The organism is Serratia sp. BNK-17, from assembly GCF_048684935.1.
Taxonomy (GTDB): Bacteria; Pseudomonadota; Gammaproteobacteria; order Enterobacterales; family Enterobacteriaceae; genus Serratia; species Serratia nematodiphila.
Map to the genome: position 1 here is coordinate 3856594 of NZ_JBLQTR010000001.1, position 57127 is coordinate 3913720.

Below are 57127 nucleotides of genomic sequence, written 5' to 3' on the forward strand. Positions count from 1 at the left end.
CGGTCGCCGGTTCCAAGGTGAACTGGACGCACAGCAGGCCAACCACCGTCAGCACCACCGTATAAGGCAGGGCCATCCATACCATGCGGCCATACGACAAACGCACCAGCGGCGCCAGCGCAGACGTCAGCAGAAACAGAAACGCCGCCTGCCCGTTAGGGGTAGCGACCGAGGGCAGATTGGTGCCGGTATTGATGGCGACCGCCAGCAGCTCGAACTGCTTCAGCCCGATAGCGCCGGTTTCCAGCGCGGTGCGCGCCTCGTTGATGTAAACCGTGCCGACGAACACGTTGTCGGAAACCGACGACAGCAGGCCGTTGAACAGGTAGAACAGCGAAAGCTGAGAAGCGGGCTCGGCGCGCAGCACAAACTGGATCACCGGGCTGAACAGGTGCTGCTCGATGATGACCGCGACCACGGTGAAAAACACCGTCAGCAGCGCGGTGAACGGCAGCGCTTCCTGGAACGCTTTGCCGATGGCGTGCTCGTCGTTCACGCCGCACAGGGAGGTGGCGAGAACGATGACCGACAGGCCAATCAGCCCCACTTCAGCCAGGTGGAAGGCCAGCGCCAGCACCAGCCAAACGCCGATCAGCGCTTGCATCACCAGTTTGAGCCGTTCTTGCTTGCTACGGCCCGCAGTGGCCTTGCGGTCATACTCTTTCAGCACGTCGCGTACCGCTTCCGGTAGCTGCGCGCCGTAGCCAAACAGGCGAAAACGTTCTACCAGCCAACAAACCAGCAGGCCGCACACCAACACCGGCAGCGTGACCGGCGCCATTCGCAGGAAGAAATCGATAAAACCCCAGCCCGCGTTTTTGGCGATGATCAGGTTTTGCGGCTCGCCCACCATGGTCATGACCCCGCCGAGCGCGGTGCCGACGCCGGCGTGCATCAGCAGGCTGCGCAGAAAGGCGCGGAATTGCTCCAGCGTCTGTTTGCGCTCTTCGCCGGTAAAATCGCTGTCATCGCCGATGTCGCCGTCGGGGCGATTCGACGTCACGTTGTGATAGATGGAATAGAAGCCGGTGGCCACGCTGATCACCACCGCCACGACCGTCAGCGCGTCGAGAAAGGCGGAAAGAAAGGCAGCGGCCAGGCAGAACGCCAGCGACAGCAGCGTTTTCGAGCGGATGTTGAGCAGCAGCTTGGTGAATACGAACAGCAGCAGTTGCTTCATAAAGTAGATGCCGGCCACCATAAAGATCAGCAGCAGCAACACGTCCAGATTATGTTCGATTTCCTGCGAGACCTGCGCCGGGCTGGTCATGCCGATGGCCACGGCCTCGAGCGCCAGCAGGCCGCCCGGCAGCAGCGGGTAGCATTTCAGCGCCATCGCCAGGGTAAAGATGAACTCGACCACCAGCAGCCAACCCGCGATAAACGGGCTGGCGAAAAAGAACACCAGGGGGTTGATCGCCAGAAAAATGAGAATGGTCAGTTTGTACCAGTCGGGAGATTGCCCCAGAAAATTTTTGAGCAGGGCGCTACGCAGGGTTGTTTCCATTGTGCTCTATGCATCCTTCAATCAGTCGTAGCACGTACCCTAACAATGCGGCGGGGGCGTGCGCAACCTGAGCTTGTTTTACGATGAGAAAATTCCCACGACCGGTATTTTTGCTCGTTTTTTGCCACGTTATGCACACTTTCGTTTATTGTTTTTCGCTCACGCTATGTCATGTCAGCACGATCTGGTATGATGAGCTGATTACTTTTACTGATTTTATCGTCGCAACGGAACGTCAAACACATGGTCATAAAGGCGCAGAGTCCTGCCGGTTTCGCGGAAGAGTACATTATTGAGAGTATTTGGAATAATCGCTTCCCCCCTGGCTCTATTTTGCCCGCGGAGCGTGAGCTTTCGGAGTTGATTGGCGTCACGCGCACCACGTTACGTGAAGTGTTGCAACGTCTGGCCCGCGATGGCTGGTTGACCATTCAGCATGGCAAACCGACCAAAGTGAACAATTTTTGGGAAACGTCCGGCCTCAATATCCTTGAGACGGTGGCCCGTCTCGATCACAAAAGCGTCCCTCAGCTGATCGATAACCTGCTGTCCGTGCGCACCAATATCGCGTCGATCTTTATTCGCGCCGCGGTGCGCAATCATCCGGAGCAGGCCCAGGAAGTGTTGGCGAAGGCCGCCGAGGTAGAAGATCAGGCGGACGCTTTCAATCTGCTCGATTACGAGATCTTCCGCGGTCTGGCGTTCGCTTCCGGCAACCCGATCTACGGCCTGATCTTCAACGGTCTGAAAGGGCTGTACACCCGCGTGGGCCGTTACTACTTCTCCAATCCGGAAGCGCGCAAGCTGGCGCTGGCCTTCTACAGCAAGCTGTCCACGCTGTGCCATGAGAAATTGTACGACCAGGTGATGGATACCGTGCGCAGCTACGGTAAAGACAGCGGAGCGATTTGGCAGAGCATGCAGGGCACCATGCCGAGCGATCTGACCGAAGCGCGTCGTTAATCGCGAGTCAATGAAATAAGAAAGGGCGCCATGCGGCGCCCTTTGTCGTTGTGGCGGTTACAGCGGCGTAGGCCGCGGCGGGCAGCGATCGAGCAGCTCTACACTGCCGTCTTCATTTTGCTGCTCGAGGATCACGTCGAAGCCCCACAGGCGATGCAGGTGCTTCAACACGTCGCGGCGGCTCTTATCCAGTGGCGCGCGTTCCTGCGGGATGTAGCGCAATGTCAGCGAGCGGTCACCGCGCAGATCCACGTTCCAGATCTGAATGTTCGGCTCATGGTTGCTCAAGTTGTATTGCGCCGACAGCTCCTGGCGGATCGCCCGGTAACCGGCTTCGTTATGGATCGCGGCAATCTCCAGATAGTTGTTGCGATCGTCGTCCAGCACGGTGAACAACCGGAAATCGCGCATCACTTTGGGTGACAGGAACTGGCTGATAAAGCTCTCGTCCTTGAAGTCGCGCATGGCGAAGTGCAATGTCTCCAGCCAGTCTTTTCCGGCGATGTCCGGGAACCAGTAGCGGTCTTCTTCGGTCGGCGATTGGCAGATGCGCTTGATGTCCTGGAACATGGCGAAGCCCAGCGCATAAGGGTTGATGCCGTTATAGTACGGGCTGTTGTACGGCGGCTGATACACCACGTTGGTGTGGCTGTGCAAAAACTCCAGCATAAACCGCTCGGTCACTCGGCCCTCGTCGTACAGATGGTTGAGGATGGTGTAATGCCAGAAGGTGGCCCAACCCTCGTTCATCACCTGAGTCTGCTTTTGCGGGTAGAAATACTGGCTGACTTTGCGCACGATGCGCAACACCTCACGCTGCCAGGGTTCCAGCAGCGGTGCATTCTTTTCGATAAAATAGAGGATATTTTCCTGCGGTTCGCTCGGATACCGGCGCGCCTGCTCCGGCGATTCTTCGCGTTCAACGCGTGGCAAGGTCTTCCATAACGTATTCACCTGGCTTTGCAGATACTCTTCGCGGCTTTTCTGGCGCGCTTTCTCTTCCACCAGGGAGATTTTCTGCGGGCGCTTGTACCTGTCGACCCCATAGTTCATCAGCGCATGGCAAGAGTCCAGCAGTCGCTCCACTTCATCGACGCCGTAGCGCTCTTCGCACTGGCTGATGTAGTGGCGGGCGAACAGCAGATAATCGACGATGGAGCTGGCGTCGGTCCAGCTGCGGAACAGATAGTTATTCTTGAAGAACGAGTTGTGGCCATAGCAGGCGTGCGCCATCACCAGTGCCTGCATGGTGATGGTGTTCTCCTCCATCAGGTAGGCGATGCAGGGATTGGAGTTGATGACGATTTCATACGCCAGCCCTTGCTGGCCCTGTTTGTAGCGCTGTTCGGTTTCGATGAACTTCTTGCCGAAGGACCAATGGGTATAGTTGATCGGCATGCCGACGCTCGAATAGGCGTCCATCATCTGCTCGGAGGTGATCACCTCGATTTGATGGGGGTAGGTGTCGAGTCGGTAATGCTTGGCGACGCGGTCGATCTGCTCCAAATACACCTGCAGCAGTTCGAACGTCCAGTCCGGTCCATCGCTCAGACGTTTATCATCCTTAACCTTTTCATGTGTTGAAGTAGTCATCAGCGCACCCTCATTATTCACGGGTCTTGCTCAAACGGCAGACCCTGTAACAAGCATAGTTCAAGTCATAATTAACCATTGCAAATCAGTGAAATAAAAATGCCGGTACGCAAAGGGGCGAACGGCGGTCAATCCGGCGCCCGTCCCGGCAGAAGGCGGTGCGGCACCGCACTTCCTCTTCGAGTATAACCCTGCGGCAGGGGGGCGCAACACAATGCCTGTTGCACGACAAGGATTGAAAAATGTTATGTTATATTGTAACTTTTAATTTTTCCCGATAACGGACAAGGAGCGCATTTTGGCGAGGCATTTTGGCAAACTGGCGGTGGCGCTGGCCGCGTTGTTTATCAGCGGGCAGGCATGCGCCCACGGGCATCATTCACATGGCAAGCCGCTGACGGAGGCGGAAAAAAAGGCGGAGGCGGGGGTGTTCGACGATAAGGACGTCAAAGATCGCGACCTGGCCGACTGGGAGGGCGTGTGGCAATCCGTGTATCCCTATCTGCTCAATGGGGATCTTGACCCGGTGTTCAAGAAGAAAGCGGCACAGGACAAGCGCAAGACATTCGCCGAAGTGAAGGCGTATTACCGCAAAGGGTATGCCACCGATGTGGATACCATCGGCATTGAAAACGGCGTCATGGAATTTCACCGCGGTGACCAATCCAGCGCCTGTCAGTATAAGTACGCCGGGCATAAGATCCTGACGTATGTTTCCGGTAAAAAGGGCGTGCGTTATCTGTTTGAATGTCAGGATGCCGGCAGCCTGGCGCCGAAATTCGTGCAGTTCAGCGATCATATTATCGGCCCGCGCAAATCGGCGCATTTCCATATCTTTATGGGCAACACGTCGCAGGAAGCGTTGCTGAAAGAGATGGATAACTGGCCGACTTACTACCCATTCCAACTGCAAACCAAAGAAGTCGTGGATGAGATGCTGCATCATTGATGCTGCTCGTTCCCGCAACCACAAGCCCGCCTGTGTGGGCTTGTGCTCAGTCAAACGGTCTGATTTGCAGGTAATCGTCCGTCACTTCCATTTCAAATAGCGTTTTATCTGCCAACAAGGTCGCACGCATTCGTTCCCGGGCTTGCCGGTAGCGTTCATCCAACTGAATATCACCGGCGCTTTCCCATGCGACTCGGCTTGGCCATTGCGCATAGCCGATAAACTGCCCGCCCACATCCCGATGCAGGCGCGAGCCAAGGCTGCCGCGCTGCAGATAGATACCTTGGGTCAACGCCAGCCAAGCCTGGCGAAAGGCGTGCTCGTGTCCGGGTTTGACTGAAAACTGGTAGATGGCGATGAACATAAGACGTTCTCCACAATAGCGACAGTGTGAACTTTAGGCGCTGTTTCTGGCTTCAACGTTCATATCGTGCTGCAGCGTTCAACATAAACGGGCGGGCCAAGGGCTCGGGTGTTTTATTCCGGCACTGAAAGCAAGGTTAACGGCAGCTGAAATTTTGCGCGATTTTTCTGCTGCGGAGGGAGGGGGCTCTCTTTGTTTGTTATGTTGGAATTTTTTATTTTATTGGATTTTTATTCTGTTTAAATGTTGGCTGGTATTTTTATGTTCTGTTAAATCAATGTTGCTTATTACGCCTTTTTTGAATGCTATCATTGATAGCGTTGATATCAATTCAGTGGCGGTATGACGCCATAATCCCCTCTAAACCGCATCTTATCGCTATTTGCAGACGGCTATTGCAAATACATGGCCCATCGACGATAAATTAATTGTGAATATTGTCACGTTTGATGACGAAGTTGTTGGACGGATTTTTTCACTGAGTTAATTTCCTGTAAGCAGAAGATTATGCTTTGTGAAGCCTTGGGCTGGAGTCAGCGATGCGAGTGGTAATTTTAGGTAGTGGAGTGGTGGGCGTAGCCAGTGCCTGGTATTTGGCGAAGGCGGGGCATGAGGTGACGGTGATCGATCGTCAGCCAGGCCCCGCACTGGAAACCAGCGCGGCGAACGCCGGGCAGATTTCACCGGGTTATGCTGCCCCCTGGGCGGCGCCGGGCGTGCCGCTGAAGGCCATAAGGTGGATGTTCCAGCGCCATGCGCCGTTGGCCATCCGCCTCGACGGCAGCAGCTTCCAGCTGAGCTGGATGTGGCAGATGTTGAAAAACTGCAACACCGAACACTACATGACCAACAAAGGCCGCATGGTGCGCCTGGCGGAATACAGCCGCGATTGTATCAAGGCGCTGCGTCAGGAAACCGGCATCCAGTACGAAGGTCGCCAGGGCGGCACGCTGCAGCTGTTTCGCACTCAACAACAGTTCGAAAACGCCGCGAAAGACATTGCGGTATTGGAAGATGCCGGCGTGCCTTACAGATTGCTGGAAGCCGGCCAGCTCGGCAGCGTCGAGCCGGCGCTGGCGCAGGTGGCGCACAAGCTGACCGGTGGCCTGCAGTTGCCGAACGACGAAACCGGCGATTGCCAGCTGTTTACGCAACAGTTGGCGAAGATGGCAGAGCAGGCGGGCGTCACCTTCCTGTTCAACCGCAGCGTCGATCGTCTGCTGGTGGAGGGCGACAAGATCGCCGGCGTGCAGTGCGGCGAGGAAGTGTTCAAGGCCGACAGCTATGTGGTGGCGTTCGGCTCGTACTCCACGGCGCTGCTGCGCGGTCTGGTGTCCATTCCGGTTTACCCGCTGAAGGGCTATTCGTTGACCATTCCTATCACCGACGAAGCGGCGGCGCCGTTCTCTACGGTATTGGATGAGACGTATAAAATCGCCATCACACGCTTCGACCAGCGCATTCGCGTTGGCGGCATGGCGGAGATCGTCGGTTTCAATACGCAGCTGGAGCAAAAACGGCGCGAAACGCTGGAAATGGTGGTGCGCGATCTCTACCCGAACGGCGGCCGAGTGGAAGAGGCGACGTTCTGGACCGGCCTGCGGCCGATGACGCCGGACGGCACGCCAATTGTCGGCCGCACCTCGCTGAAGAACCTGTATCTCAATACCGGGCATGGCACGTTGGGCTGGACGATGGCCTGTGGCTCCGGACAGTTGTTGTCCGATCTGATGTCCGGCATTACGCCGGCGATCCCTTCCGATGACCTGGCGGTGGCGCGTTACAGCGCCGGGTTTCGTCAGCAACACGCGGTTCCGCTGAACGACGTGCATCCCGCACGTTAATCGTTGACTCTGTCATAGACTTTCCCGGCCACGCGCAGGCGCGCGTGGCCGCCGTACGCTGCCCCAAGGAGAAGCGATGCCCCGTCCCATAACCGCCACGATGCATCTCGGCGCGATTGAAAATAACCTGCAGGTGGTGCGCCGTTTCGCCCCCGGCGCCAAAGTCTGGGCGGTGGTCAAGGCTAACGCCTATGGCCACGGCATCAAACACGTTTGGCGCAGCATGGCGCAAACCGACGGCTTCGCCATGCTGGATCTGGCCGAAGCGGTGCTGCTGCGCGAGTCGGGTTGGCAAGGGCCTATCCTGTTGTTGGAAGGCTTCTTCCAGCCGCAGGATCTGGCGTTGCTTGACCGTTATCGCCTGACGACGGCGGTGCACAGCGACTGGCAACTGGCGGCGATCGCCGACGCCACGCTGAACGCGCCGCTCAATGTCTATCTGAAAGTGAACAGTGGCATGAATCGGCTGGGGTTCGCACCCGAGCGGCTGCATGAGGTGTGGCGCAGGGCGCAGGCGGTAGCCAACATTGCCGAGCTTACGCTGATGAGCCATTTCGCCACCGCCGACGGCCCCGAAGGCGTGACGCAGCAGATGGCCACCATCGAGGCGGCGGCTACCGATATACCGCTGCCGCGCTGTCTGGCCAACTCGGCCGCCACGCTGTGGCACCCTTCGACCCACGGCAGTTGGATCCGTCCTGGGATCGTTCTCTATGGCGCTTCGCCGAGCGGTTGCTGGAATGACGTTGCGGCGACGGGGCTGCAGCCGGCGATGACGCTGAGCAGTGAAATCATCGGCATTCAGCAGCTGAAGTCTGGCGATCGTGTGGGTTACGGTGGTCGTTACAGCGCCGCAGGCGCACAGCGTATCGGCGTGGTGGCCTGCGGTTACGCCGACGGCTATCCGCGTCATGCGCCGACTGGTACGCCGGTATGGGTTGGCGGCGTGCTGACGCGCACCCTGGGAACGGTATCGATGGATATGCTGGCGGTGGATCTGACGCCCTGTCCGCAAGTCGAACTGGGCGCCGAAGTCGAGCTGTGGGGGCAACGTCTGCCGGTGGATGAGGTGGCCACGGCGGCAGGGACGTTAGGCTATGAACTGCTGTCGGCGTTAGCGGCGCGAGTGCCGGTCGCCATCGAAGCCTGAGCCGGGGCTCAGGCGACTTTTCTGATCTGCCCTTTAATCTGCTTGCTGAGCCGCCGCGCGTGCAGCGCCAGCAGGCAGCCCGCCAGCATCACCAGCGCCAGCGACAGCTTGGGTTGCAGCGGCAACGCCATCGCCACCAGACCCAGCGCGGCGCCGCCCGCCATCTGCACGAAACCGACCAGCGCGGACGCGACGCCGGCCTCATTGGAGTAGGGTTCCAACGCGTAGCTGGTGGCCGGGCCCATCACGAATGCCAACCCGGCGCAGGCGCTGGCGACTGGCAGCATATACGTCAGCCAGTGCGTTTGCGCCGTCGCGGGCAGCAGCATGACGCCCAGCAGCAGGCCCAGACAGCCCAGCCCCATCAACATGCCGCCGGTCGCCAGACAAACCGGGCGGCCGACCTTGTGGATGATGCGGTTGGCGAAGAAGCTGACCAGCATGATCCAGAAACCGTTGGCGCCGAACACCAGCGAGAATTGCAGCGGCGTCAGGCCGGCGGTGCCCATCAGCACGTTCGGTGCCAGAGAAACGTAGGTCAGCGCCATGCCCATCGCCCCGGAGTTCACCACCGCAAAAGAGAGGAAACGCAGTTCGCTGAGGATGCGCGCGTATTGACGCACCGGCAACCCCTTGACCGGCACGGTGTCGGCGGGGCGAGTTTCCGGCAGGCGCAGCGCGATGAGCGCCAACACCAGCAGCGCGTAGCCGACCAGGAACCAGAAGGGCGCGCGCCAGCCGAAGGCTTCGGCGAGCAGGCCGCCGAGCAGCGGCGCCAGCGCCGGGATGATGTTCAGCGTGCCGTTAAGAAAGCCGAAAGCGCGGGCGGCGTCGTCGCCATTCAGGCGATCGCGCACGCCGCTGAAGGCGACGACGGCGGTGCAGCAAACCGCCACCCCTTGCAGCAGACGCGAAGCGATGAAAATCGTCGGGCTGGTGGCCAGCGCCGCCATCGCGGCGCCGATCATGTAGAGGATAATGCCGGCCAGCGCCACCGGTTTGCGGCCATAGTTATCCACCAGCGGGCCGGCGATGACCTGGCCGAGGCCAAGTACCAGAATAAATAGCGATATGGTGGATTGGATCAACGCTTCGCTGCTGCCCAGGCCGACGGCAATAGCGGGAATAGTCGGCAGATAAAGATCGATGCCTAATGGGCCGAGCAGCACCAGGCTGAGAAGCATAAACAGAAACTTTTGCATAACAGAAAAGGCACGTCCGAGTGACAAAGAGGGCTAGAGTAGAGACTCTGGCGGCAAATGAAAAGGGGCAAAGCGGGTCAGCGCTGCGCCCCCTGACGATAATAGAGCGCCGAGACGGTATCGGCCACATAACGGGCCTGGTGGCGAGCATCATCCAGCGCACGATGCGGCATACCTTCGAACGGGCGAGCCTTTTTCGGGTTAAAGCCATGCAGTTCCGCCAGCGTGATCACCGTGCGCACGTCCTGAGTATCCCAAAACTTCCACGGGCAGGGCATTTCCAACTGCTGGAAGGCGTGTTCGAGGATCGCGCAGTCGAACTCTTTGCCGTTCCCCCAGACCTTTACCGTATCAGTGCTGTTCATATGGATAAAGCGGCTGAGGCTGCTCAGCACGCGCTTCAGGCTCTCGGTGCCGCCGAAGGCCTGTTTGCGTGCTTCATCGGACTGTTTCGCCCACCAGGCGACCGTGTCCAGACTGATGGTACGGCCCGGTTGGTCTTTCTGACTGCTGACGGCGGCCTCGAATTCGGCGCCGAGTTCCCCGGTCCGGGGATCGAAAAACACCGCCGCAACCACCAGAATGACGGCGCTGGGTTTTATATCCAGGGTTTCAATGTCTAACATCAGATGGTGCATCGGCGTTTCCGGTGGTGGGCGTGGTGGCTTAATGTTACTACAGAACGTGCGCCGATGCGGCCGGTGCGCACATGAAATCCTTTTAAAGCGCCTCGTTCAGGTTATGATGCTCGTGATACTCTTGTCAGGTTGGTCGCTATCGGTGAGAACGCTTATCTTTATTCTGTGCATGGCCGGCTACTTGCTGCTGCTGGGCTACCTTAGCATGTTCGTCACGGACAAGATCTGTGAGAAGGCGGGTAACTACACCAAAATATGCCGCGTCGTAGACATTTCCGAACCTCATATTCCCAAATAGCCCCCAGTTTATCCCAGATAGTCGGTGGTAATCAGCGGCGTCAGGATGGCCGCCAGCGCCGTGAGCGCCCCCCATTGCCGCCAGCCCAGCCGCGCCAGCCAGTCATGCCGCTGCGGCGGCGTGGCCAGTTGCCCGACGGCTACGGCGCCGGTCAGCAGCAGCGTCAGAATCAGCAGCACCAGGCAACGGCTCACCAACGTGAACTCAACATGCAGCACATTGGCGTAATACAGGCGCATCAGAATAAAATAGCTCAGCAAGACCCAGGCGAAAACGACGTTCTTCTTGAGCACCTGCTGCAGCATCAGCGCGAGAAACAGGCTGTGAAACAGCGACAGCAGCGGGGCCTCGATCGGGTGCCGAACGCAGACGTTGTAGACCGCCATGTAAATGTTGAAAACCAGCAGGATATAGATCACATAAATATACCAGCCGTAGATGACCTTGAGCTTTTTCGGGGGCGGCGGCAGGGAGAGTGCGTCCGGTTTCATTAATGCCTCCTGATGATGCCATGTAAACGCTGTGCTTGAAGACGGCGCGGCGACATCGTAATTTAAAATCCACAGGGTATATATCACCCGAGCGCTAAATGACAATTAAACGCGGGATCGGCTTTATTTCCGCGTTGGCCTGGAACTCTTTTGCGCCCGCGGGGTCGATTGGCGTACGAATGCCTGGCGGTTTTTGCACTATGATGACAGATATAATTTATTGATATGAAAGATTATAAAAATACTTCGGGCACAAAAATCCTGCTGTTGTTCAGCCTGGCGTTTTATACGCTATTGCCACCGTTGCTGACGGCGGTCGTGTTCAACCGTTTCAATCTTAATCCGTTCGCGATCGTCAAATTTTTTCACTTCAACCCGTTTTTGGCCGATCGGGGCATACCTGGCTATCAGACTTTCTTCTACTTGCTGATGCTATGGTTGGGGTTGAACGCTTTGCTCTGGCTGCTGGTGTGGGGGGCGGGGCGATTGTATCAGCGCTGGCGATCGCCGCGCGGCTGATAGTTTCTCAAGGGGGAAAGTTGCCTGGGGAAATGACTTTGCATTCAATAATGAGACGTATTATCATTTTATTCACTGGTGAGGGGAAAAGGGTTGTCTCCTTCTGTGCCCCCGATCCGGCACGACATTGCTCACATTGCTTCCCGTTTTCATGCCAGCCTTGCGCTGGCACTTTTTTATCCCACGCCAAAAACCATGACGCCGGTGGTCAGCCTCTTTTCATTAATATGGCTGTTTAAAAGCCAGCGCGCGGCATTGGGGCGTTAGAACAGCGAAAACAGCAACACCACCGGCAGGCTCAACGGCCAGGTTAACCCGATGGTCAGTGCGCTGATACAGCGAATTTTGACGGTGTCCCGGCTAACCAGGTAGGTGAAAACCATAGAAACTAACAGACCAATAAAATAACAGTATTGCGTTGCAACCCACAGCGGCGACATGAAACCCGATCCCAGTTGTATTTTTACGCGCGAATTCTAGGAGCTTGGCGGGTGATAATCAATGACCAAAGGCCCTTTATTCAAACCTTTATCCATAAGTATGCATAATTTATTTCTATAAAGAACGTAGGGTTATTAGCGGCTTTATGTTTATTGCCAAAAGAAATCAACAGCATAGTTACCGGTAACATTTTGCGTCAGGCAAGCCATCCTTCTGGAGTGAACTCCGCTGAGCAGTAAAAGAGTCGGTGAAGGGGGAAACGCGGTGGGGTTATGACTCATAAAAATTAATGATGTATTTGCGAACAGCAAGGTTAAGGTGAGGTGGCGTCGGGTTTGGCGGTACGTGAACCCTTCAGGCGCCGGTTTTAGCGCATCAGTCGCGATGCGCCGCTTGCCCGCCAGGGAGGGGGATGGTTGTCGTTACGGGTTTAATGAATGTTAAGACCGTAGACGAACAGCCACGAAAACAGCAGCGCCAGCAGGCATGCCATAAAAACGATGGAGATCATTTCCTTCACAACTTCATTCCTTTTCCCGGTGAGCCAAATTTACTTCTCTTTGTTTTTGCGCGAAATTTTAGATCGGTATGGGTAAAAATCCTAGTTTTAATCCTTTTTTTTCCCGGCCTTGCGGCGTAAGCCGCTTCGATAAGCTGCGGCGGCGGTGGAAAATCGGGGACGTTAACTCGTCGTAGCTATTGCTGAACGCCATGAGGCTGACTATATAAAAGAGGAGGACTGCGTGGCGTCGAAGGCAGCCAGGCTCGCCCCTTGCGGGGGCGTTCATCTGCCTGCGGCGCTTTCCTATGAGATGAAGGAGTCGGCAATGAGCACAAAACCAACTATCGTGCTGGTACACGGATTCTGGGGCGGCGCCGCGCACTGGAGTAAGGTCATCATCGAGTTGTCGCGCAGGGGATATACGGCGATTCATGCGGTGGAAATGCCGTTGACGTCGCTGGCTGAGGATGCGGAACGTACGCGCAAGATGGTCGCGCAGCAAGCGGGACCGGTATTGTTGGTCGGGCACTCTTACGGCGGTGCCGTGATCACGGAAATGGGCAACCAGCCTAACGTGGTTGGCCTGGTCTACATCGCCGCGTTTGCGCCGGATGCCGGTGAAAGTGCCGGCGGTATTACGCAAGCGCATCCTCCTGCGGCAGTCGAGAATCTGGCCCCGGACAGCGACGGTTATCTGTGGATTAAAACCGACAAGTTTCACGAAAGCTTTTGCCAGGATCTGACCGCCGACGAGGCATTGGTGATGGCGGTGGCGCAGAAGGCCCCGCTGGCCGATACCTTTGGTAACACCATCGGCGAGCCAGCCTGGAAACATAAGCCGTCATGGTATCAACTTTCCAGCGACGATCGCATGATAGCGCCGGAGAATCAGCGGCGCATGGCGCAGCGGCTGCAGGCCAAGAAAGTGATGGTGCTGAATGCCAGCCATGCCTCGCTGGTTTCCCATGCCGATGAGGTGGCGGGTTTGATTGACGAAGCGGCAGGTTTGAAATAAAGCAGGGGCAGGAAGGCTCGACATTCTGCGGCAGATTATCCCTTCGCTGATATCGCTATAACAGCATCATCAACACGACGGCGACGGCAATAATGGCGTAGAGGTTTGCCTTACGTATATCGCCTTAGCGCCCGTTAACGCCGATCATTTCTATTGCCGCGCGATGCAGCCGCTGAAAATAATCATCGGGCTGCTTTTCTATCTCCTGGATAAGGCTGGCGAGCAGGTTCTGTTTGGTTATCGGCTTGTTGGCGGTCAGCACCAGCAGCACGTTTTTGCCGAGCAGGCAACATATTTGCTTATGGTATTCATCAACATCGTGCTTGTTGAGGCCATAGAGGGTGTAGTCGATCATGATGTCTAACCTGCTGACAGGTAAATGCCCGCCGCAGCGGGCTGAGAAGCCATAGAAAAATAAAATGAGGCAAATTTCGCTTAGGAAGAGACTTAAGCGATGGGGTAACGATAACTGAATGGGAATATTCCTATCAAGCCGTGCGGGGGGAGCGGCGGATGTTTAGGAATAACCTCAGAAGAACAAATAATAGAGAGGACCGTTCTGGGGAATCTGACTTATTATTGCTGTTGTCATTGTTTAAAAAATAAACATGGGTTTTGCAAATATATAATGCGAAAAAGAAACAGCCGGAAAACGGTGCTTTCCGGCTGTGGTGACATTTACGCGGCGTTATTCACACGGTCTGCTTACGGAACAGTTCGCGGAATACCGGATAGATATCGTCCGGTTCGCGGATATGCTGCATGGCGAAGTTGTCGAATTTCGCCTGCAGATCCTCGTATTCGCGCCACAGCGTTTGGTGAGCGCGGCGAGTGATTTCTATGTAGCTGTAATAACGCACCATCGGCAGGATCTTTTTCGCCAACAGCTCATGACACAGCGGTGAATCGTCGGCCCAGTTGTCGCCGTCCGACGCTTGCGCGGCATAGATATTCCATTGCGCCGGGTCATAACGCTCTTCGACTACGTCATTCATTAACTTCAGCGCGCTGGAAACGATGGTGCCACCGGTTTCCTGCGAATAGAAGAACTCCTGTTCGTCCACCTCTTTCGCCTGGGTGTGATGGCGAATGTAGACCACCTCGACGTTTTTATAGGTTCGGCTCAGGAACAAATAGAGCAGAATGTAAAAACGCTTGGCCATGTCTTTGGTCGCCTGGTCCATCGAGCCGGACACGTCCATCAGGCAGAACATCACCGCCTGGCTGGAGGGCTCCGGCCGGCGCTCATAGTTTTTGTAGCGCAGGTCGAAGGTATCGATAAACGGCACGCTTTCGATTTTCTTGCGCAGTTCGGCAATTTCCTTGCGCAGCCGCTCCTCTTCCAGCAATTGCACCGGCTCGGTATTTTCCAACTGGGTCAGCGCATCTTCCAGCTCGTGCAACGCGCGTCTTTTACCGGCGGTCATGGCGGTTCGTCGCGCCAGCGAGTTCTGCAGCGAACGCACGACGCTGATGTTGGCCGGCACGCCATTGGCGGTATAGCCGGCACGATGGGTTTTGAACTCGGTCAACTGCTTGTACTGATTCTTTTTCAGATTGGGCAGGGCGAGATCCTCGAACAAAAGATCGAGGTACTCGTCTTTGGAGATCTGGAAGACGAATTCATCCTGGCCTTCACCGTCCTGGCTGGCGTTGCCCTGGCCGCCGCCACCGCCTGCGCCGCCCTGAGGCCGCTCAACGCGATCGTTCTGCACGAAGTGGTCATTGCCTGGGTGAACGCGATGGCGTGTACCGCCGCGCCCCTGATGAAACATCGGTTCGTTGATATCGTCAGTGGGGATGGAGACCGATTCCCCGCTGTCTACGTCGGTGACCGAACGCTTGTTGATGGCTTCGGCAATCGACTGTTTGATTTGCGACTTGTAACGGCGCAAGAAGCGCTGGCGGTTCACCATGCTCTTGTTTTTGCCGTTCAGCCGTCGGTCAATGAAATAGGCCATACTTCCCCCAAACGACGTTGCCAACTCTTCATGTCCCGGTCGCGACAGCGCAATGTGTAAGCCCCTCCTTGGGCTGCGCTGCAACGTCCATGACTGTGGACATGGCCCTGATAATGCCGCTTACCTGAGGCGTTATGAGGATTTTCTGACCCGCAGATACCATTCACACAACAGGCGCACCTGCTTGCGGGTATAGCCTTTCTCCATCATGCGGTCGACGAAGTCGTCGTGTTTTTTCTGCTCGTCCGTCGAGGTTTTGGCGTTAAATGAAATCACCGGCAACAGCTCTTCGGTATTGGAGAACATTTTCTTCTCGATCACGGTGCGCAGCTTCTCGTAGCTGGTCCAGTTCGGATTGCGGCCGTTGTTGTTGGCGCGGGCGCGCAGCACGAAGTTCACGATTTCGTTGCGGAAATCTTTCGGGTTGCTGATACCGGCCGGTTTTTCAATTTTCTCCAGTTCGGCGTTCAAAGACTCGCGGTCGAACAGCTGACCGGTGTCGGGGTCGCGATACTCCTGATCCTGGATCCAGAAGTCCGCGTAGGTCACGTAACGGTCAAAAATGTTCTGTCCGTATTCCGAGTAGGATTCCAGATAGGCGGTCTGGATCTCTTTGCCGATAAACTCGGCGTATTTCGGGATCAGATAGCCTTTCAGATGTTCGAGGTATTTCTCGGCCAAATCCTGCGGGAACTGTTCGCGTTCGATCTGCTGCTCCAGCACATAGAACAGGTGCACCGGGTTGGCTGCCACCTCGGCGTGATCGAAGTTGAATACCCGCGAGAGGATTTTAAAGGCGAAACGGGTGGAGAGGCCGTTCATGCCTTCGTCAACCCCGGCGTAGTCGCGGTACTCCTGATAGGACTTGGCTTTCGGATCGGTATCCTTGAGGCTTTCGCCGTCATACACGCGCATTTTCGAGTAAATGCTCGAGTTTTCCGGCTCTTTCAGCCGCGACAGCACGCTAAAGCGCGCCAGCGTTTCGAGGGTGCCCGGCGCGCAGGGCGCGTGAGTCAGCTCGCTGTGATCCAGCAGCTTGTCGTAAATCTTGATCTCTTCCGACACGCGCAGGCAGTAAGGCACCTTGACGATGTACACGCGGTCGAGGAACGCTTCGTTGTTCTTGTTGTTACGGAAGGTCACCCACTCGGATTCGTTGGAGTGCGCCAGAATAATGCCGTTGAACGGCAGGGCGGAGATGCCCTCGGTGCCGTTGTAGTTACCTTCCTGAGTCGCCGTCAGCAGCGGATGCAGCACTTTGATCGGCGCTTTGAACATCTCGACGAATTCCATAATCCCCTGGTTGGCGCGGCACAGTGCGCCGGAATAGCCGTAGGCGTCCGGATCGTTCTGCGCGTGGTTCTCAAGCTTACGGATGTCCACTTTACCGACCAGCGCCGAGATGTCCTGGTTGTTCTCATCGCCCGGTTCGGTTTTGGCGATGGCGATCTGCTCCAGGATGGAAGGGCGCACCTTCACGACTTTAAACTTGGTGATATCGCCGCCGAACTCGTGCAGGCGCTTCGCCGCCCACGGCGACATGATGGTGCCGAGATAGCGACTTGGGATGTTGAACTCTTTTTCCAGGATTGAGGCATCTTCCTGAGGGTTGAACAGGCACAGCGGATGATCGTTGACCGGGCTGCGTTCGCCGTTGGCGCTGAGGGTGTAGATGGGCACGCGCTGCATCAACGCTTTAAGGCGTTCTGCCAGCGAGGATTTACCGCCGCCCACCGGGCCCAGCAGGTACAGGATCTGTTTCTTCTCTTCCAGGCCCTGCGCGGCGTGCTTCAGGTAAGAGACGATCTGTTCGATGGCCTCTTCCATGCCGTAGAATTCTTCGAAGGCCGGATAGCGTGCGATCACGCGGTTGGAGAACAGGCGCGACAGGCGTGATTCTAGCGCAGTGTCGACCATCACAGGTTCACCGATAGCCATCAGCAGACGTTCGGCCGCGTTGGCATAGGCACTGCGATCTTGCCGGCAAATGGTAAGAAATTCCTGCAGTGTGAACTCTTCGTCCTTGGCAGCTTCGTAGCGCTGGCGATAGTGGTCAAATATGTTCATGATGCCCGTCCTTTCGTTATTAGCACAGGTTAAAGAGAGCGTGTGATAGTGTTCTGGCTCCCGAAAGATGAGAATACGCCTGAGTACAGCAACCCGTATGCCAACTTGGTGCGCTTATTATCGCGAGTTGCGCTGTATGCCACTGGGCCCAGGATAAATTCACCTTCTGATTTAAGCTTAGTTTGCTTGCCGGAAAATTTCCTGCCGCAGAAAAAGCTTTTTTTAAGTCATATCAATGACTCAGTTATTACCGTGGAAGCCAAATGCCTTGTCTGGCGCGGCCTGCGGGATAAAACGTCATCGTTCCGCCATGATTAATTCATAATTCCGCTATAAGTTATTCGATCTTGGTCGTTTTCCTTTGTAAAGATTAGGCGCGCAACTAAATTTTCACATAAACTATCGCGGCTATTAACCCTGTAATTTATGGAAAAAGAACCAGTGAAGATTTCAAAACTCAAAACGCTAGCAATTATCGCTTCCGCAATGGTTTGTGCGCAAAGTGCTCAGGCGGGGACCTGGTCACTCGGTGCTGCCGCGCTGGTTAGTCCGGACGCGTATCGCGGTTATCAGGACCGCGTTTATCCGGTGCCCGTCATCGACTATGAAGGTGACGACTTCTACTTTCGTACTCTGACCGCCGGTTACTACCTGTGGAAAGATCAAGAAAACCAGCTGAGCATCATGGGTTACTACACGCCATGGGGCTACCGTCCAGGCGACAGCGACGACGATCGCATGAAGCGCCTCGACAAGCGTCGCGGCACGCTGATGGCCGGCCTGGCCTATTCGCACAACGCGGAATGGGGCACCCTTCGTACCACGTTCACCGGCGACACGCTGAACAACAGCAACGGGCTGGTGGGCGATGTCGCTTATCTGTACAAGTTTGATCTGGACGCGCTGACGCTGGTCCCGGGCGTGGGCGTGATGTGGAACAGCAAGAACCAGAACAAATATTACTACGGCGTCAGCGCCAATGAATCACGCCGCAGCGGCCTGGACAGCTACACCCCTGGCGATAGCTGGGCTCCGTATCTCGAGCTGAGCGCCAATTATCAGATCAACAAAAGCTGGAACGCCTTCTTCGTCGGCCGCTATGTGAAATTGTCGGATGAAGTGAAAGACAGCCCGATGGTGGATAAATCTTACACCGGTTTGTTGATGACGGGTGTGAGCTACACCTTCTAATCACGCATTGCACAACTGTCGTGCATGTCGTGCATCAAAAAGGGGCGCTAGCGCCCCTTTTGCACATCTGTGGTGCGCTTCCGCGCACGGTTCCTCAGGCCTTCTTACGACTGCGGAAGGTGACACCCAAACGGGCGGGTTGCTCGCCGGCAGCGACCAGCGGTTTGCTGACGCGCCCGGTCTCGATGCAGACCATGGTCTTGTAACCGTCGTTCGGCATATCCCCCATGCTGCAGGAGAGTTCCACGCCGGGGTTCCAGGCGATGACGTCGCTCATATGATGGTGGTGAACCTCGATGGTGCGAGCGAGTGCCGGATCGCGGATCTGGCTGAAAGCTTCCGGGCGGGTATAGACGCGGTCGGTTTGGCCGACAAAGGTCACTTCGCCGGTCTGGCGCGCTTCGGCGCCGCCCGCCACTTTATCGATATACGGCTCGCCCAGGCCCGCCACGCTGACCCGATCGATATCGCCGACCTGGAAGTAGCTGTGCAGAGCCGCCGTGGCTTGATAATCGCCGTGCGACTCCAGTTCGATCTCGCACTCTTCACCCAGCTTGAAGCGAGCAATTAGCGTGAAGGCGTGCGGCCACAGTTTGCGGGTCTGCTCATTGTCTTTCAGCGTAAAGGTCAGGATGACGCCGTTGTCATCTTCATCGTGCGCCGTCAGGCTCCAGGGCTGGTTGCGGGCAAAGCCGTGGGAGGGCTGCGCCACCGGGCCGAACCAAGGCCAACAGATCGGCACGCCGCCGCGGATGGCCTTGCCTTTGGCGAAAGGCGTGTTGTTGCTGAGCCAAATCACCGGCTGCTCACCGCTGGGCTGCCAGGCCAGCAAATGCGCGCCTTGCAGCGCGACGGCCGCGCGCACTTTCGGGTGCGACACCACAACCACGCCCAGCTCATCGAGTTGCCGCTGGCTGATATAAGGAGAAATTTGTTCGGAAACGGGCAGGGTGAAAATTTTCTCGTTCATTTCATGACCTTATTGTTTGCCGGAGATAGAAATGGACCCTATTAGCTTTCGGGTCACAACCAGGCCCTCAGGCGCATGCTTAGACAGTGACTGAGGTGAGTGTGTGCAGCCAACAACGCAGTGACTCGAAAGATGACGGGTAAAAAAAGGGCGACAAAAATGTCGCCCTCATTATCAGCTTAACATCATGCCATTACTTGGAGATGTGAGCGATCAGATCCAGAACCTTGTTGGAATAGCCGGTTTCATTGTCGTACCAGGAAACCAGTTTCACGAAGTTGTCGTTCAGTGCGATACCGGCTTTGGCATCGAACACGGAAGTCAGCACTTCGCCGTTGAAATCGGTGGAAACCACGTCGTCTTCAACATAGCCCAGAACGCCTTTCATAGAGCCTTCAGCGGCATCTTTGATGGCTTTCTTGATTTCTTCGTAGGTAGCCGCTTTTTCCAGACGCACGGTCAGGTCAACAACGGACACGTTAGGGGTCGGTACGCGGAACGCCATGCCGGTCAGTTTGCCTTTCAGCTCTGGCAGAACCACGCCAACCGCTTTCGCTGCGCCGGTAGAAGAAGGGATGATGTTCTGGGATGCGCCGCGGCCGCCGCGCCAGTCTTTGTGAGACGGGCCATCAACGGTTTTCTGAGTAGCGGTGGTGGCGTGAACGGTGGTCATCAGGCCTTCAACGATACCGAAGTTGTCGTTGATGACTTTAGCCAGCGGCGCCAGGCAGTTGGTGGTGCAAGAGGCGTTGGACACGATGTCCTGGCCGGCATATTTGTCAAAGTTGGCGCCGCGAACGAACATTGGGGTCGCATCTTTGGATGGGCCAGTCAGAACCACTTTTTTAGCGCCGGCGGTGATGTGTTTACGCGCGGTTTCGTCGGTCAGGAAGATACCGGTCGCTTCAGCAACCACATCAACACCCACTTCGTTCCACTTCAGGTTAGCCGGGTCTTTCTCTGCGGTAACACGGATGGTTTTGCCGTTAACAACCAAGTGGCCGTCTTTAACTTCTACCGTACCGTTGAAACGGCCGTGAGTAGAGTCATACTTCAGCATGTAAGCCATGTACTCTGCGTCCAACAGGTCGTTGATTGCAACGATCTCGATGTCAGAACGCTCTTGAGCAGCACGGAAAACAATGCGACCGATACGGCCAAAACCGTTGATACCTACTTTGATAGTCATATATTCCACCAGCTATTTGTTAGTGAATAAAAGGTTGGTTGTAAAATTACAAAAACCTTACCCAGCGTCAAGCGGAATCGTGTCAATACTTGCGGCAAGTCAAACCGGAAGGGTGGTTTTGCACGCTTATTGCACAGTCCATTTGCGCTCGGCCTCATCCGTTATATGGGGACAAGCCGCCAAGTATAAAGTCAGCATACGCAAGATGTGTGATCGTTATCACATATCATCGTGACGTGGCCTTTATGGGCTACAGTTTAGGCCAAAAACCCCTGCAGCGGTGTTAATTTTTTGTTATTATTAATCATTGTTTTCGTTGACATTATCCACATTCAGAGATAAGCACAAATGGCTAAAGAGACAACCCCCGGTCATCCGGTCACGGAACTGAATGAAATCCAACGTTATGTGACGCAACAGCGTGGCACCGAAGCGCCGTTCAGCGGCAAATTGCTGCACAACAAGCGCGAGGGCGTGTACCATTGCCTGTGCTGTAACCAGCCGCTGTTCTATTCCGAAACCAAATACGATTCCGGCTGCGGCTGGCCGAGCTTTTATGAGCCGGTTTCCGCCGATGCAATCCGTTATCTTGATGATAATTCACATAATATGCATCGTGTTGAAATCCGCTGCGGCCACTGCGATGCGCATTTGGGGCACGTTTTCCCTGATGGCCCGCAGCCGACTGGCGACCGCTACTGCGTCAACTCCGCCTCGCTGAGTTTCACCGATGGCGAAAATGGCGACCAAACGGCCGGTTAAGTGGTAATTTAATCAACAAAATCGATTCAGCTAATTATTCATCTGTAAGCGAGAAGGGCTCTGATGGACGTGAAAGATCTGATTGCGGCGATGACGCCCGAGATATACCAGCGCCTGGTGCAGGCGGTTGAGCTGGGCAAGTGGCCGGACGGCGTGGCGCTGACGCCTGAGCAGAAGGAAAACAGCCTGCAGGCGGTGATGCTGTGGCAGTCGATGAACAACGTCGATCCGCAGCACATGAGCATCGGCACCGACGGGCAGATCGTGATGAAGAGCAAGCAAGAACTGAAGCAGCAGTTTGTTGCCGAGCCGCTGGTCAAACTTAAACCGCAGTAAGCTGTCCCTAAAGCGGGGCGATGTCGCCATCGCCCCGTCGATTTACCGTTTTTCGCCTTTTATTCCCAGCGACTCCGCCAGCTGTTGCGCCAGCCGGTTATTGTCGTCCGCGCCGTACTCCCAGAACATCGCTCCCCCCAATCCCTGGCTTTTGATGTACTCGGCTTTGATAGCCACCGAACGCGGGTTCTCGTAGGAGATGGCGAACAGCGGTTTGCCTTCGGCGGATTGCAGCGTCAGGTAAGGCACCTTGGCGTCGTCATCCCAGTGCTCGCGGAAACGCTGCTGCGGATCGTTGAGCAATTTGCTGACGATATCGCGGTATTTAAAGTAAGTGTCTTTGCTGAGATCCAGCCCCAGCGTGCGGAACAGAGCGGTTTCTCGCGCACTGAAATAAGGCTGCGTCACCGGATGTTTGGCGGCGTCCGGCTTGTCCCAGTCGATGCCCGCTTCGGTCGCTCGTTTCGGCACCCGGCCGTAGAAACCGATACCCAGGTTCATCTGCGCCGGTTTTAATCCGGCGGCCAGATAATGTTTTACCACGGAATCGGCGCTGTAGCGGTCGGCGGCGGCTACGGTTGGCCAGCGCTTTGAATCGTACAGGTTGGCATTGAAGTACTGCGTGCCGTAAGCCATGTCGTAGGTCATCAGATTGATGTAGTTGAGGTAAGGGGCAATGCTTTTCACATCGACCCATTCCTGCGGGCTTTTGACGTTGGCCCCGACGGCGATGGTTAACAGCTTGCCTTTACCCAGCGCCTGATGAAGCTCTCTCAGCAGCAGGGTGAAGTTGTCGCGGTCTGCCGGTTGGCTTTCCACCAACCCCCAGGCGCCGTTTACCGGGTATTCCCAGTCCAGATCGATCCCATCCAGCCGGTACTGTGCGATCACCTGCAGCGCGGAGCGAATGAATATCGCCCGGTTTTCCGCGGTGGCGGCGGCGCCGGAGAAACCGCGTGCGCCCCAGCCGCCGACCGACAACAGCACTTTCAGCTCGGGGTTCTGTTTGCGCAGCACCGGCAGACGTTGCAGATCGGCCGTGACTTTCGGCGACAGGTAGATCTGGTGGCGGCGAGCGGGGTCTTTCAGCGCCGCATTGGTTTCGTCTTTCTCGTCGTTGTAGATCAGGCCGAACGAATAGTTGAGATGGGTGATTTGCGTCACGTCCAGCTTGTCGATGTCACCACCGGGGCCGGCGGTGACATCGCCGCCGCCGTTGAAGTAGCCGACGGAGAGATAGGCCGCCTGGGCCGTGCTTGCGCCGGCCATAGCCAATTGCACCGCCGCCAGCAAAGGCAGCAGTTTTCGGGTTATTTTCATGTCTGTCTCCTTGTGGTCGGCAAGGCCGACCGTACCGCCAGGGGCGGGCACAATAAAGCCGGGCTCAGTGGGCCCCGGATGCGTATAACCGATTGACGCCAAAAGCGTCGCAGCCATAACAGCAAAAGCGCCTGCTGGTCACAAGCCGTTGGGGAAGAAGAAAGGTGGTATTGTGAGCGGCGTCGATAATTTCGCCGCTGCGTAGAGAGGGCGCCGGCGGCGCCCGAGAGGATTTAGTTGGCGAGAAACTGTGACAGGGTAACTAGCTGTGCGCCGGCGTGCGCCATGTCCTGCAGCGCTCGCTCACTGTCGCCCGGCTGCAGATTCACGCCGCGGCAGCCGTCGACGATCACCTGCGTCGGATAGCCGGCAGCCAGTGCATCCAGCACGCTGAACTTCACGCAGTAGTCGGTCGCCAGGCCCATGATCGCCAGCTGCCGGACGCCCTGCGATTGCAGCCAATCGTGCAGTTCGGTCTGCGCCCGGTGGCCGTTATCGAAGAACGCGCTGTAGCTGTCGATATCCGTATCCTGTCCTTTGCGAAAAACGGCATCGATGTGTTGCCGCTGCAATTGAGGATGAAAATCGGCGCCGTGGCTCCCTTGCACGCAGTGCACCGGCCACCACACCTGCGGCAGACCTTCCAGCTCGCCGAGGGTGCCGACCTGCGCATGGGAGTTCACCGCAAAGCTGCGGTGATTGGCGGGATGCCAGTCCTGGCTGGCCACCACCGGCTCGCCCCGCGCCAGGCAGGCGGCGATAGCCTGATTGGCGACCGGGATGACGGCGTCGCCCTCCGTGACCGCCAGCGCGCCGCCGGGGCAGAAATCGTTTTGCAGATCGATCAACAACAGGGCCGTTTTCATCGCCGCTCCAGAGTTCAGTAGGTTAACCGTTGATGCTCAGCTCGCCGCGCAGATCTTGCTGCATCAGGGCGCGGATTTGTTCCGGCGTCAGCGGCTGGCTCAACAGATAGTGCAGCTTGGTCAGGGCGGCTTCCACCGTCATGTCGAAACCGCTGATCACCCCGGCATGCGCCAGCGCGTTGCCGGTGGCGTAGCCTTCCATATTGACGCGCCCGGAGATGCACTGCGTCAGGTTGACCACCACGATGCCGCGTTCAGAGGCCGCACGCAACTCGTCGATCAGCTCGGCCTTTTGCGGCGCGTTACCGACGCCGTAGGAGCGCAGGATCAGCGCCTTGACCGGCTGCAACAGGAAATTACGCACCACCGCGCCGGAAATGCCCGGATAGATGGTGACCACGCCGATCGGCTGCGGCGTGATGTCATGCACCTGCAACGCGCCGTTGCAAGCCGGGCTGTCGATGCCTTGCTGGCGGCGAATATGGATGCCGGCTTCCAGCAGCGGCGGCAGATTGGGGGAAGCGAAGGCGTCGAAGCCGTCGGCGTGCGCTTTGGTGGTGCGGTTGCCGCGGAACAGCTTGTTGTTGAAGAACAGGCTGACTTCATTCACCGGATGGTTGGCCGCCAGATACAGCGCGTTGAGCAGGTTGGTTTGGCCATCGGAGCGCAGCTCCGCCAGCGGGATCTGCGAGCCGGTGACGATCACCGGTTTGGCCAGGTTTTCCAGCATGAAGGAAAGCGCAGAGGCGGTGAACGCCATGGTGTCGGTGCCGTGCAGGATCACGAAGCCGTCGTAGCGATCGTAGTTCTGCTTGATGTCGTCGGCGATGTGCTGCCAGTCTTCCGGCGTCATGTCTGAAGAGTCAATCAATGGCGCGTATTCATGAATGGTGAAATCCGGCATCTCCGGCCGATGGAATTCGGGCATCAGCGCCAGCTGGCGCTGCAGGTGGCCGGAAACCGGGATGTAGCCATGATCGGAACGCTGCATGCCGATGGTGCCGCCGGTGTAGGCGACGTAAATGGATTTCTTTTGCATGGTTATGATTTTAACAAAGATAAGATGGGCTGAATTATAGGGACATGGCGGCAGAAAAAAAGCCCGGCGGTGGCCGGGCTGCAGAATTATTTGTTAGCGGACTTCTCCGCAGGAGAGACAGATCGCATAACGGTTTTGCGGATCGTTCAGGTTATTGAACAAGCCCGGTTGTTCTTTCACCGCGTTGGCGACCGAAGCCAGCGGGGCGGGCAGCATGGCCTGAATCGCGGCCGGCAGCATGGCGTGAATGGAAACGCCAAACTGGCTGAGCACCATATCGCTCAGGCTTGGGGTATCGACGAACCAGTCGAGCTGCCACTGCTGCAGTTTCGCCAGCTCGGCGGCTTTCTTCACCGCGTCGTCGAAATCGCCCAACTGATCGACCAGGCCGTTGGCCTTGGCATCGCTGCCGAGCCAGACGTGGCCCTGTGCGATTTGGTCAACCTGCTGCGGGGTCATCTTGCGTGATTTGGCGACCAGATCGAGGAAGTTCTTATACCCGTTTTCGATATTCAGCTGCATCATCTGCGAGAACTCCTGCGGCAGCGCCTTGGTGACCGCGATATCGGCCAGCGGCGATGTCGCCACGCCGTCGGTGTGCACACCCAGCGTATCCAGGGTTTTCTCGTAGGTATTAATGATGCCGAAAATGCCGATAGAACCGGTCAGGGTGCTCGGGCTGGCGATGATATAGTCGGCCGGCGTCGAGACCCAGTAGCCGCCCGATGCGGCCATGCCGCCCATGGAAACCACCACCGGCTTGCCGGCGGCGCGCACGGCGGCCAGCTCGGAGCGGATCACTTCGGACGCGCTGACGCTGCCGCCAGGGCTGTTGACGCGGAACACCACGGCCTTGACGGCCGGATCCAGGCGCGCCTGGCGCAGCTCGGCGGCGGTGGTGTCCCCCCCGACGTTGCCCGGCGTCTGCTGGCCGTCCATGATGGCGCCGTTGGCGAACACCACGGCGATCTTGCCGCCCTGGTTGGCGTCCGGCTTCGGCTGATAGTCGTAGATGCTGATGGCGTTGAAATCGTTCGCCTGTTTGTCCCAGCCGAAGGTTTTGACCAACTGATTTTCGATCGCGGTGCGCGACGCCAGCTCGTCCACCAGCTTATTGTCCAGCGCGTAGCGGGCGGTGTCGCCACCGGACGCCTGCAGGCCGCTCAGCACGCCGGCTGCGCCCGGGAACAGCTGCTGCGGCGTCAGTTGGCGGTTGGCGGCCACGGTCTCCAGGTAGTTCTGCCACAGGCCGCCGATCCAACGGCTGTCCGCTTCGCGCGCCGCCGGGGACATATCGTCACGGATCAGCGGTTCGACCGCCGATTTATAGGTGCCGACGCGGAAGATATTGGTGGTGACCTTGAGCATGTCCAGCAACGATTTGTAGTACAGGTTGTTGGTGGCGAAACCGTGCAGATCGACCGCGCCCTGCGGCGACAGGAAGACCTTGTTGGCGTAGCTGGCCAGGTAGTATTGCGTTTGATTGTAACTGTCGCCGATGGCGAAGATCGGTTTGCCGCTGTCGCGGAACTCGCGCAGCGCTTTGCCGATATAGCGCAGCGACGGCTGATCGGCGCCGGCGAAGTCATTCAGCTGCAACACCATGCCGGTAATGTTTTTGTCGTCTTTGGCCTTGCGGATGCTGTCGACTACATCGAACAGCGAGTTTTCCTGCAGGCGGCTACTGGAGGCGCCCAACAGTTCACGCCCCCATTGCCGCACCCGGTTGTTTACCGAAGGCTGATCGACCACCACGCCGCTTAAATCGACCAGCAGCGCGCCGCGCGCCGGGGCCGTCGAGGTGGAGGAACTTTGGAAGGACAGATAGATGCCAACCCCAACCAGGATCAGCAAGACCAGGAACAGGTTAAGGATCAGTTCCCTGATAAAATTCAGCAGACGCCATGTCCACCGGAAAATGCCGGCAATAATTTGCCACAATGTGCGCATGTGCTCTCCAACAGAGTCGAGAATGTTCCGCTATCCTAATGAGCGGCCGGGTAAATGTCAGCTTTAAATCGTGGCACACAGACGCTATCGCCGAGGCTGTAACTCGCCGTTTAGCTATGTTAACGTGGCCGGAATGAAAATTGTTATCAGGAGTTTACGATGGATGCTCTGGATCTTTTATTGAATCGTCGCTCGGCTTCGCGCCTGGCGGAACCGGCGCCGGCGGGGGAAGTGCGCCAAAACATCATCAACGCGGGCCTGCGTGCGCCCGATCACGGTGCGCTGCAGCCGTGGCGTTTCGTGATGATCGAGAATCAGGGCCTGGAGCGCTTCAGTCAGCTGCTGCAGGCGGCGGCGAAGCAGGATCAGTTGGATGAAGCGGCGATCGAAAAAGCCACCAAGGCGCCGTTCCGCGCACCGCTGATCATCACCGTCATCGCGCATTGCACTGAAGAGACCAAGGTGCCGCGCTGGGAGCAGGTGGTTTCCGCCGGTTGCGCCGTGCAGGCGATGCAGATGGCGGCGCTGGCGCAGGGCTTTAACGGCATCTGGCGCACCGGCGCCTGGACCGAGCATGCGCTGGTGCGTGAAGCCTTCGGTTGCCGCGAGCAGGATGAGATCGTCGGTTTCCTCTATCTGGGCACGCCGCAGCTGAAGGCCGCCACTAAAGTGACGCCGCCGGACAGCACGCCTTTCGTCAGCTATTTCTAAGTTTTTTCCAAAGGGGCGCGGCGAAAATGCGCCAAACCCCGCAAAATTGCATGGTTTCTGAGCAGGCCGCTCGCTTATCCGCGGCGCGCTCTTATCAATCCCCTCGGCAAGCGCTACCCTATGTTATCTTGAGTGCCGTTACCGAAGGGAGTGGACTATGACATCGCCAGCGATCCGTTTAACCCAGTACAGCCATGGCGCTGGCTGCGGCTGCAAAATCTCACCGAAAGTTCTCGAAACCATCTTGCACAGCGAGCGGGAAAAATTTGTCGATCCGCGTCTGTTGGTCGGCAATGAAACCCGCGACGACGCGGCGGTGTATGACATCGGCAACGGCGTCGGCATCATCAGCACTACCGACTTCTTCATGCCGATCGTCGACGATCCGTTCGATTTCGGCCGTATCGCCGCCGCTAACGCCATCAGCGACGTGTACGCCATGGGCGGCAAACCGATCATGGCGATCGCCATTCTCGGCTGGCCAATCGCCAAACTGCCGCCGGAGGTGGCGCAGCAGGTGATCGACGGCGGACGTTTCGCTTGCCAGCAGGCGGGGATCGCGCTGGCCGGCGGCCATTCCATCGATGCGCCGGAACCTATCTTCGGCCTGGCGGTCACTGGCGTGGTCAATACCGAGCGGGTGAAAAAGAACAGCGCCGCACAGGCCGGGGCGGAACTCTATTTGACCAAGCCGCTGGGCATTGGCGTGCTGACGACCGCCGAGAAGCAAAGCAAGCTGCGCCCTGAACATCAAGGGCTGGCGACGGACGTGATGTGTCGTCTTAACAAGCCGGGCGCCGACTTTGCCGAAGTGGCGGGCGTCACGGCGATGACCGACATCACCGGCTTTGGCCTGTTGGGCCACCTGAGCGAGGTTTGTCAGGGCTCCGGTCTGCAGGCGACGGTCTGGTTCGATCGGGTGCCGAAGCTGCCGCACGTCGAGGCGTATATCGCCGAGGGCTGCGTGCCGGGCGGCACCGGGCGCAACTTCGACAGTTACGGCCATCTGGTGGGCGAGATGAGCGATTTGCAGCGTCAGCTGCTGTGCGATCCGCAAACCTCCGGCGGTTTGCTGTTGGCGGTATTGCCGGAGGCGCAGGCGCAGGTGCTGGCGATTGCCGAGCAGCATGGCATCACGCTCAATCCTATCGGTGAGCTGCATGCCGCACAGGCAGGTAAACCGCTGATCGAGGTTGTGTAGTGTCCAACATGCAAGGCAGGCCGGACAGCGACGATTACCAACGCATTTTCCTGCAGGACGTGCCGCTGATTGACGTGCGTGCGCCGATCGAGTTTCAGCAAGGCGCCTTCGCTCAGGCGTTGAACCTGCCGCTGATGGTTGACAGCGAGCGGCAGGCGGTGGGCACCTGCTATAAACAGTATGGTCAGCAAGCGGCGATCGCGCTCGGCCACAGCCTGGTGAACGGCAAACTGCGCGAACAGCGCACCGCCGCCTGGCTGGCGGCCTGTGCGCAGCGACCCGAAGGTTATATTTACTGCTTCCGTGGCGGGCTGCGCTCACAGCTGGTGCAGCAATGGCTGCATGAGGCCGGCGTCGAGTACCCGCGTATCACTGGCGGTTATAAGGCGCTGCGCAATTATCTGCTCGGCGTGTTGGCGCAAAGCGCGGCATTGCCGATGGCCCTGGTGGGCGGCAATACCGGCAGCGGCAAGACGCTGTTGGTCAACGAACTGGCCGACGGCGTCGATCTGGAAGGCGCGGCGCGCCATCGCGGTTCCTCTTTTGGCCGAACGCTGGCGGGGCAAAGCTCACAGATCGATTTTGAGAATCGTCTGGCTGTGTTATTGCTGAAAAAACAGCATGGTGGCAGCCGCCGTTGGGTGCTGGAAGACGAAGGGCGGATCATCGGCAGCAACAATCTGCCGTTGCCGTTGTTCAACGGCATGCAGCAGGCGCCGGTGGCGGTGATCGACGATCCGTTTGATATTCGCCTGGCACGCCTGGAGGCCGAATATATTGACGGGATGCGCGAACAGTTCGAACAGGCCTATGGCGTGGAAGAAGGCTGGCGGCAGTACGACGACTATCTGCATCACGGCCTGTTCGCCATTCGCCGCCGGTTGGGCCTGGAGCGCTTCCAGCAGCTGACGCAGCGGCTGGAAGCGGCGTTGCGGGCACAGCGTCTCAGCGGCCAGGGTGACGCGCACCGCGAGTGGTTGGCGCCCTTGTTGCAGCAGTACTACGATCCGATGTATTGCTATCAGTTGGAAAAGAAAGCCCAGCGGATCGTCTTCCGTGGGAACTATGCAGAAGTAAGAGAATTCTTGATGACGTTCAGCCAGAAAAACGGTGAATAATGCGACTGTTCATAGCCGAGAAACCGAGTTTGGCGCGCGCCATTGCCGACGTATTGCCCAAGCCGCATCGCCGCGGCGACGGGTATATCGCCTGCGGCAACAATGATGTGGTGACCTGGTGCGTCGGCCACCTGTTGGAGCAGGCTCAGCCTGACGCTTATGACAGCCGCTATGCGCGCTGGTCGTTGGCGGATCTGCCGATCATTCCTGAAAAATGGCGGTTGCAGCCGCGGCCTTCGGTCAGCAAACAGCTCAACGCCATTAAAAAGTTGCTGCTTGAAGCCGATGAAGTGGTTCACGCCGGCGACCCGGATCGCGAAGGGCAGCTGCTGGTGGATGAGGTGCTGGACTACCTGGATCTGACGCCGGAAAAACGCCAGAACGTACGCCGCTGTCTGATCAACGATCTCAACCCGCAGGCGGTGGAGCGCGCGGTTGAACGCCTGCGCGACAACCGTGATTTCATTCCGTTGTGCGTGTCTGCGCTGGCGCGTTCGCGCGCCGACTGGCTGTACGGCATCAATATGACCCGCGCCTACACGCTGCTGGGCCGCAACGCCGGTTACGACGGCGTGCTGTCGGTAGGCAGGGTGCAGACGCCGGTGCTCGGATTGGTGGTACGGCGTGATGAAGAGATCGAAAACTTCGTGCCAAAAGACTTCTTTGAGGTCAAGGCGCACATCGTCACGCCGAAAGAAGAACGCTTCGTGGCGCTGTGGCAGCCCAGTGAGTCCTGTGAGCCTTATCAGGACGAAGAGGGGCGTTTGCTGCACCGGCCGTTGGCGGAGCATGTGGTCAAGCGCATTGAAGGCCAGCCGGCTCTGGTCACGTCTTATAACGATAAACGGGAATCGGATACCGCGCCGCTGCCGTTTTCGCTCTCCACGCTGCAAATCGAAGCGGCCCGGCGTTATAACCTCAGCGCGCAACAGGTGCTGGACGTTTGCCAGCGGCTGTACGAAACCCACAAGTTGATTACCTATCCGCGTTCCGACTGTCGCTACCTGCCGGAAGAGCATTTCGCCGGCCGCCACGCGGTGCTGAACGCCATCAGCGTGCACCAGCCCGAGCTGTATCCGCAGCCGGTGATCGACAGCGATCGCCGCAACCGTTGCTGGGACGATAAAAAGGTCGACGCGCACCACGCCATCATTCCCACCGCCCGCGCCGGCAAGATTAATCTGACGCAGGATGAGCGGAACGTGTATGGGCTGGTGGCGCGCCAGTATCTGATGCAGTTCTGTCCGGATGCGGTATTCCGCAAATGCGTGATCGAGCTGGATATCGCCGGCGGCAAATTTATCGCCAAGGCGCGATTCCTGGCGGAAGCCGGCTGGCGTACGCTGCTGGGCAGCAAGGAGCGCGACGAGGAGAACGAAGGTGCGCCGCTGCCGGTGGTGGCTAAAGATGATGAGCTGTTGTGCGAGCGCGGTGAAGTGGTGGAGCGCCAGACGCAGCCGCCGCGGCCGTTTACTGACGCCAGCCTGTTGTCGGCCATGACCGGCATCGCGCGGTTCGTACAAGATAAAGCGCTAAAGAAAATCCTGCGGGCGACCGATGGTTTAGGTACGGAAGCGACGCGAGCGGGGATCATCGAATTGCTGTTCAAGCGGGCGTTTCTGTACAAGAAGGGACGCTATATTCACTCCAGCGAAACCGGGCGCGCATTGATTCACTCGCTGCCGGATCTTGCTGCGCGCCCTGATATGACGGCCAACTGGGAAGCCACGCTGACGCAAATCAGCGAGAAATCCTGCCGCTATCAGGACTTTATGCAGCCGTTGGTCGGCACGCTGCAAGAGCTGATTTATCAGGCCAAGCAGAGCCGGGCGAGCATGGCGTTTCGTGGATTGCCGCCGCCGCCCTCCAGCGGAGGCAAAAAACGCAGGAAAAGCGCCGGCAAGGCGCAGGAGAAGAGTGAATGAAGCGTGGACTCACTGGTGTATTGGCTGCCGCGGCCCTGATGTTTTCCGGCCTGGCCGCCGCCAATCGCGGCGATGTGGACGTGGTGCTACCGGTTTCGCCGGAGATCTGGGGCGCGGCCAAAAGCGGCGACAATCCGCCGCCGGCGCAGCCCTGCAGCCGTTGTTGCGTCTACCAGAATCAGAACTATTCCGAGGGGGCGGTGCTCAAAGTCGAAGGGGAAGTGCTGCAGTGCGTGCGTGAGCCTAATACTATCGGCACCAACCCCTTGATTTGGGTACGATTGAAGAAGTGACGATGTAACCTGTCACCGCGCTCAGCGCGCCTCGCCTTGCGCGGCGAGATAATCCGCCAACAGTGGAACGTCAGCGGGCGCCAGGGGGTATTCCTGCGCCTGTTGCGGCGTGACCCAGACCAGCGCCGAATGGCAGCGCTGTTGCAGTTCACCGGAGAACTCCGCGACTCGCCAGGCATGCAGTCGGATGATGCGTTCGCCTTGCCGCCACTGATTGCTGCCCACATAGTTGCCGATACGGGCGTTAATCCCCAATTCTTCATCCAGCTCGCGCGTCAGCGCCTCCGGCTGGCTTTCGCCGGTTTCAACCTTGCCGCCGGGAAACTCCCACAGGCCGGCTTGATCGCTGCCTGCGCCGCGCTGGGCCAGCAAAATACGCCCATTTTGTTCCAGAATGGCGGCTACTACGTCGATAATTTTCATCGGCTTCACAGAATAAAACCCCGGCGAGCGCCGGGGGATGGGGTTACAGCGTGAATTCCGCCCAGACCGGCGCATGGTCAGAAGGTTTCTCCATGCCGCGGGTTTGGTAATCAATGCCGGTGGCGATGCAGCGCGAAGCCAGCGGGGTGCTGGCCAACAGCAGATCGATACGCAGGCCGCGGTTGTCGTCGAACCCTTTGGAGCGGTAGTCGAACCATGAGAACTCGTCGTTGCGCCCCGGGTTGGCGTGGCGATAGGTATCCACCAGGCCCCAGTTCAGCAGGCGATCCATCCATTCGCGCTCTTCCGGCAGGAAGGAGCACTTGCCGGTGCGCAGCCAGCGTTTGCGGTTGTCTTCGCCGATGCCGATATCGTAATCACTCGGGCTGATATTCATGTCGCCCATGATCAGCACCGGGGATTCCGCCGACAGCTGCTGCTCCAGGTAGTTTTGCAGATCCTGATAAAAGCGTGTTTTAGCCGGGAATTTGATCGGGTGGTCGCGGCTTTCACCTTGCGGGAAGTAGCCGTTGATCACCGTCAGCGTGCCCTGCGGCGTAGCCAGATCGGCCATGATGATGCGACGCTGCGCGTCTTCTTCATCGGTTGGGAAACCGCGGCGCACGGCCAGGGGCTCCGCTTTGGTCAGCAGCGCCACGCCGTAATGGCCTTTTTGCCCGTGATAGAACACGTGATAGCCGTGCTGGCTGACTTCTTCCAATGGGAACATGTCATCGTGAACTTTGGTTTCCTGCAGACCGATCACGTCGGGCTGGTGCTGTTCGATAATTGCCGCCAGCTGATGCGGACGCGCGCGCAGTCCATTGATATTAAAAGAGACAAACTTCATGAGCGGTGCCGTTTTCACGAGAAAAATGTGCTGTGATAGTAGCAGAGTTTGGCGGGAAATGTAACGCAGACAGCGGCAGGACCGCTGACTGCGCCGCGGGTTTATTTCGCCCAGCGGTCGTAATTTTTAGGTTGATAGTCGTCAAACTGTTGCAGCAGCGTCTGTGCCGATTCGCTGATGTGCAGGGTGCCGAGATAGTCGTGACGCATAAAACCCTGATCGGCGACGTGCTCGAGGAACTGGCTCAGCGGGCGGTAGAATCCGTTGACGTTCAGCAGGCCGACCGGCTTATTGTGATAGCCGATTTGCCCCCAGGTCCAGATTTCAAACAGCTCTTCCAGCGTGCCGATGCCGCCGGGCAGGGCGATAAAACTGTCCGCCAGCGCTGCCATACGGGCTTTGCGCGTATGCATGTCTGGCACCACTTCCAATTCAGTCAGGCCGCGATGCGCCGTTTCCGCTTCAACCAGGCGCTCGGGGATAATGCCGACCGCTTCACCGCCTGCGGCCAACACCGCGTCTGCCACGATCCCCATCAATCCTTTTTTGCCGCCGCCATAGATTAAACGGCGCCCCTGTGCGGCCAGCAGTTGCCCCAGTTGACGAGCCTGCTCGGCATAAGCGGGATTGACGCCTTCGCTGGCGCCACAAAAAACGCAAATATTGTTTCGCATCCACCTGTTCCTTACTGCACTAAAGAAGCCAGTGGTATAGCGAATTGTCGGCCGGAGTTCAAGTTACGGCTGGGAGAGAGGAACAAAACGGCTGGATTAAAGCGGTTAATAAGGGGAGATAACTTGATTTATTGATACGAGAACATTGGATGCAACGTGTTTTAAGTAGGGTTTGGAATTTTCTGCAAAAGGTGGTGGTGGGGGAAGGATGATTCGTCGCTACGCGACTCACCCTGCGGGCCGCGCTGAAGCGCGTTGTCTCACTGCGTGAGACTCGAACCTTGGTCGAAGCTTCTCATCCTTCCCCCATGCGGAGCATTATGGAAGTGATGTGCTTTTAATTAGGTTCGGGGATTTTCTGCAAGGGATGGTGGTGGGGGAAGGATTCGAACCTTCGAAGTCTGTGACGGCAGATTTACAGTCTGCTCCCTTTGGCCGCTCGGGAACCCCACCATGGTATTCATGGATTTACAAATTGTTGTTCCGGTTTTACCCGGAAGAAACCTGGCCGGTTTCTTTACTGCGTCTTCGCTCCTGGCAGAGAGAAGATGGTGGTGGGGGAAGGATTCGAACCTTCGAAGTCAGTGACGGCAGATTTACAGTCTGCTCCCTTTGGCCGCTCGGGAACCCCACCATATACATGGCTATTTAACTGGCCTTGCTTGCGAGAGCGCTGTCTCGGTAAGCGGGGCGCATCATATCAAATGAAGCGGATGTGTAAAGTATTGAAATGCAGAAAATGAATCGTTTGCCGTTTTTTTATTCTTGACGGTGCATCCCTGAACGAAATGCACCGATTTATTGAACGATTACAGAATAACGGTGCGGTTGCCGTAGACGAAGACGCGCTGCGCCAGCACCTGATACAGAGCGCGGCTGAGCACGTTTTTCTCCACGTCGCGGCCGGCGCGCATCATATCCTCGGCGGAATAGGTGTGATCGACGTGGATCACGTCCTGCATGATGATCGGGCCTTCGTCGAGATTGTCGTTAACGTAATGGGCAGTGGCGCCGATGATTTTTACCCCGCGCTCGTAGGCCTGGTGGTAAGGCCGTGCGCCGATAAACGCCGGCAGGAACGAATGGTGAATGTTGATTACCTGATTCGGATAATGTTGCACGAAGGCCGGGGTCAGCACGCGCATATATTTGGCCAGCACCACGTAATCCGGCTGATATTGATCGATCTTGGCCGTCATTTCGCGGTCGTGCTGTTCGCGCGTCAAGCCTTCGTGGCTCACCAGATGGAAAGGAATATCGAAACGCTCCACCAGCGTTTGCAGCGTGTCGTGGTTGCCGATTACGGCGGCGATCTCAACGTCGAGGCCGCCATAGGCGCTTTTCATCAACAGATCGCCCAGGCAGTGCGCCTCTTTGGTGACCAGCACCACGATGCGCCGGCGCCCGGTGCTGTGCAGTTCACGCAGTGAACCTTCCGGCAGAGCGCTGTCCAGATCGGCCAGCAGCGTGTTGTCGTTGAAAATGCCTTCCAGTTCGGTGCGCATGAAGAAACGCCCGGTGCGGTGATCGACGAACTCATTGTTCTGGACGATATTGAGTTCGTGCTTGTAACAGATGTTGGTGATCTTGGCGATCAGCCCTTTGGCGTCCGGGCAGATGGTGCGTAACACTTTCCGTTGTACATTTTGGTGTGGCATGGGTTTGAGGATCCTGTCTGATACTGAACGGCCTGTCTGCGCAGGCGTAAACGTGAAGCGCCGGCCGATTAGCGCCCGCAGCACTTCTTGTATTTTTTCCCTGAGCCACAGGGACACATCGCATTTCGGCCGGGCTGGGGTTTGGTGCCGTCGATATAATACCAACGTTGATCGCGACGAAGGAAGCGCGAGCGCTCATGCATCGTCTGCGGCTCGCCGCTTTCGCCATCGGTGAAACGGGCGATGAATTCGACGAAGCCTTCATCCGGCTCATGACCGGCTTTCTCTTCCACGATCGTCAGGCCCAGCCACTCGGTATTCTTAAAACTGTCGACGATGGCATTGCGCCATGCTTCGGCGCCGCAGTCGGGGTGCCAGGTGGCGATCAGATAGTCGACGTTATGATTCACGTAGGCGGTGAAGCGTGAACGCATCAGTTGGCCGGGCGTCGGTGCCGGCTGACTGCCGCTGATAAATGGGGCGCAGCACGCGTTATACGCCAGTCCGCTGCCGCATGGGCATGATTCGGGCAAAATGACTCCTGAGAAAACGAGGCTGAAAATGAATTTAGCGCATATGTTACCTAACAATATTCGTCAGTGACAATCTACCCTGAAAGCAGAGAACACCGTTTACCGAGAGGATGACGCGATGCGGCAAATCAAGATCGGACTGGCGCTGGGAGCGGGCTCGGCTAAAGGCTGGGCGCACATCGGCGTGATCAATGCGTTAAAGAAGCTGGGGATTGAGGTCGATATCGTTGCCGGCTGCTCTGTCGGCGCGTTGGTGGGCGCCGCGTTCGCCAGCCATCGCCTGCCGGCGATGGAGCAGTGGGTGCGATCGTTCAGCTATTGGGACGTGATTCGCCTGATGGATTTTTCCTGGCAGCGCGGCGGCCTGTTGCGGGGCGAGCGGGTGTTTAACGCCGTCGGACAGCTGCTGAAGATCAATGATATCGCCGATTGTGCGTTGAAGTTCGGTGCCGTGACGACCAATCTCAGTACCGGGCGTGAGCTGTGGCTGACCGAAGGCGATATTCATCAGGCGATACGCGCCTCCTGCAGCATGCCCGGCCTGTTGGCGCCGGTATGGGCCGACGGCTATTGGCTGGTGGATGGCGCGGTGGTCAATCCGGTGCCGGTGTCGCTTTGCCGCGCCATGGGCGCCGATATCGTCATTGCGGTCGATCTGCAGCATGACGCGCACCTGATGCAGCAGGATCTGTTCTCGATACGTATCGAGGAAGAAAGCCCGGACGATGCGCCTGCGGCTACCTGGCGCGGGCGTCTGCGGGAACGCGTCGGCAGAATGCGCAAGCGCAAACCGGCGACGGCGCCGACGGCGATGGAGATTATGAGCACATCGATTCAAATGCTGGAGAATCGCCTGAAGCGCAACCGAATGGCGAGCGATCCGCCGGATGTCTTGATCCAGCCTTTTTGCCCGCAAATCTCAACGCTGGATTTCCATCGCGCCGATGAAGCGATCGAGGCGGGGTTGCTGGCGGTTGAAAAACAACTGGATCGGTTGTTGCCGTTGATAAAAAATAGATAATTCTCGGTTCTTGGTTGGCAATGCGCAGTTGGTCTGTTTCAGACGAGCATAAGTGACCTTTTTGAGCCACTATTACACTATGGAAAGGGACGAGGCTCGGCTGATGGCATTACCACTCACTCACAAGCGCATCTTGATCGTTGAGGACGAACAGGTTTTTCGTTCCGTGCTGGTCGGTTATCTGACCTCGCTGGGCGCTGAAACCGGCGAGGCGACCAACGGTTTACAGGCGCTGAGTGCCGTCGATGACTTCAAGCCGGATCTGATTCTGTGCGATCTCGCGATGCCGGAAATGGGCGGTATCGAATTCGTTGAACACCTGCGTTTGCAGGGGCTGCAGATCCCGGTGCTGGTGATCTCGGCCACCGACAAGATGGCGGACATCGCCAAGGTGCTGCGGTTGGGCGTGCAGGATGTGCTGCTCAAGCCGCTGACCGATCTCAATCGCTTGCGTGAAGCGGTGCTGGCGTGCTTATACCCCAATATGTTCACCTCCCAGGCGATTGAAGAGGTTGAACTGTTTCAGGATTGGGATGCGTTGAGCAAAAATCCTTCCGAAGCCGTCAAACTGCTTAAGCAACTGCAGCCGCCGGTACAGCAGACCATTGCGCATTGCCGGATCAACTATCGGCAGTTAACCACCGGCGAAAATCCCGGCCTGGTGCTGGATATTGCCGCCTTGTCAGAAAAGGACCTGGCATTCTATTGCCTGGACGTCACGCGCGCCGGCGATAATGGCGTATTGGCGGCATTGCTGTTGCGCGCATTATTTAATGGGCTGCTGCAGGACCATCTGGCTAATCAACAGCATCGTTTGCCGCAAATGTCGGCATTGTTAAAGCAGGTTAATCAATTATTGCGGCAGGGGAAATTAGACGGTCAATTCCCTCTGTTGTTGGGATATTATCACGCCGAAAATAAAAACCTGATTCTGGTTTCCGCCGGGTTGCATGCCAACGTCAATACCGGTGACAATCAAATCCAGCTGAGCAACGGCGTGCCACTGGGGACGCTGGGGGCTACCTACATGAATCAGATCAGCCAGCGTTGTACCGCCTGGCAATGTCAGGTATGGGGCAGCGGTGGCCGATTGCGACTGATGCTCAGCGCTGAATAGCAGGCAGCGATCGGCGCGATCTTAAGCTATTTACTTATCTGTAATTAAACCGTTTATTTATTCTCCGGATTATCCGAACGGGTAATAGTCCTAAATGCTTTCTATTTGTGTTCTGGTTAATGCTCGGCGCGCATAAGCTGGTATACTCCGAAGGTTTTTTTATATCGAGCCCAAGCTCATAAAATGAGCGCTTTAGCTTTAAGAGAGGAAATAATGCCTGCTGTAAATCGCAAAGTCAGAAAAGCCGTGATCCCGGTTGCAGGCTTGGGTACGCGGATGTTGCCGGCCACCAAAGCCATTCCGAAAGAAATGCTGCCGCTGGTTGATAAACCTCTGATCCAATACGTCGTCAATGAGTGCATTGCGGCGGGGATTAACGAGATTGTGCTGGTCACCCACTCCTCCAAGAACTCGATCGAAAACCATTTTGATACCAGTTTCGAACTCGAAGCGATGCTGGAAAAACGCGTCAAGCGCCAATTGCTGGACGAAGTGCAGTCGATCTGCCCGAAAGGTGTTACCGTGATGCAGGTTCGTCAGGGTAATGCCAAAGGCCTGGGGCACGCGATTATGTGTGCCTACCCGATGGTGGGCGATGAACCGGTCGCGGTGGTGCTTCCGGACGTGATCCTCGACGAATACAGCGCCGATCCGAAAAAAGACAACCTGCACGAAATGCTGCAGCGCTTCGAAGCCACCGGCGTCAGCCAGATCATGGTTGAACCCGTGCCGCATAAGGATGTCGGAAACTACGGCGTAGCCGACTGTAAGGGCGTTGATTTGCAACCGGGCGAAAGCGCGCCGATGGTCAGCGTGGTTGAGAAACCGTCGCCGGATAAAGCCCCTTCCAACCTGGCGATTGTCGGTCGTTATGTGTTGTCCGCCGATATTTGGCCGCTGTTGGCGAAAACGCCTCCAGGTGCCGGCGATGAAATTCAGCTGACTGACAGCATCGAAATGCTGATGCAGCAGGAAACGGTGGAAGCGTATCACCTGAAAGGCGTGAGCCATGACTGCGGTAACAAACTGGGTTACATGCAGGCCTTCGTGGAGTACGGCATGCGTCATGCCAGCCTGGGCAAAGAGTTTTCTCAGTGGCTGCAACAGGTTGTTGCCGCTGACAAGAAGTAATTTGATCTTTCGTCTTAATTTGAAAAACTAGGATTTTCACATGAAAGTAACAGTTTTTGGTATTGGTTATGTGGGGCTGGTACAGGCCGCCGTGCTGGCTGAAGTTGGCCATGATGTTATGTGCATCGATGTTGACGAACGAAAAGTCGAGAACCTGAAAAAAGGGAATATCCCGATTTTTGAACCGGGCCTGACGCCGCTGGTACAGCAAAACTATGAGGCTGGGCGCCTGCATTTCACCACCGATGCCAAAGCGGGCGTGGCGCACGGGAATATCCAGTTTATCGCCGTCGGTACGCCGCCGGATGAAGACGGTTCCGCCGATCTGAAATATGTCACCGCGGTGGCGCGCACCATCGCCGAGCACATGACCGATCGCAAAGTGGTGATCGACAAATCTACCGTGCCGGTCGGTACGGCGGACAAAGTGCGTCAGGTGATGGCGGAAACGCTGGCAAAACGCGGCAGCAACGTGCCGTTCGACGTGGTGTCCAACCCTGAATTCCTGAAGGAAGGCGCTGCGGTGGCTGACTGCATGCGCCCTGAGCGCATCGTGATCGGCACCGATAATAAAGAGGTGATCGAGCCTATTCGCGAGCTGTACGAGCCGTTTAACCGCAATCACGATCGTATGATCATGATGGATATCCGCAGCGCGGAGCTGACCAAATATGCCGCCAACTGCATGCTGGCGACCAAAATCAGCTTTATGAACGAAATGTCCAACCTGGCAGAAATGCTGGGCGCGGACATCGAGAAAGTGCGTCAGGGCATTGGTTCCGACTCACGCATCGGTTATCACTTCATCTACCCTGGCTGCGGCTACGGTGGTTCTTGCTTCCCGAAAGATGTCCAGGCGTTGATCCGCACGGCAGAGCAGATCGGTTACCAACCGAAGCTGCTGCAGGCGGTAGAGCAGGTCAACTACCAACAGAAAGACAAGCTGAACAGCTTTATCAAAGACTACTTCGGCAGCGATCTGAAGGGCAAAACCTTCGCGCTGTGGGGCCTGGCGTTCAAGCCGAATACCGATGACATGCGTGAAGCGTCCAGCCGCGTGCTGATGGAACAGCTGTGGGCTGCCGGTGCCACCGTTCAGGCCTACGATCCGGAAGCGATGAACGAAGTTCAGCGCATTTATGGCCAGCGCGACGACTTGAAGCTGATGGGTACCAAAGAGGCTGCGTTGCACGGCGCCGATGCTCTGGTGATCTGCACCGAATGGCAGAATTTCCGCGCGCCGGACTTCGACGTGATCAAAAGTGAGTTGAAGCAGCCGGTGATCTTCGATGGACGTAACCTGTACGATCCGGAGCGTTTGGAGAATCGCGGCTTTACCTACTACGCGATTGGCCGCGGCGCCTCGATTAAACCGGTTATTTAAGGAGTGGGCATGAAATTCCTGGTTACAGGCGCCGCAGGGTTTATTGGTTATCACGTTGCAGAGCGTTTGTTGACCGCCGGGCATCAGGTTGTCGGCATCGATAACCTGAATGACTATTATGACGTGGGCCTGAAAATGGCCCGTCTGGACAGACTGGCGGATAAGCCGGGATTCCGCTTCATCAAGTTGGATTTGGCCGATCGTGAAGGCATGGCGACATTGTTCGCCGAGCATCAGTTCCAACGAGTCATTCATTTGGGTGCCCAAGCCGGCGTGCGTTATTCGCTGGTCAACCCGTTGGCTTATGCGGACGCTAACCTGATCGGTCATTTGAACGTTCTGGAAGGCTGTCGTCATAATAAGGTCGAGCATTTACTTTACGCTTCATCCAGCTCTGTTTATGGCCTCAATCGCAAGTTGCCGTTTGCTACCGAAGATTCTGTCGACCACCCTGTGTCACTGTATGCGGCAACTAAAAAAGCCAATGAGCTGATGTCACACAGTTACGCTCATTTATACGGTCTCCCGACGACGGGGCTACGCTTCTTTACCGTATATGGTCCCTGGGGGCGCCCGGATATGGCGCTGTTCAAGTTTACCAAGGCCATATTGGCGGGGGAGAGTATCGATGTATATAACCACGGTGAAATGCACCGTGACTTTACTTACATTGATGATATCACCGAGGCGATTGTGCGGCTGCAGGCGGTTATTCCGCAGGCGGATCCGTCATGGACCGTTGAACAGGGATCGCCGGCGACCAGTTCCGCACCGTATCATGTTTATAATATCGGCAATAACACCCCCGTTAAACTGATGGAATATATCACGGCGTTGGAGCAGGCTTTAGGGGTAACAGCCCGCAAGAATATGCTGCCGATGCAACCTGGCGACGTGATGGATACCAGCGCTGATACCGCAGAGCTTTATCGCGACATTGGTTTTAAACCGGAAACCAGCGTTGAAGAGGGTGTAAAGCGCTTTGTTGATTGGTATAAGGCATTCTACCAGGTTCAATAATTGAACGGGAGTAAATGCGATAAAGGGGCCTTAGGGCCCTTTTTTTTCGCTGGGACTTCATGCAAGGAGGAAAATGTGAATCAGGATATTTACTAAAAAGAGAGGGATGAGGCGGGATCACGTCTATAAGCTTTAAAATGAAAAGGCCCCCGCAGGGAGCCTTTCAGATACGGACTGAATCGCTATTACAGCAGGAAATCGTCCAGAGATTTACCTTGCTCTTCGATAGCTTTCTTAATCACCGCAGGAGTACGGCCTTGGCCGGTCCAGGTTTTCAGCTCGCCGTTTTCGTCTTTATATTGGTATTTGGCAGGACGTGCCGCACGTTTTGCTTTGCCGGCAGCCTTGTTGGCAGCCATGGTTTGCAGCAGTTCATTCGGATCAATACCGTCAGCAATCAGCATTTCGCGGTATTGTTGCAGTTTACGAGTGCGTTCTTCGATTTCTGCTTGAGCCTGGCTGTCTTCTTCGCGACGTTCGTTCACAACAACTTCCAGTTTCTCGAGCATTTCTTCCAGCGTTTCCAGTGTGCATTCTCTTGCCTGGGCGCGCAGAGTACGGATGTTGTTCAAAATCTTTAATGCTTCGCTCATTGTCCTAGTCTCAAATTATATTGGTGGGGGGCGTCTCGATAATAATAGAGCGCTATTTTCTTTTCTGCAATAGCCAAATTGACTTGAATACTCAAATTTACCTTTTAAAAAACCGTTAATCGGATCTGTCCGACTAATATAGGAAGGGCTGTTAACTATTACCCTTGTCGCACTTAAGTCAAAATTTCAGCAGGCATGCTTTAAAAGGCGCGTGTCGCAAGGCTTTCATCGATAAGTTATCGCCGTAATTTATATCAATATTACAATGGGTTCTGTGGGCTTAATCACGTCATGGCAAGACAGACATTGTAAACAATAGGGGTATATAGGTAAAGATTGCGTCAGGAAACGTCGGGGACAGCGGAGGTGATTAAATGCCCTGTATTGGCCCCGTGTATAATAGACTGACGCGCCGTTGCGGTTGCGGCACCCGCCGCTGCGAAAGGGTGATTATGCATTAATGGGCAAATGATCGCGGTTAACCATTAGCAAGAATTAATAGTGATGACAGGCATACATTATCCTGTAAATAGCTGTAAAAGGAACGGGCCGACAGAACGATATGTTTCGCTTGAAAGCGCATTATTACGGCGAACGCAATATTCGTTCGCTTTGGGCTGAGCTGGGGGGCGGCTTATGGTACACTTACCGTCCTAATCGACATTTGAATATTTCTTATACCATCGGAGTTGCGGGGCCATGGCTCAACTTTATTTTTATTACTCTGCGATGAATGCCGGCAAGTCCACCGCGCTGCTACAGTCTTCATATAACTATCAAGAACGTGGTATGCGCACGCTGGTGTTCACTGCGGAGATCGATCACCGCTTTGGCGTAGGTAAGGTCAGCTCGCGCATCGGTTTATCCTCGCAGGCCCAGCTCTATAACAACGACTCGATGCTGTACGCCATGATTCAGCAAGAGCATCAACAGCAACCGGTGCATTGTGTACTGCTGGATGAAAGCCAGTTCCTGACCAAGGCGCAGGTTGAGCAATTGTGCGATGTGGTGGACCAACTGGACATTCCCGTATTGTGCTACGGCCTGCGTACCGATTTTCTCGGTGAGCTGTTTACCGGCAGCCAATATTTGCTGGCCTGGGCCGATAAGCTGGTGGAATTGAAAACCATCTGTCACTGTGGGCGCAAAGCCAATATGGTGCTGCGGTTGGATGAAAACGGCCAGGCGATGCACGCCGGTGAGCAGGTGGTGATTGGCGGTAACGAGAGCTATGTCTCCGTCTGCCGCAAGCATTATAAAGAGGCGATTCACTCCCTGGAGTAGGGGAGAAAACGCCGCCAAAGCCCGCTGAGGCGTTTTGGCGGCGTGAGTCGAAATGCAGCGCCTCCGGCGCAATAAAAAACCCGCCGTTTGGCGGGTTTTTTTATCGGTTCACGAAACCGTTATTTCTTGGGCTTCTTTACCGCGGCTTTGGCTGCAGCCGGAGCTGCCGCTTCCTCTTCGACTGCTTCGCTGAATTCGCGGCCGTAGAAGGTATCCAGCATGATTTGCTTCAGTTCGGCAATCAGCGGATAGCGCGGGTTGGCGCCGGTGCATTGGTCGTCGAACGCGTCTTCCGACAGCTTGTCGACTTTCGCCAGGAAGTCCGCCTCCTGCACACCCGCCTCACGGATGGAGGTTGGGATGCCCAACTCGGTTTTCAGCTCGTCCAGCCAGGCCAGCAGTTTCTCAATCTTCTGCGCGGTGCGGTCGCCCGGCGCGCTCAGGCCGAGGTGGTCGGCGATTTCAGCGTAGCGGCGGCGCGCCTGAGGGCGGTCGTACTGGCTGAAGGCCGTCTGCTTGGTCGGGTTGTCGTTCGCATTGTAGCGAATGACGTTGGAAATCAGCATCGCGTTGGCCAGGCCGTGCGGAATGTGGAACTCCGAACCCAGTTTGTGCGCCATGGAGTGACAAACCCCGAGGAAGGCGTTGGCAAAAGCGATACCGGCGATGGTGGCGGCGTTGTGCACGCGTTCACGGGCAACCGGGTTTTTCGCGCCTTCTTTGTAGCTGGCCGGCAGATACTCTTTCAACAGTTTCAGCGCCTGCAGCGCCTGGCCGTCGGAGTATTCGTTCGCCAGCACCGAGACGTAGGCTTCCAGCGCGTGGGTCACCGCATCCAGGCCGCCGAAGGCGCACAGGGATTTCGGCATGTTCATCACCAGGTTGGCGTCGACAATCGCCATGTCCGGGGTCAGCGCATAGTCGGCCAGCGGGTATTTCTGCCCGGTGGCGTCGTCGGTCACGACGGCGAATGGTGTGACTTCCGAACCGGTGCCTGACGTCGTGGTGATAGCGATCATCTTCGCTTTCACGCCCATTTTCGGGAATTTGTAGATACGCTTGCGGATGTCCATGAAGCGCAGCGCCAGATCCTCGAAGTGGGTTTCAGGATGTTCGTACAGCACCCACATGATTTTCGCGGCGTCCATCGGCGAACCGCCGCCCAGCGCGATGATGACGTCCGGTTTGAAGGAGTTCATCTGCTCGGCGCCTTTACGCACGATGCTCAGCGTCGGATCGGCTTCCACTTCGAAGAACACTTCGGTTTCGATGCCGTGAGACTTCAGAACCTTGGTGATCTGGTCAGCATAGCCGTTGTTGAACAGGAAACGGTCGGTCACGATGAAGGCGCGTTTCGCCCCGTCGGTCGCCACTTCTTCCAGCGCGATAGGCAGCGAGCCACGGCGGAAGTAGATCGATTTCGGAAGTTTGTGCCACAACATGTTTTCTGCTCGCTTCGCTACAGTTTTCTTGTTGATCAGGTGTTTAGGTCCGACGTTTTCAGAGATGGAGTTGCCACCCCAGGAACCGCAACCCAGCGTCAGCGAAGGCGCGAGTTTGAAGTTGTACAGGTCGCCGATACCGCCCTGAGAAGCCGGGGTGTTGATCAGGATGCGAGCCGTTTTCATTTTATCGCCGAAGTAGGCGATGCGAGCCGTTTGGTTATCCTGGTCGGTGTACAGGCAGGACGTGTGGCCGATACCGCCCATGGCGACCAGTTTTTCGGCTTTGGCGACCGCGTCTTCGAAGTCTTTGGCACGGTACATCGCCAGGGTAGGCGACAGTTTTTCATGTGCGAAAGGTTCGGACTCGTCGACCAGCTTCACTTCACCGATCAGCACTTTGGTGTTGGCCGGCACTTTGATGCCTGCCATTTCGGCGATTTTCGGTGCGGATTGCCCGACGATGGCCGCATTCAGACCGCCGTTTTTCAGGATGATGTCCTGCACCGCTTTCAGTTCTTTACCCTGCAGCAGATAGCCGCCGTGGGAAGCGAAGCGTTCGCGTACCGCATCATAGATAGCGTCAACGACGATGACCGACTGTTCGGAAGCGCAGATAACGCCGCTGTCGAAGGTTTTGGACATCAGGATAGAGGCGACCACGCGCTTAATGTCTGCGGTTTCGTCTACCACGACCGGCGTATTACCGGCGCCGACGCCGATGGCGGGTTTGCCGGAGCTGTAGGCGGCTTTCACCATGCCCGGGCCACCGGTGGCCAGGATCAGGTTGATGTCAGGGTGGTGCATCAGCTGGTTGGACAGCTCGACGGTAGGTTGATCGATCCAACCGATGATGTCTTTTGGCGCGCCGGCGGCGATAGCGGCTTGCAGCACGATATCGGCGGCTTTATTGGTGGCATTCTTCGCACGCGGGTGCGGCGAGAAGATGATGCCGTTACGGGTTTTCAGGCTGATCAGCGCTTTGAAGATCGCGGTAGAAGTTGGGTTGGTGGTAGGGACGATACCGCAAATCAGGCCGATAGGTTCGGCGATGGTGATGGTACCGAAAGTGTCATCTTCAGACAGGATGCCACAGGTTTTTTCATCTTTATAGGCGTTGTAGATGTACTCGGAAGCGAAGTGGTTTTTGATCACTTTGTCTTCGACGATACCCATTCCGGATTCTTCCACGGCCATTTTGGCCAACGGGATACGGGCATCAGCAGCGGCGAGGGCGGCAGCGCGGAAGATTTTATCCACTTGCTCTTGAGTGAAGTTGGCATATTCGCGCTGGGCTTTTTTGACACGTGCGACAAGCTCGTTCAGTTCAGCGACATTCGTTACAGCCATAATGCTCTCCTGATAATGTTAAACTCTTTCAGTAAATAAGCCGTGCGAGCCACTAGTATAGTCATAACGGGAATAAACGGTGATTCGAATACCGGGGGTTTCCCGCGTTATTTCTTCGCATGCTGCTGATTTGCTTAAAGAGCTTTACCCTGCGCCAACCGGAGGGGCAGGCAGTGAAGAGAACGGAACCGGCTGGATTGCCACCGACTTTGTTCTACTCCCTGCCTACGACTAAGAGCTTACCCACTGTTGGGTAGTTGATTTGTGATCTAAATCATGAAAAGTGCAAGCTGACACCTTTCAGCTTGACGGTGTTGAGAGTGGTTATCAATAACTGTGATCGATGACTCTTTTTTCAACATAAAAAATCAAAAGGCCATACATCACTTTAACAAAGGGCATTTGTTTTGTTGCCTAACTTGCTGGTAGTCAAAAATGCTGCTCTGGCCGGATGGATTACCCGCGGCAATTCCATTACATTAGCGCGCATAGGCAGCACACCTTTTTATAGCACTTAACGCGGAGCCATCTGTGGGCCAATCTCTGTTGGATCTTTCCGGCTTTATCAAGTTCTTTGTCGGTCTGTTTGCGCTGGTCAACCCGGTGGGCATCTTGCCGGTGTTTATCAGCATGACCAGCTACCAGGCGGAAGCAGGGCGCAATAAAACCAACCTGACCGCCAACCTGTCGGTCGCCATTATTCTGTGGACATCGCTGTTCCTGGGCGAAGGGATCTTGCGGATGTTCGGCATCTCCATCGATTCGTTCCGCATCGCCGGCGGTATTCTGGTGGTGACCATCGCCATGTCGATGATCAGCGGCAAGCTGGGAGAAGACAAACAGAACAAACAGGAAAAATCGGAGAGCGCGATCCGCGAGAGCATCGGCGTGGTGCCGTTAGCGCTGCCGCTGATGGCGGGGCCGGGGGCGATCAGTTCCACCATCGTGTGGAGTTCCCGTTATCACAACTGGCAAAGCCTGCTCGGCTTTACGGTCGCGATCGCCTTGTTCGCCTTTTGCTGTTGGTTGTTGTTCCGCGCCGCGCCGCTGTTGGTGCGTTTGCTTGGGCAGACCGGCATCAACGTGATCACCCGTATCATGGGTCTGTTGCTGATGGCGCTCGGGATCGAGTTTATCGTTACCGGCATTAAGGCGATATTCCCCGGCCTGTTGTAATACCCTTTGTTTAGCCGCGCACCTTTCGCCTTGGCGCGGCTAAAATTAATTTTAAAGTTTAAATTATTTATTGGTTCGCATTATTATAGTGCACAGGATGAATAAAATTTATGCGGTTGCACTCTTATGTTGCATAAATCTCATGTTGCTGTGCAAAAAAAACGCTAAGCGTTATTTCAGACACTTTTCTTCCCCCATTTCCGCGCGTTTTGCCCCCGTTCAACGGTAAAGCTGTTGTTAAATTAATCACATCATTCTGTGGGGCTTGTCTCACTTTCATCCAGGTGTTATTAGTGATTAACCGACCATAGGCAGGTGTTTGTTCTTTGAATGTCCGGATTGTTAACTGAATGTTTCTTTGTGCGGTAATGAGATTGCGTTGATGGTTTCAAATGAAATGATTTCGTCTTTTTTTTCTTTAAAATCATAGCGATGATTTTGTTTCTCCGCGTCCTCGATCTTGGGGGCCGGATCGGGCTTCGTGCGATAAAAGAGAATTGCTTAACATTTTCGTAAAATTTATTGGCTATGGAATTTGGCTTCTGCTAATTTCCGAGCAACTTTCCCGTGGTCAATTAACTGAAATGCGCCATAAAAACGGGAATGATTTTTGCTGGTATCCGTTTATTTAGAATTCTTATAAACACTTCACAAACTTCGATAAGCGATGCTTGTCGGTGAAAAGGAGCCTCGATTATGCAGCAAACCCTGAAGCGCACTTCTTTGACCTTGTTGATTAGCGGCGCGCTGAGCGTCGGCGCCATAAATAGCAGTTTGGCGGCGGAAGTGCCGGCCGGCGTTCAGTTGGCGCAGCAGCAGAATATTGTGATCAACAACGGCAGCGAAGTGGCTTCATTGGATCCGCATAAGGTCGAGGGCGTACCGGAAAGCAATATCATTCTTAACCTGCTGGAAGGGCTGGTGAGCACCGACGCCAACGGGCATGTGGTGCCGGCGGCGGCGGCGAGCTGGGAAAACCAGAATTATCAGCAATGGACCTTCCACCTGCGCCCCGGCGCGGTGTGGAGCGACGGCAGCCCGGTGACCGCGCAAGACTTCGTCTACAGCTGGCAGCGCCTGGCCGATCCGAAAATCGCCTCGCCCTATGCCAGCTACCTGCAGTACACCAAAGTCGACAATATCGACGATATCCTGACCGGCAAGAAGCCTCCACAGGCCCTCGGCGTCAAGGCGCTGGACGACCAGACGCTGCAGGTGACGCTGAGCGAACCGGTGCCGTATTTCATCAGCATGCTGAGCCACACGTCGCTCAAACCGGTGAAACGCGCGGTAGTGGAGAAATTCGGCGACAAATGGACGCTGCCCGCCAACTATGTCGGCAACGGCGCTTACCGTCTGAAAGAGTGGGTGGTGAACGAGCGGATTGTGCTGGAGCGCAGCCCGAGCTACTGGAACAACAAGCAGACGGTGATCAATCAGGCGACCTTCCTGCCGATTGCTTCCGAAGTCAGCGACGTCAACCGCTTCCGCAGCGGCGAGATCGACATCACCAACAGCGCCATTCCGCCGTACCTGTACGTCAAAATGAAGCGCGAAGTGCCTGAGCAACTGCACGTTAACCCTTATCTGTGCACTTTCTATTACGAACTCAATAACCAGCGGGCGCCGTTCACCGATCCGCGGGTGCGTGCGGCGGTGAAGATGACGCTGGATCGCGACATCATCGCCAACAAGATCATGGGCCAGGGGCAGATCCCGGCCTACAGTTTCACGCCAACCTTCACCGAAGGCGCCAACTTCACGCAGCCCGCCTGGGCCGGCTGGAGCCAGGAACAGCGCAACGCCGAAGCCAAGAAACTGCTGGCGGAAGCGGGTTACAGCGACGCCAAGCCGCTGAAGTTCTCGCTGCTGTACAACACCTCCGATCAAAACAAACAGCAGGCGATCGCCGCCGCGTCGATGTGGAAGAAGAACCTCGGCGCCGACGTCACGCTGCGCAATCAGGAGTGGAAGACCTCGCTGGAAAGCCGCCATCAGGGGCAATACGACGTGGCGCGCGCCACCTGGTGCGGGGATTACAACGAACCCAGCGCCTTCCTGAACCTGGTGCTGTCCAACAGCAGCATCAATACCGTGTTTTATAAGAGCCCGGCGTTCGACGCCATCATGGCCGCCACCCTGAAGGCGCCGGATGAGGCCGCGCGCGCCGCGCTCTATCAGCAGGCAGAAGCGCAACTGGACAAAGACTCCGCGTTGATCCCGGTGTATTACCGCGTCAGCGCGCGGTTGATTAAGCCGACGGTTGGCGGGTTCACCGGCAAAGATCCGCTGGACTATACCGACGTTAAAAATCTGTACATCATCAAGCAGTAAAAGGGGTATTCCTCACGCTGAACCGCAGGGGAATATGGGGAAGGCCCGCCGCCGCATTCGTTCCGCAGCGGCGGGAAAACAGAGTCCGCTTACGGGCAACGCAGGTTCCACGAAGAGCCTGTGATAATAAAAAACTGGAGTCGATAAGTATGACCAACATCACGAAGAAAACCCTCATTGCCGCCGGCGTCATCGCCGCACTCGGCATCACAGCAACCACCTCCGCCTTCGCGGCCGACGTTCCTGCAGGCGTGCAACTGGCCGACAAGCAAGAAATCGTCAAAAACAACGGTTCCGAAGTGCAGTCGCTGGATCCGCATAAAATCGAGGGCGTGCCGGAAAACAACGTGACCCGCGATCTGATGGAAGGCCTGGCGAACAACAGCCCGGATGGTTCCATCGTGCCGGGCGTCGCGGAAAGCTGGGATAACAAGGATTTCAAAATCTGGACCTTCCACCTGCGCAAAGACGCCAAATGGTCCAACGGCAAGCCGGTGACGGCGCAAGATTTCGTCTACAGTTGGCAGCGCGTAGTGGATCCGAAAACCGCGTCGCCTTACGCCAGCTACCTGCAGTACGCCCATGTGGAAAACGTCGATGACATCATCGCCGGTAAAAAAGACAAGTCGACGCTGGGCGTGAAGGCCATCGACGACCATACTTTCCAGGTGACCCTGAGCGAGCCGGTGCCTTATCTGGTTGAAATGACCCCGCACTACGCCATGAAGCCGGTTTATAAAGAGGCGGTGGAGAAATTCGGCGAGAAGTGGACGCTGCCGGCCAACTATGTCAGCAACGGCGCCTACAAACTGAAAGACTGGATTGTCAACGAACGCATCGTACTGGAACGCAACCCGGAATATTGGGATAACGCCAAAACCATCATCAATAAAGTGACGTTCCTGCCTATTTCGTCGGAAGTGACCGACGTTAACCGCTACCGCACCGGCGAAATCGACATGACTTATAACAACATGCCGATCGAACTGTTCCAGAAGCTGAAGAAAGAGATCCCGAAAGAGGTGCACGTCGATCCTTATCTGTGCACCTATTACTACGAAATCAACAACCAGAAGGCGCCGTTCACCGATGCGCGCGTGCGTGAAGCGCTGAAGCTGGGTATGGATCGCGACATCATCGTCAACAAGGTGAAAAACCAGGGCGATCTGCCGGCCTACAGCTTTACGCCGCCATACACCGACGGCGCCAAGCTGACCGCGCCGGAGTGGTTCGGCTGGACGCAGGAAAAACGCAACGAAGTGGCGAAGAAACTGCTGGCGGAAGCCGGCTACGGCCCGGGTAAACCGCTGACCTTCTCCCTGTTGTACAACACGTCAGACCTGCACAAGAAGCTGGCGATCGCCGCCGCCTCCATCTGGAAGAAAAATCTGGGCGTGGACGTGAAGCTGGTGAACCAGGAGTGGAAAACCTTCCTGGATACCCGCCATCAGGGAACCTATGACGTGGCGCGCGCCGGCTGGTGTGCCGACTACAACGAACCGAGTTCGTTCCTGAACATGATGCTGTCCGACAGCAGCAGTAACACCCCGCACTACAAGAGCGCCGAGTTCGATAAGCTGATGGCCAACGTGTTGACCGCGAAGAGCAAAGACGAGCGCGCCGATCTGTATCAGAAAGCGGAAGTTCAGCTGGATAAAGATTCCGCCATCGTTCCGCTGTATTACTATGTGAACGCCCGTCTGGTGAAACCTTACGTTGGTGGCTACACCGGCAAAGACCCGCTTGATAACGTGTACGACAAAAACCTGTACATCATCAAGCATTGATACGGTAAGAGCCGGCGGCCTGGCCGCCGGCCCATGTTGAGAATAATAAGCCGTTATCAGGCTGTCGCACAGGGTTAGGGCAATGCTTAAATTTATACTTCGTCGCTTGTTGGAAGCGATCCCGACACTATTTATCCTTATCACCATCTCATTCTTCATGATGCGCCTGGCGCCCGGCAGTCCATTTACCGGGGAACGCGCATTGCCGCCGGAAGTCATGGCGAATATCGAAGCCAAATATCATTTGAACGACCCGATCTGGAAACAGTACGGTCATTATCTGGCGCAGCTTGCGCAGGGAGACTTCGGCCCGTCCTTTAAATACAAGGATTATTCGGTCAACGATTTGGTGGCCAGCTCTTTCCCGGTCTCCGCCAAGCTCGGCCTGGCCGCGTTTCTGCTGGCGGTGGTGCTGGGCGTGAGCGCCGGTGTGATCGCCGCGCTGAACCAGAACACCAAATGGGACTATACGGTGATGGGGTTCGCCATGACCGGGGTGGTGATACCCAGTTTCGTGGTGGCGCCGCTGTTGGTGCTGATCTTCGCCATCACGTTGAAATGGTTGCCGGGCGGCGGCTGGAACGGTGGTGCGCCTAAGTTCATCATCTTGCCGATGGTGGCGTTGTCGCTGGCCTATATCGCCAGCATCGCCCGTATCACGCGCGGCTCGATGATTGAAGTGTTGCACTCCAACTTCATCCGCACCGCGCGCGCCAAAGGCTTGCCGATGCGTCGCATCATTTTCCGCCACGCGCTGAAGCCGGCGCTGTTGCCGGTGCTGTCCTACATGGGCCCGGCGTTCGTCGGGATCATCACCGGTTCAATGGTGATCGAAACCATTTACGGTCTGCCGGGGATCGGCCAGCTGTTCGTTAACGGCGCGCTGAACCGCGACTACTCCCTGGTGTTGAGCCTGACCATTCTGGTGGGCGCTCTGACCATTCTGTTCAACGCAATCGTCGATGTGCTGTATGCGGTCATCGATCCGAAAATCCGTTATTAATCTGGAGCACGCGAATGATGTTGACTAAAAAGAACAGCGAAGCTCTGGAACACTTCAGCGAGAAGCTGGAAGTGGAAGGGCGCAGCCTGTGGCAAGACGCGCGTCGGCGTTTTATGCACAACCGCGCGGCGGTCAGCAGCCTGTTCATACTGGCGCTGATCACTCTGTTTGTGGTGCTGGCGCCGATGCTGTCGCAATTCGCCTACGACGATACCGATTGGGCGATGATGTCCGCCGCACCCAGCGTTGAATCGGGGCACTATTTCGGCACCGACTCCTCCGGGCGCGATCTGCTGGTGCGCGTGGCGATCGGCGGGCGCATCTCGCTGATGGTCGGCGTGGCGGCGGCGTTGGTGGCGGTGATCGTCGGCACCCTGTACGGCGCGATGTCCGGCTATCTGGGCGGCAAGATCGACTCGGTGATGATGCGCCTGCTGGAGATCCTCAACTCCTTCCCGTTCATGTTCTTCGTGATCCTGCTGGTGACCTTCTTCGGCCAGAATATCCTGCTGATCTTCGTGGCGATCGGCATGGTATCGTGGTTGGACATGGCGCGTATCGTGCGCGGCCAAACCCTCGGTCTGAAGCGCAAGGAGTTCATCGAAGCGGCGCTGGTGTGCGGCGTTTCCACGCGCAACATCGTGCTGCGGCATATCGTGCCTAACGTGCTCGGCGTGGTGGTGGTGTATGCCTCGTTGCTGGTGCCGAGCATGATCCTGTTCGAATCCTTCCTCAGCTTCCTGGGGCTGGGTACGCAGGAGCCGCTGAGCAGCTGGGGCGCATTGCTCAGCGACGGCGCCAACTCAATGGAAGTTTCACCGTGGTTGCTGCTGTTCCCGGCGGGTTTCCTGGTTGTCACTCTGTTCTGTTTCAACTTCATCGGCGATGGCCTGCGTGACGCCCTCGACCCGAAAGATCGTTAAGGAGTGCCACCATGAGCACCATTGAACATCCTGAGATGCAAACCGCCGTCGGCGTTAAAGCGTCGCCGCTGCTGGACGTGAAAGACCTGCGCGTCACGTTTTCCACCCCGGACGGCGACGTGACGGCGGTGAACGATCTGAACTTCGATCTGCGCGCCGGTGAAACGCTGGGCATCGTCGGCGAATCCGGCTCCGGCAAATCGCAGACCGCGTTCGCCCTGATGGGGTTGCTGGCCAGTAATGGCCGCATCGGCGGCTCGGCCAAATTCAACGGCCGCGAAATCCTCAACCTGCCGGAAAACCAGCTCAACAAGCTGCGGGCCGAAGAGATCTCGATGATCTTCCAGGACCCGATGACTTCGCTCAACCCGTATATGCGCGTTGGCGAACAGCTGATGGAAGTGCTGATGCTGCATAAGAAAATGAGCAAAAGCGAAGCCTTCGAAGAGTCGGTGCGCATGCTCGACGCGGTGAAAATGCCGGAAGCGCGCAAGCGCATGCGCATGTATCCGCATGAGTTTTCCGGCGGCATGCGCCAGCGCGTGATGATCGCCATGGCGCTGCTGTGCCGGCCGAAGCTGCTGATCGCCGACGAGCCGACTACCGCGCTGGACGTGACCGTTCAGGCGCAGATCATGACACTGCTCAACGAGCTCAAGCGCGAGTTCAACACCGCCATCATCATGATCACCCACGATCTGGGCGTGGTGGCCGGCATCTGCAACAAGGTGCTGGTGATGTACGCCGGTCGCACCATGGAATACGGCAGCGCGCGCGAGGTGTTCTACCAGCCGAGCCACCCGTACTCCATCGGGTTGTTGAACGCGGTGCCGCGCCTCGACGCCGAAGGCGAAGCGTTGCTGACCATTCCCGGCAACCCGCCGAACCTGCTGCGGCTGCCGAAAGGTTGCCCGTTCCAGCCGCGCTGCCCGTACGCCATGGAACAGTGCGCGAGCGCTCCGCCATTGGAGCAATTTGGGGAAGGGCGCCTGCGCGCCTGCTTTAAACCGGTGGAGGCGTTGGTATGACAGCGGTAACCGACAAGAAAGTGCTGCTCGAAGTGGCCGATCTGAAAGTGCACTTCGACATTCATGACGACAAGCAGTGGTTTTGGCAGCCGCCGAAAACCCTGAAGGCGGTCGATGGCGTTACGCTGCGGCTGTTCGAGGGGGAAACCCTGGGCGTGGTCGGCGAATCCGGCTGCGGCAAATCCACCTTCGCGCGCGCCATCATCGGCCTGGTGAAGGCCACCAGCGGGCGCGTCGCCTGGCTGGGTAAAGATCTGCTGGGCATGAACGACGCCGACTGGCGCAAAACCCGCAGCGATATCCAGATGATCTTCCAGGATCCGCTGGCTTCGCTCAACCCGCGCATGACCATCGGCGAAATCATCGCTGAGCCGCTGCGCACTTATTACCCGAAAATGCCGCGTCAGGAAGTGAAGGACAAGGTCAAGGCGATGATGCTGAAGGTCGGCCTGCTGCCTAACCTGATCAACCGTTATCCGCACGAGTTCTCCGGCGGCCAATGCCAGCGCATCGGCATCGCGCGCGCGCTGATCCTCGAACCGAAGCTGGTGATCTGCGACGAGCCGGTTTCCGCGTTGGATGTGTCGATTCAGGCGCAGGTGGTAAACCTGCTGCAGCAGCTGCAGCGCGAGATGGGCCTGTCATTGATCTTTATCGCCCACGATTTGGCGGTGGTGAAGCACATTTCCGATCGCGTGCTGGTGATGTATCTGGGCCATGCGGTGGAGCTGGGCACCTATGACGAGGTGTACCACAATCCGCAGCACCCTTACACCAAGGCGTTGATGTCGGCGGTGCCGATCCCGGATCCGGACAAGGAGAAGGAAAAGCAGATCCAGCTGTTGGAAGGGGAGCTGCCTTCGCCGATCAACCCGCCGTCCGGCTGCGTGTTCCGCACCCGCTGCCCGATCGCCGGGCCGGAGTGCGCCAAGACGCGTCCGCTGCTGGAGGGCAGTTTCCGTCATGCGGTTTCATGCCTGAAGGTCGATCCGCTGTAATGCGCCGCTAGCCGGCAACAAAAAGCCCCGCTGACTCAGCGGGGCTTTTTTTATCCGAAATATGAGCGGCGAATCACTCTTTCCACAGAATGTGGCACAGCTTGTGGTCTTTCTCGCGGCAGATCAGCACGCGGGCGAACACGTCGTTGATCGGCTCGCCGTCGCTGTCCGCCAGACCGATCACCACTTCGGCGAAGAAGTCCGGATTCAGGTCGTAATCCACGTGCTCGCTCCAGTCTTCGGAGGGGTCGTACAGTTCTGCGCCGCCGCGCTCTTCAAACTGCAGATTGAACAGCAGAATATCCGCCGGATCCAGATTGTCGCCGGCCAATTCGAGGAAGATGTCGTAGGCCTGTTCCAGCGTTTCGTCTTCGGTAAGGCGGTTATTCAAATCCATAAAAAAATCCTGATAACAAATGATTTGGCGCTATTAAAGCACGCTCGCTGCGGCTTTTACAGCAGCGGGCTGAAAAAGTAGAACAGGCGTTCGACCAGCCGATGCCAGAACGGCCGCTTCAACCACTCTTTGGCGTTCAGCAGCTTGGAGCGGGCGATGTAATCTTCCTGCACGCAGGCCAGATCGCTGCCGAAGCCGTCGTCATCGATCACCAGGGTGATCTCGAAGTTGAGCCACAGGCTGCGCATATCCAGATTGACGGTGCCGACCAGGCTGAGCTGGCCGTCGACCAGCACGCTCTTGGTGTGCAACAGGCCGCCTTCGAACTGATAGATTTTCACGCCGGCTTCCAGCAGCTCGGAGAAGAACGCCCGGCTGGCCCAGCGCACCATCATCGAATCGTTGTCGCGCGGCACGATGATGCTGACCTCGACGCCGCGCAGAGCGGCGGTGCAGATGGCGTGCAGCAGATCGTCGCTCGGCACGAAGTACGGCGTGGTCATGATCAGCTGTTCGCGAGCGGAATAAACCGCGGTCAGCAGCGCCTGGTGGATCATCTCCTCGGGGAAGCCGGGGCCGGAGGCGATCACCTGAATGGTATGGCCGCTTTCCTGCTCGAACGGCAT

Annotated in this window: 53 protein-coding genes, 2 tRNA genes and 1 other RNA gene (2 of these 56 running past the window's edge); 28 read left to right on the forward strand and 28 right to left on the reverse strand. The window is 56.8% G+C overall.

The features are described from left to right. Nucleotides 1-1507, reverse strand: the 5' portion of a protein-coding gene (gene nhaB / locus ACMGF7_RS18380) for a sodium/proton antiporter NhaB (RefSeq protein ID WP_033632859.1). 59 nt of this gene lie to the left of the window's left edge; only the first 1507 of its 1566 coding nucleotides appear in the window; its start codon is at nt 1505-1507; the stop codon falls past the left edge of the window. Between the two features lie 243 nt (nt 1508-1750). Between nhaB and fadR the strand changes: the two genes are divergently transcribed. Beyond that, nucleotides 1751-2470, forward strand: coding sequence for a fatty acid metabolism transcriptional regulator FadR (fadR, locus tag ACMGF7_RS18385; RefSeq protein WP_004932271.1), 720 nt, complete (start codon nt 1751-1753; stop codon nt 2468-2470). 57 nt (nt 2471-2527) lie between these two features. Here the strand turns inward: fadR and ACMGF7_RS18390 are convergent, their stop codons facing one another. Then, nucleotides 2528-4063 carry a SpoVR family protein gene (locus tag ACMGF7_RS18390; RefSeq protein ID WP_016927460.1) on the reverse strand — a complete coding sequence of 512 codons (1536 nt, stop codon included), beginning with the start codon at nt 4061-4063 and terminating at the stop codon, nt 2528-2530. Nucleotides 4064-4361: 298 nt separating this feature from the next. Between ACMGF7_RS18390 and zinT the strand changes: the two genes are divergently transcribed. Beyond that, nucleotides 4362-5012 carry a metal-binding protein ZinT gene (gene zinT, locus ACMGF7_RS18395; RefSeq protein ID WP_004932265.1) on the forward strand — a complete coding sequence of 217 codons (651 nt, stop codon included), beginning with the start codon at nt 4362-4364 and terminating at the stop codon, nt 5010-5012. A gap of 46 nt (nt 5013-5058) precedes the next feature. Here the strand turns inward: zinT and ACMGF7_RS18400 are convergent, their stop codons facing one another. Beyond that, nucleotides 5059-5376: an antibiotic biosynthesis monooxygenase family protein gene (locus ACMGF7_RS18400; RefSeq protein ID WP_033632861.1), complete on the reverse strand. Its 318-nt coding sequence runs from the start codon at nt 5374-5376 to the stop codon at nt 5059-5061. Nucleotides 5377-5915: 539 nt separating this feature from the next. Between ACMGF7_RS18400 and ACMGF7_RS18405 the strand changes: the two genes are divergently transcribed. Continuing rightward, entirely contained in the window at nt 5916-7220 is a 1305-nt protein-coding gene (locus ACMGF7_RS18405) for a D-amino acid dehydrogenase (RefSeq protein ID WP_049240327.1), read from the forward strand. 76 nt (nt 7221-7296) lie between these two features. Then, nucleotides 7297-8370, forward strand: coding sequence for a catabolic alanine racemase DadX (gene dadX, locus ACMGF7_RS18410; RefSeq protein WP_049240328.1), 1074 nt, complete (start codon nt 7297-7299; stop codon nt 8368-8370). Nucleotides 8371-8378: 8 nt separating this feature from the next. Here the strand turns inward: dadX and ACMGF7_RS18415 are convergent, their stop codons facing one another. The 3 genes from ACMGF7_RS18415 to ACMGF7_RS18425 all read right to left on the reverse strand — a co-directional run bounded on the left by ACMGF7_RS18415 (nt 8379) and on the right by ACMGF7_RS18425 (nt 10999). Then, on the reverse strand, nt 8379-9572 hold the full coding sequence (locus ACMGF7_RS18415; RefSeq protein ID WP_420286563.1) for a multidrug effflux MFS transporter: 1194 nt from the start codon (nt 9570-9572) through the stop codon (nt 8379-8381). A 77-nt stretch (nt 9573-9649) separates the two neighbouring features. Then, entirely contained in the window at nt 9650-10210 is a 561-nt protein-coding gene (locus ACMGF7_RS18420; RefSeq protein WP_004932251.1) for a 3'-5' exonuclease, read from the reverse strand. A 306-nt stretch (nt 10211-10516) separates the two neighbouring features. Further along, nucleotides 10517-10999, reverse strand: a complete 483-nt coding sequence (locus tag ACMGF7_RS18425; RefSeq protein ID WP_164094878.1) for a hypothetical protein — start codon at nt 10997-10999, stop codon at nt 10517-10519. A 225-nt stretch (nt 11000-11224) separates the two neighbouring features. On the opposite strand from ACMGF7_RS18425, the gene ACMGF7_RS18430 reads away from it, so the two are divergent. After that, nucleotides 11225-11518 (forward strand): hypothetical protein, encoded by a 294-nt coding sequence (locus ACMGF7_RS18430; protein ID WP_015378107.1) that lies wholly within the window; start codon nt 11225-11227, stop codon nt 11516-11518. A 263-nt stretch (nt 11519-11781) separates the two neighbouring features. On the opposite strand, the gene ACMGF7_RS18435 is transcribed toward ACMGF7_RS18430, so the two are convergent. Next, nucleotides 11782-11958 (reverse strand): GhoT/OrtT family toxin, encoded by a 177-nt coding sequence (locus ACMGF7_RS18435; protein WP_015378105.1) that lies wholly within the window; start codon nt 11956-11958, stop codon nt 11782-11784. 828 nt (nt 11959-12786) lie between these two features. On the opposite strand from ACMGF7_RS18435, the gene ACMGF7_RS18440 reads away from it, so the two are divergent. Beyond that, the gene (locus ACMGF7_RS18440; RefSeq protein WP_004932239.1) at nt 12787-13476 is read left to right on the forward strand and encodes an alpha/beta hydrolase; all 690 of its coding nucleotides are present in this window, start codon (nt 12787-12789) and stop codon (nt 13474-13476) included. 124 nt (nt 13477-13600) lie between these two features. On the opposite strand, the gene ACMGF7_RS18445 is transcribed toward ACMGF7_RS18440, so the two are convergent. The 3 genes from ACMGF7_RS18445 to yeaG all read right to left on the reverse strand — a co-directional run bounded on the left by ACMGF7_RS18445 (nt 13601) and on the right by yeaG (nt 17504). After that, nucleotides 13601-13831 (reverse strand): hypothetical protein, encoded by a 231-nt coding sequence (locus tag ACMGF7_RS18445; protein WP_004932237.1) that lies wholly within the window; start codon nt 13829-13831, stop codon nt 13601-13603. 337 nt (nt 13832-14168) lie between these two features. Further along, on the reverse strand, nt 14169-15437 hold the full coding sequence (locus tag ACMGF7_RS18450) for a YeaH/YhbH family protein (RefSeq protein WP_004932234.1): 1269 nt from the start codon (nt 15435-15437) through the stop codon (nt 14169-14171). 132 nt (nt 15438-15569) lie between these two features. Next, entirely contained in the window at nt 15570-17504 is a 1935-nt protein-coding gene (gene yeaG, locus ACMGF7_RS18455) for a protein kinase YeaG (protein ID WP_004932230.1), read from the reverse strand. A gap of 42 nt (nt 17505-17546) precedes the next feature. Here yeaG and ACMGF7_RS18460 point away from each other — a divergent pair, with 42 nt between their 5' ends. Together ACMGF7_RS18460 and ACMGF7_RS18465 are read left to right on the forward strand one after the other, a co-directional pair. Then, nucleotides 17547-17822, forward strand: a complete 276-nt coding sequence (locus tag ACMGF7_RS18460; protein WP_153297016.1) for a hypothetical protein — start codon at nt 17547-17549, stop codon at nt 17820-17822. A gap of 108 nt (nt 17823-17930) precedes the next feature. Further along, nucleotides 17931-18695: a MipA/OmpV family protein gene (locus tag ACMGF7_RS18465; protein WP_015378103.1), complete on the forward strand. Its 765-nt coding sequence runs from the start codon at nt 17931-17933 to the stop codon at nt 18693-18695. Between the two features lie 94 nt (nt 18696-18789). On the opposite strand, the gene ACMGF7_RS18470 is transcribed toward ACMGF7_RS18465, so the two are convergent. After that, nucleotides 18790-19665: a D-hexose-6-phosphate mutarotase gene (locus ACMGF7_RS18470; RefSeq protein WP_049240331.1), complete on the reverse strand. Its 876-nt coding sequence runs from the start codon at nt 19663-19665 to the stop codon at nt 18790-18792. A gap of 193 nt (nt 19666-19858) precedes the next feature. Then, nucleotides 19859-20854, reverse strand: a complete 996-nt coding sequence (gene gapA, locus ACMGF7_RS18475; RefSeq protein ID WP_004932222.1) for a glyceraldehyde-3-phosphate dehydrogenase — start codon at nt 20852-20854, stop codon at nt 19859-19861. Between the two features lie 348 nt (nt 20855-21202). Between gapA and msrB the strand changes: the two genes are divergently transcribed. Then, entirely contained in the window at nt 21203-21616 is a 414-nt protein-coding gene (gene msrB, locus ACMGF7_RS18480) for a peptide-methionine (R)-S-oxide reductase MsrB (protein WP_004932219.1), read from the forward strand. Between the two features lie 63 nt (nt 21617-21679). Beyond that, a complete protein-coding gene (locus ACMGF7_RS18485) occupies nt 21680-21952 on the forward strand; it encodes a YeaC family protein (RefSeq protein WP_004932218.1) in 273 nt (90 codons plus the stop codon). 42 nt (nt 21953-21994) lie between these two features. Here ACMGF7_RS18485 and ACMGF7_RS18490 read toward each other — a convergent pair whose 3' ends face one another. From ACMGF7_RS18490 to sppA, 4 genes are all read right to left on the reverse strand, one after another. Next, nucleotides 21995-23272, reverse strand: a complete 1278-nt coding sequence (locus ACMGF7_RS18490) for a glycoside hydrolase family 18 protein (RefSeq protein ID WP_049240332.1) — start codon at nt 23270-23272, stop codon at nt 21995-21997. 233 nt (nt 23273-23505) lie between these two features. Beyond that, nucleotides 23506-24138, reverse strand: a complete 633-nt coding sequence (pncA, locus tag ACMGF7_RS18495) for a bifunctional nicotinamidase/pyrazinamidase (RefSeq protein ID WP_197799646.1) — start codon at nt 24136-24138, stop codon at nt 23506-23508. A gap of 22 nt (nt 24139-24160) precedes the next feature. After that, the gene (gene ansA, locus ACMGF7_RS18500) at nt 24161-25177 is read right to left on the reverse strand and encodes an asparaginase (RefSeq protein WP_016927477.1); all 1017 of its coding nucleotides are present in this window, start codon (nt 25175-25177) and stop codon (nt 24161-24163) included. Between the two features lie 93 nt (nt 25178-25270). After that, complete coding sequence (gene sppA, locus ACMGF7_RS18505) at nt 25271-27127, reverse strand: signal peptide peptidase SppA (RefSeq protein ID WP_420286564.1); 1857 nt, start codon at nt 27125-27127, stop codon at nt 25271-25273. A 159-nt stretch (nt 27128-27286) separates the two neighbouring features. Here sppA and ACMGF7_RS18510 point away from each other — a divergent pair, with 159 nt between their 5' ends. From ACMGF7_RS18510 to ACMGF7_RS18530, 5 genes are all read left to right on the forward strand, one after another. Further along, nucleotides 27287-27838 carry an NAD(P)H nitroreductase gene (locus tag ACMGF7_RS18510; RefSeq protein ID WP_004932204.1) on the forward strand — a complete coding sequence of 184 codons (552 nt, stop codon included), beginning with the start codon at nt 27287-27289 and terminating at the stop codon, nt 27836-27838. A 157-nt stretch (nt 27839-27995) separates the two neighbouring features. Next, a complete protein-coding gene (selD, locus tag ACMGF7_RS18515; protein ID WP_049240337.1) occupies nt 27996-29039 on the forward strand; it encodes a selenide, water dikinase SelD in 1044 nt (347 codons plus the stop codon). 8 nt (nt 29040-29047) lie between these two features. Next, on the forward strand, nt 29048-30157 hold the full coding sequence (gene mnmH, locus ACMGF7_RS18520) for a tRNA 2-selenouridine(34) synthase MnmH (RefSeq protein WP_420286767.1): 1110 nt from the start codon (nt 29048-29050) through the stop codon (nt 30155-30157). Beyond that, nucleotides 30157-32082, forward strand: coding sequence for a DNA topoisomerase III (locus ACMGF7_RS18525; RefSeq protein WP_021503851.1), 1926 nt, complete (start codon nt 30157-30159; stop codon nt 32080-32082). The genes mnmH and ACMGF7_RS18525 overlap by 1 nt, the downstream gene beginning before the upstream one ends. Further along, complete coding sequence (locus ACMGF7_RS18530) at nt 32079-32375, forward strand: YnjH family protein (protein WP_033632870.1); 297 nt, start codon at nt 32079-32081, stop codon at nt 32373-32375. Before ACMGF7_RS18525 ends, ACMGF7_RS18530 begins: the two co-directional genes overlap by 4 nt. Before the next feature lie 21 nt (nt 32376-32396). Here the strand turns inward: ACMGF7_RS18530 and ACMGF7_RS18535 are convergent, their stop codons facing one another. From ACMGF7_RS18535 to ACMGF7_RS18570, 8 genes are all read right to left on the reverse strand, one after another. Next, on the reverse strand, nt 32397-32798 hold the full coding sequence (locus ACMGF7_RS18535; protein WP_004932193.1) for a pyrimidine (deoxy)nucleoside triphosphate diphosphatase: 402 nt from the start codon (nt 32796-32798) through the stop codon (nt 32397-32399). 43 nt (nt 32799-32841) lie between these two features. Then, nucleotides 32842-33648 (reverse strand): exodeoxyribonuclease III, encoded by an 807-nt coding sequence (gene xthA, locus ACMGF7_RS18540; RefSeq protein ID WP_004932192.1) that lies wholly within the window; start codon nt 33646-33648, stop codon nt 32842-32844. 101 nt (nt 33649-33749) lie between these two features. Next, nucleotides 33750-34322: a TIGR00730 family Rossman fold protein gene (locus tag ACMGF7_RS18545; protein ID WP_004932190.1), complete on the reverse strand. Its 573-nt coding sequence runs from the start codon at nt 34320-34322 to the stop codon at nt 33750-33752. Between the two features lie 192 nt (nt 34323-34514). Further along, nucleotides 34515-34642: non-coding RNA, RtT sRNA (locus ACMGF7_RS18550), on the reverse strand. A gap of 48 nt (nt 34643-34690) precedes the next feature. Next, nucleotides 34691-34775 (reverse strand) — tRNA-Tyr (locus ACMGF7_RS18555). Between the two features lie 96 nt (nt 34776-34871). After that, nucleotides 34872-34956 (reverse strand) — tRNA-Tyr (locus ACMGF7_RS18560). Nucleotides 34957-35131: 175 nt separating this feature from the next. Further along, entirely contained in the window at nt 35132-35980 is an 849-nt protein-coding gene (purU, locus tag ACMGF7_RS18565; protein WP_004932187.1) for a formyltetrahydrofolate deformylase, read from the reverse strand. A gap of 68 nt (nt 35981-36048) precedes the next feature. Further along, entirely contained in the window at nt 36049-36513 is a 465-nt protein-coding gene (locus ACMGF7_RS18570) for a YchJ family protein (RefSeq protein WP_004932183.1), read from the reverse strand. A gap of 118 nt (nt 36514-36631) precedes the next feature. Here ACMGF7_RS18570 and rssA point away from each other — a divergent pair, with 118 nt between their 5' ends. The 5 genes from rssA (at nt 36632) to ACMGF7_RS18595 (ending at nt 42186) form a co-directional block, all read left to right on the forward strand. Beyond that, on the forward strand, nt 36632-37534 hold the full coding sequence (rssA, locus tag ACMGF7_RS18575; protein WP_015378095.1) for a patatin-like phospholipase RssA: 903 nt from the start codon (nt 36632-36634) through the stop codon (nt 37532-37534). 103 nt (nt 37535-37637) lie between these two features. Next, on the forward strand, nt 37638-38651 hold the full coding sequence (gene rssB / locus ACMGF7_RS18580) for a two-component system response regulator RssB (RefSeq protein WP_004932178.1): 1014 nt from the start codon (nt 37638-37640) through the stop codon (nt 38649-38651). Nucleotides 38652-38864: 213 nt separating this feature from the next. Next, a complete protein-coding gene (gene galU, locus ACMGF7_RS18585; RefSeq protein ID WP_015378094.1) occupies nt 38865-39782 on the forward strand; it encodes a UTP--glucose-1-phosphate uridylyltransferase GalU in 918 nt (305 codons plus the stop codon). Between the two features lie 40 nt (nt 39783-39822). Beyond that, a complete protein-coding gene (locus ACMGF7_RS18590; protein ID WP_197799027.1) occupies nt 39823-41166 on the forward strand; it encodes a UDP-glucose dehydrogenase family protein in 1344 nt (447 codons plus the stop codon). 9 nt (nt 41167-41175) lie between these two features. After that, nucleotides 41176-42186, forward strand: coding sequence for an NAD-dependent epimerase (locus ACMGF7_RS18595; RefSeq protein ID WP_049240803.1), 1011 nt, complete (start codon nt 41176-41178; stop codon nt 42184-42186). Nucleotides 42187-42371: 185 nt separating this feature from the next. On the opposite strand, the gene hns is transcribed toward ACMGF7_RS18595, so the two are convergent. Further along, the gene (gene hns, locus ACMGF7_RS18600; protein WP_004932170.1) at nt 42372-42779 is read right to left on the reverse strand and encodes a histone-like nucleoid-structuring protein H-NS; all 408 of its coding nucleotides are present in this window, start codon (nt 42777-42779) and stop codon (nt 42372-42374) included. Nucleotides 42780-43478: 699 nt separating this feature from the next. Here hns and ACMGF7_RS18605 point away from each other — a divergent pair. Then, nucleotides 43479-44063 (forward strand): thymidine kinase, encoded by a 585-nt coding sequence (locus ACMGF7_RS18605; RefSeq protein WP_015378091.1) that lies wholly within the window; start codon nt 43479-43481, stop codon nt 44061-44063. Between the two features lie 119 nt (nt 44064-44182). On the opposite strand, the gene adhE is transcribed toward ACMGF7_RS18605, so the two are convergent. Further along, the gene (gene adhE / locus ACMGF7_RS18610) at nt 44183-46855 is read right to left on the reverse strand and encodes a bifunctional acetaldehyde-CoA/alcohol dehydrogenase (protein ID WP_033632874.1); all 2673 of its coding nucleotides are present in this window, start codon (nt 46853-46855) and stop codon (nt 44183-44185) included. 531 nt (nt 46856-47386) lie between these two features. Between adhE and ACMGF7_RS18615 the strand changes: the two genes are divergently transcribed. The 7 genes from ACMGF7_RS18615 (at nt 47387) to oppF (ending at nt 56104) form a co-directional block, all read left to right on the forward strand. Next, nucleotides 47387-48031 (forward strand): YchE family NAAT transporter, encoded by a 645-nt coding sequence (locus tag ACMGF7_RS18615; RefSeq protein WP_015378089.1) that lies wholly within the window; start codon nt 47387-47389, stop codon nt 48029-48031. A 696-nt stretch (nt 48032-48727) separates the two neighbouring features. Beyond that, nucleotides 48728-50365 (forward strand): ABC transporter substrate-binding protein, encoded by a 1638-nt coding sequence (locus tag ACMGF7_RS18620; protein WP_048323800.1) that lies wholly within the window; start codon nt 48728-48730, stop codon nt 50363-50365. 149 nt (nt 50366-50514) lie between these two features. Then, entirely contained in the window at nt 50515-52152 is a 1638-nt protein-coding gene (oppA, locus tag ACMGF7_RS18625; RefSeq protein ID WP_049242990.1) for an oligopeptide ABC transporter substrate-binding protein OppA, read from the forward strand. Between the two features lie 82 nt (nt 52153-52234). Then, nucleotides 52235-53155, forward strand: a complete 921-nt coding sequence (oppB, locus tag ACMGF7_RS18630) for an oligopeptide ABC transporter permease OppB (RefSeq protein WP_004932150.1) — start codon at nt 52235-52237, stop codon at nt 53153-53155. A 14-nt stretch (nt 53156-53169) separates the two neighbouring features. Further along, nucleotides 53170-54078, forward strand: coding sequence for an oligopeptide ABC transporter permease OppC (oppC, locus tag ACMGF7_RS18635; RefSeq protein WP_004932149.1), 909 nt, complete (start codon nt 53170-53172; stop codon nt 54076-54078). 11 nt (nt 54079-54089) lie between these two features. Next, nucleotides 54090-55106 (forward strand): ABC transporter ATP-binding protein, encoded by a 1017-nt coding sequence (locus ACMGF7_RS18640; protein ID WP_015378086.1) that lies wholly within the window; start codon nt 54090-54092, stop codon nt 55104-55106. Continuing rightward, nucleotides 55103-56104 carry a murein tripeptide/oligopeptide ABC transporter ATP binding protein OppF gene (gene oppF, locus ACMGF7_RS18645; protein ID WP_004932143.1) on the forward strand — a complete coding sequence of 334 codons (1002 nt, stop codon included), beginning with the start codon at nt 55103-55105 and terminating at the stop codon, nt 56102-56104. The genes ACMGF7_RS18640 and oppF overlap by 4 nt, the downstream gene beginning before the upstream one ends. Before the next feature lie 73 nt (nt 56105-56177). On the opposite strand, the gene ACMGF7_RS18650 is transcribed toward oppF, so the two are convergent. Both ACMGF7_RS18650 and cls read right to left on the reverse strand, forming a co-directional pair. Next, on the reverse strand, nt 56178-56501 hold the full coding sequence (locus ACMGF7_RS18650; RefSeq protein ID WP_004932139.1) for an HI1450 family dsDNA-mimic protein: 324 nt from the start codon (nt 56499-56501) through the stop codon (nt 56178-56180). A 56-nt stretch (nt 56502-56557) separates the two neighbouring features. Next, a protein-coding gene (gene cls / locus ACMGF7_RS18655; RefSeq protein ID WP_004932137.1) for a cardiolipin synthase crosses the window boundary here: on the reverse strand, nt 56558-57127 show its 3' end. Its footprint extends 891 nt past the window's final position; 570 of the gene's 1461 nt are visible here — the last part of the coding sequence; its start codon lies off the right edge, out of view; the stop codon is at nt 56558-56560.

Excerpts from the sequence above, each read along its gene's own strand:
- fadR (WP_004932271.1), top strand. The coding sequence starts at position 1,751 with ATGGTCATAAAGGCGCAGAGTCCTGCCGGTTTCGCGGAAGAGTACATT.
- ACMGF7_RS18390 (WP_016927460.1), bottom strand. The coding sequence starts at position 4,063 with ATGACTACTTCAACACATGAAAAGGTTAAGGATGATAAACGTCTGAGC.
- ACMGF7_RS18400 (WP_033632861.1), bottom strand. The coding sequence starts at position 5,376 with ATGTTCATCGCCATCTACCAGTTTTCAGTCAAACCCGGACACGAGCAC.
- ACMGF7_RS18405 (WP_049240327.1), top strand. The coding sequence starts at position 5,916 with ATGCGAGTGGTAATTTTAGGTAGTGGAGTGGTGGGCGTAGCCAGTGCC.
- dadX (WP_049240328.1), top strand. The coding sequence starts at position 7,297 with ATGCCCCGTCCCATAACCGCCACGATGCATCTCGGCGCGATTGAAAAT.
- ACMGF7_RS18415 (WP_420286563.1), bottom strand. The coding sequence starts at position 9,572 with ATGCAAAAGTTTCTGTTTATGCTTCTCAGCCTGGTGCTGCTCGGCCCA.
- ACMGF7_RS18420 (WP_004932251.1), bottom strand. The coding sequence starts at position 10,210 with ATGCACCATCTGATGTTAGACATTGAAACCCTGGATATAAAACCCAGC.
- ACMGF7_RS18425 (WP_164094878.1), bottom strand. The coding sequence starts at position 10,999 with ATGAAACCGGACGCACTCTCCCTGCCGCCGCCCCCGAAAAAGCTCAAG.
- ACMGF7_RS18430 (WP_015378107.1), top strand. The coding sequence starts at position 11,225 with ATGAAAGATTATAAAAATACTTCGGGCACAAAAATCCTGCTGTTGTTC.
- ACMGF7_RS18435 (WP_015378105.1), bottom strand. The coding sequence starts at position 11,958 with ATGTCGCCGCTGTGGGTTGCAACGCAATACTGTTATTTTATTGGTCTG.
- ACMGF7_RS18440 (WP_004932239.1), top strand. The coding sequence starts at position 12,787 with ATGAGCACAAAACCAACTATCGTGCTGGTACACGGATTCTGGGGCGGC.
- ACMGF7_RS18445 (WP_004932237.1), bottom strand. The coding sequence starts at position 13,831 with ATGATCGACTACACCCTCTATGGCCTCAACAAGCACGATGTTGATGAA.
- ACMGF7_RS18450 (WP_004932234.1), bottom strand. The coding sequence starts at position 15,437 with ATGGCCTATTTCATTGACCGACGGCTGAACGGCAAAAACAAGAGCATG.
- yeaG (WP_004932230.1), bottom strand. The coding sequence starts at position 17,504 with ATGAACATATTTGACCACTATCGCCAGCGCTACGAAGCTGCCAAGGAC.
- ACMGF7_RS18465 (WP_015378103.1), top strand. The coding sequence starts at position 17,931 with ATGGAAAAAGAACCAGTGAAGATTTCAAAACTCAAAACGCTAGCAATT.
- ACMGF7_RS18470 (WP_049240331.1), bottom strand. The coding sequence starts at position 19,665 with ATGAACGAGAAAATTTTCACCCTGCCCGTTTCCGAACAAATTTCTCCT.
- gapA (WP_004932222.1), bottom strand. The coding sequence starts at position 20,854 with ATGACTATCAAAGTAGGTATCAACGGTTTTGGCCGTATCGGTCGCATT.
- msrB (WP_004932219.1), top strand. The coding sequence starts at position 21,203 with ATGGCTAAAGAGACAACCCCCGGTCATCCGGTCACGGAACTGAATGAA.
- ACMGF7_RS18485 (WP_004932218.1), top strand. The coding sequence starts at position 21,680 with ATGGACGTGAAAGATCTGATTGCGGCGATGACGCCCGAGATATACCAG.
- ACMGF7_RS18490 (WP_049240332.1), bottom strand. The coding sequence starts at position 23,272 with ATGAAAATAACCCGAAAACTGCTGCCTTTGCTGGCGGCGGTGCAATTG.
- pncA (WP_197799646.1), bottom strand. The coding sequence starts at position 24,138 with ATGAAAACGGCCCTGTTGTTGATCGATCTGCAAAACGATTTCTGCCCC.
- ansA (WP_016927477.1), bottom strand. The coding sequence starts at position 25,177 with ATGCAAAAGAAATCCATTTACGTCGCCTACACCGGCGGCACCATCGGC.
- sppA (WP_420286564.1), bottom strand. The coding sequence starts at position 27,127 with ATGCGCACATTGTGGCAAATTATTGCCGGCATTTTCCGGTGGACATGG.
- ACMGF7_RS18510 (WP_004932204.1), top strand. The coding sequence starts at position 27,287 with ATGGATGCTCTGGATCTTTTATTGAATCGTCGCTCGGCTTCGCGCCTG.
- selD (WP_049240337.1), top strand. The coding sequence starts at position 27,996 with ATGACATCGCCAGCGATCCGTTTAACCCAGTACAGCCATGGCGCTGGC.
- mnmH (WP_420286767.1), top strand. The coding sequence starts at position 29,048 with ATGCAAGGCAGGCCGGACAGCGACGATTACCAACGCATTTTCCTGCAG.
- ACMGF7_RS18525 (WP_021503851.1), top strand. The coding sequence starts at position 30,157 with ATGCGACTGTTCATAGCCGAGAAACCGAGTTTGGCGCGCGCCATTGCC.
- ACMGF7_RS18530 (WP_033632870.1), top strand. The coding sequence starts at position 32,079 with ATGAAGCGTGGACTCACTGGTGTATTGGCTGCCGCGGCCCTGATGTTT.
- ACMGF7_RS18535 (WP_004932193.1), bottom strand. The coding sequence starts at position 32,798 with ATGAAAATTATCGACGTAGTAGCCGCCATTCTGGAACAAAATGGGCGT.
- xthA (WP_004932192.1), bottom strand. The coding sequence starts at position 33,648 with ATGAAGTTTGTCTCTTTTAATATCAATGGACTGCGCGCGCGTCCGCAT.
- ACMGF7_RS18545 (WP_004932190.1), bottom strand. The coding sequence starts at position 34,322 with ATGCGAAACAATATTTGCGTTTTTTGTGGCGCCAGCGAAGGCGTCAAT.
- purU (WP_004932187.1), bottom strand. The coding sequence starts at position 35,980 with ATGCCACACCAAAATGTACAACGGAAAGTGTTACGCACCATCTGCCCG.
- rssA (WP_015378095.1), top strand. The coding sequence starts at position 36,632 with ATGCGGCAAATCAAGATCGGACTGGCGCTGGGAGCGGGCTCGGCTAAA.
- rssB (WP_004932178.1), top strand. The coding sequence starts at position 37,638 with ATGGCATTACCACTCACTCACAAGCGCATCTTGATCGTTGAGGACGAA.
- galU (WP_015378094.1), top strand. The coding sequence starts at position 38,865 with ATGCCTGCTGTAAATCGCAAAGTCAGAAAAGCCGTGATCCCGGTTGCA.
- ACMGF7_RS18590 (WP_197799027.1), top strand. The coding sequence starts at position 39,823 with ATGAAAGTAACAGTTTTTGGTATTGGTTATGTGGGGCTGGTACAGGCC.
- ACMGF7_RS18595 (WP_049240803.1), top strand. The coding sequence starts at position 41,176 with ATGAAATTCCTGGTTACAGGCGCCGCAGGGTTTATTGGTTATCACGTT.
- hns (WP_004932170.1), bottom strand. The coding sequence starts at position 42,779 with ATGAGCGAAGCATTAAAGATTTTGAACAACATCCGTACTCTGCGCGCC.
- ACMGF7_RS18605 (WP_015378091.1), top strand. The coding sequence starts at position 43,479 with ATGGCTCAACTTTATTTTTATTACTCTGCGATGAATGCCGGCAAGTCC.
- adhE (WP_033632874.1), bottom strand. The coding sequence starts at position 46,855 with ATGGCTGTAACGAATGTCGCTGAACTGAACGAGCTTGTCGCACGTGTC.
- ACMGF7_RS18620 (WP_048323800.1), top strand. The coding sequence starts at position 48,728 with ATGCAGCAAACCCTGAAGCGCACTTCTTTGACCTTGTTGATTAGCGGC.
- oppA (WP_049242990.1), top strand. The coding sequence starts at position 50,515 with ATGACCAACATCACGAAGAAAACCCTCATTGCCGCCGGCGTCATCGCC.
- oppB (WP_004932150.1), top strand. The coding sequence starts at position 52,235 with ATGCTTAAATTTATACTTCGTCGCTTGTTGGAAGCGATCCCGACACTA.
- oppC (WP_004932149.1), top strand. The coding sequence starts at position 53,170 with ATGATGTTGACTAAAAAGAACAGCGAAGCTCTGGAACACTTCAGCGAG.
- ACMGF7_RS18640 (WP_015378086.1), top strand. The coding sequence starts at position 54,090 with ATGAGCACCATTGAACATCCTGAGATGCAAACCGCCGTCGGCGTTAAA.
- oppF (WP_004932143.1), top strand. The coding sequence starts at position 55,103 with ATGACAGCGGTAACCGACAAGAAAGTGCTGCTCGAAGTGGCCGATCTG.
- ACMGF7_RS18650 (WP_004932139.1), bottom strand. The coding sequence starts at position 56,501 with ATGGATTTGAATAACCGCCTTACCGAAGACGAAACGCTGGAACAGGCC.